Origin of the sequence: Ruficoccus amylovorans (genome assembly GCF_014230085.1) — a bacterium.
GTDB classification, from domain to species: domain Bacteria; phylum Verrucomicrobiota; class Verrucomicrobiia; order Opitutales; family Cerasicoccaceae; genus Ruficoccus; species Ruficoccus amylovorans.
Genome location: NZ_JACHVB010000054.1, coordinates 1 through 41,535 on the forward strand (window position 1 = coordinate 1; position 41,535 = coordinate 41,535).

Here is a 41,535-nt window from a genome sequence, read left to right on the forward strand (position 1 = left end):
AATGGAGTGCAATTTGGAGTGCACCCCTCTGAGGCATAAACTTCCTCCAGCGTCTTGTTAGCCGCCAGCTTGGCGATGTTCATATAGTGCCGGGCTGTGGTCGAAGGATCTTTGTGTCGTAGGATGGCCTGAATAACGAGCAAAGGAACGCCACGCACAGCTAGCCAGTGGCCGTGTGAGTAGCGCAGGGAGTGGAAATCGTGGTCCCCGAACTCATTTTTGTACACCAATCCGGCGCGTTCCTGATCGACGCGAAACTGTTCGGAGCCGGGCAGCCGGAACGGCAAAACCTTGTCCTCCGGCTTCCATTTCTTCGGCCGCATGGAGTGCAATTGAGCCACAACCTTAGGCATAAGGGGGATTTGCTCGCTGGTTCGGCCTTTTGAGTACTTGGCGCGGATGATGGCTTGTGCCTTCCCGTCATCGATGAACACGTCACCCCAACGCGGGTTTTGCAGCTCGTTTTTGCGCAAGCCGGTCCAGTGCAGCAGCCATATTCCGATGCGATAGTCTGCCCGATGGGGTGGCTTCCCGTAGCGCATGAACGTTTCAAGCTCGTCATCCGTCCACTCGCGGCGGTTCTTGGTCTCATTGCCCCGCGTCTCGCACTTCTCGACGTACTCCAGCGGATCGCGCTCAATGATCCCCTGCTTTTTCAGCCAGTTGAGAAAGGCCCGCATGCTCAGCAGGTACTCGTTGATCGTCTTGGCTGAAAGCTCCCGGCCTGTCCGCTCGCAAACCGGCACTTGCCCGCGCCACTGTTCGAAGCCAGTTGGCGTAATGTCGCCCAGGTCTTCCCAGTTGCAGACTTCGGCCAGCGTCTTGATGCGCGTCACCGTGTCGTGGATGTGCTTTTGCCGTAACCGCTTGGCTGTGTGTGACCGTTCGTAGTCGGCTACCAGATCGAGGATTTTCCGCGTAGGTGCGCCAAAGAGGTGCGAAGGGACCGGCAGGCCTTGCTCTTGCAGGGCAATCCCCTGTTTGAGTTCCTTCTCGTGCTTGAGGGCGCGATCAAGATGGGTGGTTCGTAGCGAGCGAGTTGTTTTCTTGCCGTTGATCCAGACGGAGCAGGAGTAGGTTTTAGAGAACTTCCCGTTGCCGCGGGGTTGCCTGAAAACGCTCATCAGATCAGGCCATAGAGGCTTTTAGGTGGCGCTCTGCGAACTTCTTCAAGTCCCGCAGTCGGTAACGCACGTTGCGCGGCCCAAAGACCACCTTCTTGAGGCCCATATCAACAAAGCGCGGTATCTGCCGCGTCGAGCAGCGGTAAAAGGCAGCCGCTTCCTCGCGGGTCAGCAGGCTGTCGTCGTTCAGGATTTCCTTGATTTCACTCATTGTTTTTTACCTTTCCCAGTTTGGATTGATTTTTTTGGTCGGATGGCGTCTGTCAGCCCACCGATTGATGCGCTGGCAAATTCTTTGAAAAAGTCCCAATAGCTCATGCCGTTTTGCTCAAGCATGACCCCAAGCGGAATGCGCTCATTACTTTTGCGCCACTCCAGAAAATCCCCCCTCCAGTCCGGGTGCGCTCCTTCGAGCTCTTCGCGAGTTACCGTTCCCTTAATGATGGCGCGATCTTCAATGTCTCTGCGCCACTGTTGTGCCTCGATTACGGGCACATAACCGTAAGGCGAATCACGGTAAGTCTTTTTCTTTCCCCACAGGTTGGTTGCCTGATGGGTCGTATGGAAAAGGAAGATCGTTAAGGTGCCTTCCTTGATCTTCTTGTGAACCGCTGCCCGCGTGACGGGGCAATACATACAGACCCCACCGGGAGACACGCAAGGGCCGACCAGCTCAGTCACAGCATTAAACCAAGCCCCGCACTCTTCGCTGGGACCGTCCTTACGGTAAATCCGCGTCCCCGGATCGGGCTCCCCAAGTACAGGATAAAGCGACTCTGGCACCTCGACGTAATCGATCATGGTGCCCGATTGTGTCTATGGGTTTTCTTTTGTCAACTATGTATCCTGGTTTTAAACTCAGAACCAAGCGTTATCCATGTCCCAACTGTTTGTCTTTTCTTGGATTGTTGATCGATGGGTCATAAAGGCCTGCCTAAATTCCTTGTAGATGCAGGACAAATATTCTCTTGATGTTTTTTCAAAATAAACGGTTTTTCCTTGGTACACGACAACAGTTCCGCCGTTTTCATTAAACGTTCCCATCGTTCCGAATTGCGCTGCAAGTCTCAGCGTATCGTCCCGGGTTCCAATGATTCGACATCGGTCGTTTTGTTATCTTTCAATCCTTTTGACACGTCCCTGTCGGCATGAGCGCCGACATCGAAGCCGACACCGGGATTACCACTGAAGCCAGTAACTGGGTCTTTGACGAGCACGTCGCCCCGCATTTCGATGAACACGTCCGCAAGAGCGTTCCTGAATACGACCGGGTGCAGGAACTCGCCGCCACGTTCTCGGACTGGTTCACGCACCCCGATTGCACCGTGCTGGACTTTGGCGCGGCCACCGGCGAAACCCTGCGTCTGATCCGTAAACGCCACCGTAAAGCCCTTACGCTGATCGGCTACGATAACTCGCAGGCCATGATCGCTCAGGCGGCCAGCAATGGCATTGAGGTTACGTTCACCGACCTTGAACGCCTTTCGGATATTCCCCCCTTCTCCTACGGCGTGGCGCTGTACACCCTGCAATTCCTGCATCCCCAGGCCCGCCAGCAACTCGTGTATCAAATCGCCAATACCATTGAGCGCGGCGGGGGCCTGTTTGTGGTGGAAAAGGTGCTCGGCAGCTATCCCACCACGCAGGACATCATCCAGCAGCTTTATTGGGACATGAAGATTAGCAACGGCCTGACCCCGGCCCAAGTTATCAACAAGGCCCACGCCCTGCGCGGGTGCATATTCCCGAAGACGATTGCCGAAAACGAAGCCGAGTTCCGCGCCGCTGGTTTCTCGCAGATCGAACTTGTCTTCAAGGATCTCCAGTTCTGCGGCTGGCTCCTGATTCGGTAGGCCGCGATGAGCATCAACAGTGAAGCGGCGGAAAACGTTCTCCAAAAGGATTTGGAGAACGTGATCAAGAAGGTCGCCGGGGGCAAAACGCTGACCTCGGCGGAACGGGCGCGGGTGGAGGCGCTGGCCGCTGGCTCTCAGGACTCGACCACCTACGCCAAGAACCTTGTTCAGCTAGCGGAGATCCTTGGGGTCACGCGTCGGACCCTGAGGCGACTTCGATTAACCTCGCGGATCCCTCTCCTATCAGGGAGGTTTTGACATGCGCGTAAAGACCGGTAGCAGCCAAAGCAATCTCTTCGAGATATTGAAACATGCGGACAGCACTTCGCAGCGTAAGAGCAGTCTGGATCGTCTGGAGGTGATTGACTGGGAGGCTTTTCGTTCGTTGCTTGAAGAACGCCTGGCCTACGGCGACCAAAGCAAGGGCGGGCGCATCCCGTGGTGCCCGGTGTTGATGCTGAAGGTGCTGGTGTTGCAGCGCTTCTTCGACCTTTCCGATCAGGAGACGGAGTTTCAGATTCTGGATCGCTTCAGCTTTCTGCGTTTTGTGGGGCTGGGCCCTGGCGATGGGGCTCCTGACCACGCCACGATCTGGGCTTTTAAGGAGCGCCTCGGAGCCGAGGGGATGGTTGCGGTGTTCGAGTTGTTCAACGAACAACTGCGCGCTCAGGGCTTGATTGCCAGTTGCGGCAAGATCATCGACGCCAGCTTCATCGAAGCGCCGAAGCAGCGCAACCGCCGCCACGAGAACGCGCAGATCAAACGCGGCGAGGTGCCCGAGCGCATCGCCCGCAAGGCGCGCCGGGCCTGCCAGAAGGACCTGGACGCGCGTTGGACCAAGAAAAACAACCAGAGTTATTACGGCTACAAAAACCACGTCAAAGTTGATGCGGCCAGCAAGTTTATCGAGACCTTCACCGTCACAAACGCCGCCGTTCATGACTCTCAGCCGGTCGGGGAGCTGCTGCGTGAAAGCGACCGAGAGGCCGTACTGTGGGCCGACAGCGCCTACGTCGGGCCGTTCATCGCGGCGCTGCTCAAAGGCTTCGCCATGCTCGCCAACATCTGCGAAAAAGCTACTGCTACGCGTCCGCTCAGCCGCGAACAAAAACGCGCCAACAAGGAAAAGAGCCGCATCCGCTCACGCGTCGAACACGCCTTCGGGCGTATCGCCCAGTTTGGTGGTGATCGCTTCCGACGCATCGGCCAGCGGCGATGTCGCTTCGAAACCGCCCTTACCAATCTCACCTACAACCTCGACCGCTATGCCATGTTCCATGCCAGGGCGTGAGCCTACCCAACCGGGCGATAATCGCCCAAATCAGCCTCTAAACGAGGCCAAAACAACCATGGACGGTGCCGTCAAAGGCCGCTCTGGCCGCTCGGTGAGTATCTGAAATCTTGCAGGTGACATGATCGCTCAAAATCATCTCCTTAATCGAAGTCCCCTTTACGCGCATGTCAAAACCTCTCTGATAGGAGAGGGATCCGCGAGGTTAATCGAAGTCGCCTTACCTGAACACGCCCTAGTCGTGTCGTTTGGTTGCGTGGAAGAACTGCTGACATTGGCATCGTAAGATATCATCTGTTCCAGTAACTAGTGGAAACTTTGTTTTTCATCGTGAAATAAGGGAGTTGTGCCCTGCTCTGGAAAGGCGGTGAACGACGCTTTCCCGTGTCATTAACTGGTAGTCGATAACGGTGTAGCGGGAGATTGCTGCCCTCTTTAGGGAGGCGTCAATAGCGTCCACGGCCATCGTGGCCACCTGACGGTAGTTTTGTGTGATTGTGGTCTGGGGGGGGAGACAATAGCGGGAGACGACCGCGCGCTCGGAGGCGATGAGGGAAATATCCTCGGGGACGCGGCGACCGAGCAGGTTGAGCGCGTAGGCGGTGATGATACCGCCCATGCCTCCGGGGGCGAAAATCGCGTCAACTTTATGGCGCAGGAGCTTAGCGGTTTCCTCCATATACGCCTCCTCGCCCACGAGTCGGACGAAGCTCTCAGCGCTGGGAAGCCCATGGGTGGCGAGTGCTGACTGGATGAAATGTACACGTTGCTGAGCATTTCCGAGTTTGGTGTTGCTGACCAGGCAGCCGATGCGGCGGTGTCCGCTTTTTACGAGATGCTCGATCGCCAGCTCCATACCTTGTTTCTCGTTTGAGCGAACGGAAAACACGTGGCTTTGCTTTTTCGGGGTCTCCCGGTCGATCAAAATCAGCGGCACCTGAAAGCGCCGGCTCCAGTTTTCCCACGGCAGCTCGGCGGCGCTGATCTGGATTGCCGCGCAGAACTGGGTGTACTCTAGTCGGTCATGGTTGTCCTCGGGCAGGATTTCGATTCGGTAGCCGCGCTGTCCGGCGGTCTCGGCTAGGTGCGCTGTCACCATGTCCACATAGCTCTGCACGGGGTGTTCGGTTCTTGAGGGCGTAATTAGGATGACCGTGCGTCTGCGATTGGAGAGGCGGGGGACGTAGTTGTGCCTGCGGGCGACGCTTAGGACGTGCTCACGGACGGTTTCTTTGACGTTGGGGTGGTTGCTGAAAACGCGCGACACCGTCGCCATTGAGACCTTGGCCTCAGCAGCTATCTCTTTGATTGTGGGCATGGTTTATTTGGAAATAAATTGAAAATAGATAGCATTTACATCCATGTTTACACTAAATTTTCAAGATTAAACTTGCTGGAGCCGATTCGATCTTGTCATTATTTTGGGTGTCAACGAAACGTTCAATCTACCCTCAACGCGCATGAGCGAGAATTCCCCAGCATCGGGTTTACCGAGAAAAATCAAGATCGGGCAGATCGGCATCGGCCATAACCATGCCTCAGAAGAAATGGCAACGATCCGGCGCCTGTCGGATGATTTTGAAGTCGTCGGCGTGGTCGAGCCAGACCCGCAGTGGCGTGAAAAACGCGGCGGGCTGGCGGCTTACGAGGGGCTGCCCTGGTTGAGCCAGGAGGAGCTTTTTACCACGTCCGGCCTGGATGCGGTCATGGTAGAGACGGATGTGCCCATGCTGGTGCAGACGGCCATGCGCTGCCTGGAGGCGGGCTTCCACGTCCATATGGACAAGCCTGCTGGCTATTCGCTGGAAGCATTCCGGGAGATGCTGGATATGGCCGCCCGTAAAAACCTGACGGTGCAGTTGGGCTACATGTTCCGAAATAACCCGGCAGTGCAGCTCTGCCAGCGGGCGGTGCGTGAGGGGTGGTTGGGGCAGGTGTTCGAGCTGTCCACCGTCATGAGCCGGACGATGGACGACAAGTACCGCCAGTGGATGTCGCAGTTTCCCGGCGGCAGTATGTATATCTTTGGCAGCCACTTGATCGATCTGGTCATTGCCATCCTGGGCAAGCCCGATCGGGTGACGCCGTTTCTGCGCCAAAGCTTTCCGGACAAGGACCGCCTAGTGGACAACGCGTTTGCGGTCTTGGATTACCAAAAAACGGTCGCATCGGTACGCACGTCGATCTTGGAGGTCGATGGTTTCCGGCGACGGCAGCTAGTTGTCTGTGGCGACAAGGGAACCTTTGAGGTCAAGCCCATCGAGGGCTGCGATGTGCAGCGGCAATATCCCCCGCTGCCGGAGTTGACGTCGCGCCTGGTCCTGGCGGAGGCTTGTGGGGAGTTCTCTGCGGGCATCAACGACCTTGTGATGCCGCCGATGAGCGGTCGCTACGACGGGCAGCTAAGCGAGTTCGCGCAGATTGTCCGTGGGGACATCGAGAACCCGTATCCGCTCGAACACGAGTATACCGTGCAGGAGGTCCTGCTCGCGGCCTGCGGGGACGAACCGGTTTCATTCTAGTCACGCATTTTTGGCCAATAATTACCCTATGAAATTTGAAAACAAAGTCGCAGTGATCACCGGTGGCGGTGGTTCGATTGGGGGCGCGATTGCGCGTAAACTCGCCGCGCAGGGCGCATCGGTCGCCCTGGCCGATATGAACCTGGGGCAGGCCCGGAAGGTAGCCGGTGACATCGAGTCAGCGGGCGGACGAGCCCTGCCATTGACGGTTAATGTCTGCGACCGCGATTCCATTAAAGAGATGGTCGCCATCGTCCGCGAGCAACTCGGCGAAATCGACATCTTGGTCAACAACGCCGGTGGCAGCGCCCGCGGGGAGTGTTCGCTGTTTCATCAGACCAAAGACGAGGTCGTGGACCGCATCATCGACGTGAACCTGAAGGGGTCGATCTACTGCATCCGCGCGGTGGTGGAGCAAATGGTGGCTCGTCGCTCCGGGAAAATTATTAACATTGGCTCAATCGTGGGGATGCAGGGGCTGGCCTACTGCGCGGATTATTCGGCGGCCAAGGGCGGCATCATCGCGATCACCAAGACGCTAGCCATGGAACTGGGCGAGTTCGGGATCAATGTGAACTGCGTTTCGCCGGGACTGGTGCCGCGACCGGATCAGGACGGTGAGGCCATGCGCAAGACGAACTACCTGCGGCGCATCTGCTCGGCCAACGACATTGCGAACACCGTTGTGTTCCTGCTTTCGAGCGAGGCTGACTTTATCACGGGCCAGAACTACGTCGTCGATGGCGGGCGCAGCCTCGGGCTGCTGAAACGTGTTGAGTAGCTCGACCATTTTGACCACGACATGAAGCAAAAGACCATTACGTTCACATCGGTCGGGAAGGCCGAGCTCCTCGAATCTGAATTGACCTCTGTGCCTGATCATCAGGTGCTGGTGGAAAACGAAGTCTCGGGCATCAGTGCAGGAACTGAGCGTGCTTGTTTACTGGATATGCCGAATCTGGCGGACGAGCCTGCGGGGAGTTTCCCCAAAAGACTTGGGTACAGTGGCGTGGGACGTGTCGTGGAGGTCGGTGCCCATGTGCATCAGGTCAAAGTCGGGGATCGCGTGCTCAGCTACAAAGGGAGTACGCATGCCAACTACAATTATCTGGATGGTAATGAAGTGCTGAAGCTCGAAGACGATTCGCTGCCCTCCGAGCACGCAGTCTTTGGCGTTATTGGCAGTTTTTCGCTTAACGGCCTGCGCAAGACGCGGTTGGAAATCGGCGAAAGCGCGGTCGTCGTTGGCCTCGGCATTCTTGGTCTGTTGGCCGTCTCGCTTTGCCGCATCGCTGGCGCCTCTCCCGTCATTGCCACGGATTTAAGTCCGAAACGGCGTAAAACGGCGCTCGCGATGGAGGCACATCAGGCTTTCGATCCGACAGCCAGTGACTATATCGAGCAGGTCAAGGCTGCCACCGGTGGCGGTGCCCAGGCGGTGATCGAGGTCACCGGCCAGTCGATTGCTCTGAAGCAGGCACTTTCATTCGTCGAGCCGCTTGGCCGTATTGCGCTGTTAGGCTGCACGCGGGTGTCGGATACGGCGATAGATTTTTACCAGCAGGTGCATCGTCCCGGAGTTGAGATCATTGGTGCCCACGGGCGCGCTCGTCCCCAGCTGGAGTCGCGCCCGCACGCCTGGACCTGGCAGGACGACATTCGCGCGCTATGGCGCCTCATGGCTGATGGTCGCCTGGACATGGACAAGGTTTTGACGGAGGTTTACTCCCCGGACGAGGCTCCTGCCGTGTATAAGCAACTGGCCGAGCAGCCGCAGGATTTTCCGGTAGGCGCAGTCTTTGACTGGAGACGTTTGAAGTGAAGCCAGCGATGAAAATCTGGCGTGTAGGGGTTTTTTATGACACGAGCAAGCCGGGCCTGACGCATCTGGCTTTCAAGGGCCTTCCGCGAACCGAGATCGCTGCCTGCCCGTCGGAGGATGAGGCCTGCATCAAGGACGTGTCCTTACCGGATGAGGCCGAGATTCTGGGGGCTGCGCCACTTGAGTTTAGTAACGGCAAGGGGCACCAGCACTACTTTATCCGCAACAACCGCCAGGCCGCCTGGGATTTGAACTGCGCCCTTGAGGAGGAACTTGAACCGCTGGCCTGTGCGCGGGATGCGCAGATGGTGCTGGAAATGATTTACGGCGCATACGCGTCGCAACTGACCGGCACGCGGGTGAGCTTCCCGCTGCATGAACGCCGGCATCCATTGGAGATTTTAGCATGAAGGTAATCAAGGTAAACAAAGACGAGTCGCTGTCGTGGGTCGAGGTCGCAGACCCGGTTTGTGAGCCCGGCGGAGTCATTATTGAAATCCACGCTTCCGCCGTAAACCGGGCGGACCTCTTGCAACGCGCGGGCAAGTATCCGCCACCTTCGGGCTGGCCGCAATGGCCGGGGCTGGAAGTCGCGGGCGTGATTCTGGAGGTGGGGCAGGATGTTGATGGCTCCCGCTGGAAAGTCGGCGACAAGGTTTGCGCTTTACTCGGAGGAGGCGGCTATGCCGAAAAGGTTGCCGTGCCTGCGGAGCTGTTGATGCCGGTGCCGGAAGGCTTGTCGATGGCCGAGGCGGCATCGCTGCCGGAAATCTTTGCCACGGCCTGGCTGAACCTGGTCAACGAAGCACATCTGCAGGCCGGGGAAACGATGTTCGTCCATGCCGGTGCCAGCGGGGTGGGGATCGCGGCCTTGCAGATTGCCAAGTCCATCGGCGCGCGCACGGTGACCTCGGTGGGCGGCCAGACCAAGGTCGAGCTGATGCGGGAGCTCGGGGTAGACCGCATCGTAAACCACCACGAGGAATCTGTGGAATCCGTTTTTGATGAGTGCTTAGCCAGCGATCACCCCATCAATGTCGTGCTGGATTGCGTGGGGGGTAAAACTCTGGGCGAAAACCTCTCCAAGCTCGCGCTCGAAGGGCGATGGGTGCTGATTGCTACGCTGGGCGGCGTGACGACAGAGCTGGCCCTGCGGGCCGTGCTCACGCGTCGCCTGCGGCTGATCGGCAGCACGCTGCGTTCGCGCTCGCTGGAGCAAAAGGAGGGCATTCTGAGCGAATTGGTCGAGCAACTGTGGCCGCAGTTCGAGAGTGGCCAGATCAAGCCGGTGGTGCACGCCGTGCTGCCGATTGAGCAGGCCGATGCCGCCCACCAGATTCTCAAGAACCGCGAAAACCGGGGTAAGGTTGTATTGACGATTCGTGACGGGGCGGACTGAACCGCCTGCCCACGCGCCTGCGAAAAGGAAAACTATTTGTCATGTCCAGTTACCATATAACGGGCATTATCAGCGCGCTGCTGTCCATTTTGGCCTCGGCCGGGCTGGCGACGCAGGTACGCCTGCTGTGGAAACGGCACCGTGAGCGTCCGGAGGGCGAGTCCATCTCCGAGGGGCTGTCGCTGAACCGCTTCGTAACGAGCTTTATCGTTTTTCTGGCGCTGTTTACCTACGGGGGGGGGCTCAATCCCTTTAACCATTACTTGGTCTGGCCGCGTGTGATCGGCAGCCTGCTGGTGCTGCTGATCCTGTGGATGATTTTTCGCGACCGGCAATGCCGGGGATCGGCCTGGGCATTTATTGGCTGTTTGTCCGCATTTTTGGTTTCGGTGCTGGTGGTCGTCCTTGGACGACCGATCGAAACCCCTAACCCGGTCGTGTTGCCTGCTCTGGTCGTTATTGTCAGCCTGCTGTACCTGCAAGGGGGCATCATCCAGATGCAAATGATCCGTCGGCTCCGCAAGGCTGGCGGCCTCTCGTGCGGGATGCACCTGCTCTTTGTGCTCAAGGATATTTCGTTGGTCACTTTTGCCGTCGCGATGGGCGCGCGCGACGGCTGGCCCATCCTGTTTACCTGCGCGATCGGGCTGACGGTAAACGTCGGAACGTTGTGGTGTTTTGGGTGGGTGCGGCGTCAGGACTTTTCCGACCCTGCCGCGAAGGATGCCGTTGCGGGCTGACGCGCAACTTTCACTTTTTAATCATTAAAACTTCAATCCAGACAATATGGCTTTTATTCAATGCAGTTTTTATTCGGAAGCTATTGGGCTTTCGCACTCGATGAATGTGATCCTGCCTCAGCGGACGCAGACGCAGGTTGGCATTAAAGGCGTCGTGGGCGAGGGGAATTTTCCGACCCTGTACCTGCTGCATGGCTTGACCGATGACCACAGCATCTGGTCGCGTCGCACGAGCATCGAGCGCTACGTGGCCGAGATGGGGCTGGCGGTGGTGATGCCGAGTGTGCACCGCAGTTTTTATACGGACATGGACAATGGCAGCCAGTACTGGGCATTTATCAGCGAGGAGCTGCCCGCCATTGCAAGGTTTTTTTTTCCGCTCAGCGATCAGCGTGAGGACAACTATGTGGCCGGGCTGTCGATGGGAGGGTACGGCGCGCTCAAGCTGGCCTTTAACCGTCCGGAGTGTTTCTGCGCGGCCGCCTCTCTGAGCGGGGTGGTGGAGCTGGACGATTGGCTGGACTTTAAGAAGAGCCACCCGGATCGGCCGACGCTGGAATTTGAAAAGCTGTTTGGTCCCAAGGGCTCACCCTTGCGCCAGTTTGGTGATCTCAGTGCCGCGAGCTGGCGCCTGGTTGAGTCTGGCCAGCCTCGGCCCGCGCTTTACCAGATATGTGGGCAGAAAGATTTCCTTTACGCCCAGAACCTGCGCTTCCGCGACCACCTGCGCCAGATTGGCTACGAAGCTCGCTACGAAGATGACCCCGGCTACGGGCACACCTGGGACTACTGGGATCTGACGATTCAGCGTGTGCTGAAATGGATCAAGGACATGCGACTGGAATCCTCTGATAATATGTAAGGCTATGAAACTCAACCTGCTTCAATGTGGCTCGATCCGCGTCCAGCGACACCTTATTCAAGGTGGTATTGGTGGGCCGCCCGAGGTCCCGGTTCCGTTTTTTCTGATTGAGCACAATGGAAGTCGCATCCTGTTCGATGTCGGCTACGGCCGCTCTGCCATCAATGCCCCGGCGACGGGTACGTATGTCCCGCTCATGAGTCAAGAGGACTACGTTGTTGATCAGTTGGTGCGCTTGGGGCTTGGGGTGGATGACATTACCCATATAGTCATTTCGCATCTGCACGGCGACCACTTCGAGGGCCTGGAGGCGTTTAGGGATGTGCCATGTTATCTGCAAAAGACCGAACTGGATCACGTCGGAAATACGTGGTTGTCGCAGCGTTATCCGGTCGATTGGCAATGGCTTAAGGGCGATCATGACCTGTTGGGTGACGGGCGTATCCAGATTTTACATACACCCGGGCACAGCGTTGGGCACCAATCTGTTTTGTTGACACTGGACTCGAGAGTATCTGTGTTTCTGGCCGCCGACGCGGCCTGTTATGAGGCTGCATTTGAGCAGAGGTCGCTCCCGGCAAATATCTTTGACCGGGCCGCAGGGTTGGAGACTTTTGAGAAGATTGACGCACTCCGCCAAGCGGGTGCACAAATTATTTATGGTCACGATCCCACGCAATGGAGAAAATTACTCCAAGAGGAAAGGCATGCCTGTATGGAATAAAGATGCAATGGCTGGTGCGGCCTGGATGTATTGCTGATGCTATCGTCTGTCGCATGAAAGGCGGTGTCGGGAGAGCTTTATGGCGGCTTAGATTAACTTCGACGCATCTGAGGCAAATAGTGACGATTGAATATGCGCGTAAAGACAGGCAGCAGCCAAAGCAACATCTTCGATATATTGCAGCATGCGGATACCGCTTCACAGCGTAAGAGCAGCTTGGACCGGCTTGAGGTAATCGGCTGGGAGGGATTTCGTCCGCTGCTTGAGGAACGCCTGGCTTACGGCGACCAAAGCCAGGGCGGCCGGATTCCGTGATGCCCGGTGTTGCTGAAGCGCTTCGGCATGCTGGCCAACATCTGTGAAAAGGGCACCTCGGCGTGCCCGCTCAAGCGCGAAGAAAGACGCGCCAACAAACAGAAGAGCCGGATTCGCTCGCGGGTCGAACACGCCTTTGGGCGCATCGCCCAGTTCGGCGACCGGCGGCGACCGCTTCCGCCGTATCGGCCAACGTCGATATCGCTTTGAAACCGCTTTAACCAACCTCATCTACAACCTTGACCGCTATGCCATGTTTCACGGCAGAGCGTGAGCCTGTCTAACTGGGCGAGAATCGCCCAAAATCGCCTCAGAACGAGGCCAGAACATCCATGGGAACACACAAACTCTCGCCACTTTGAGATCGGCCAAACCTAGAATGGAGAACTCGCCGTAGGCCCAGACCTTAATCGAAGTCACCTTCAATGAACAGACCCGAAAGAACGTGGAGCTGAATAATGCGAACGCCAACGATGCGGCCAAACGCACCCAGCCCTGGCTCACCGCCACGCTGGCCATTATTGTGATAGTGGCGGCATTCCTGCTGCCGTTTATCGCCAGTTGGATGGACATGCCCACCCAGATAGTCAGCGACGAGGAGCCGTTCTCCATGTTCTGGGGGGTTGATCGCCTTCGGCGGCGGAAAGATCGTCACGCAGGCTCAGGGGTTCGTTCAGGGACCGGAGTTTTGGAGCACCGTCCGCATGGTCGCAGGCTTCGTCTTCGGCGTGAAGGCCGTATCGACGAGGACCGGTTGTTCTGACGGAGATATCTAATGCCGTTGCTTGACACTTTCGCGAGCGAGCAGAGAGTAAGGCAAGACGGTTTTCGCGGGCATCTCACGGCTTTCAATACGCGCCTCAATGACGTCGGCAGTGGCAGCAGCCATAGCCTGATAGTCGGGGGTGATCGTGGTCAACGGGGGGACGGCGTACTGAGAGAAAAGCGTTTGCTCAGAGGCGATGAGCGAAATGTCTGCGGGCACCTGGCGGTTGTAGAGAGAGAAGGCGTAAAACGAGACTACGCCTGCATTGCCACCAGGGCAGAAGAGCGCGTCAATGTTTTGCTTCAGGAGTTTGCCGATCAGTTCGACGTATTTGTCGGTGCCGGGGCCGGAAAAGGTGGTGAGTGTCTCGTCAGCGGGAAGGCCGCAGGCGGCGAGCGCCTTCTTGACTCCGTCGTGGCGCAGGTCGGTGTTGCCCGTGCCGGGTGAGCCGTGGACGATGCTCCCAACTTTGCGGCAACCGTGCTCGTGGAGGTGCTCAATGGCCAGACGCATGCCCTGTGTTTCATCGGAGCGGACATAAAAGACTTCGGAGGAGGTGTCGCCGTCGCGGTCCATGATGACCAGCGGTATGGCGTAGCGCTCTGACCAGTCGTGGAAGAGGGAGGACTCGGCGCCGATGGCCACCGCCGCACAGAACTGGATGCCGTCGAGGCGGTCGCGGTTATTCTCGGGCAGGATTTCCAAACGGAAGCCCCGGTGCGACATCTCCTGCACGAGCGCCATCATGATCATCTCGACGCAACTGTGGACCGGATAAACCGGGTCGTAGGGCGTGATGACGACCACATTCTTTTGCTTGAGTGAAAGGCGGGGTCGGTAGCCATGTTCGCGGGCTACCGCAAAGACACGCTTGCGGACTTCCAGGCTGATGTTCGGGTGGTGATTAAACACGCGTGAGACGGTGGCCGCCGATACGTCGGCGAGTTTAGCAATGTCTTGAAGCTTGGCCATAGAGGGAGTTGTTCGCTGATTAGATGACGATAGCAATGCAAAATTTTCATAGAAATCGGCAGATTTTCTTTATAGATCACACGAAAGCGCAAGTTTCGTGAAAATTACACGACAAAGGTGAAAAGAGTTCGTTTGCAGTGCAAGAATTTATCATCTTATTTAAGTAGCCAATACGAAATTCTATTTTGGAAAAGAACGATGAGCACCCCTATTAAATTTGGAATCTGTGGTCTTGGACGTATTGGCGTGCAACATGGCCGTCATTTTTCCGCTGACGCGGAGCATTACCAACCGGTCGCTTTTTGCGATCTTGATGCGAACCGGGCGAAAAGTGCGGTGAAGGAATACGGTGGCAGGGCATATACCGATTACACTGAGTTCCTGGCCAATGCGGACATGGATTTGGCAATTATCGCGACACGCTCTCTGGATCACGCGCAGAATGCGCAGCAGGCACTGGCTGCCGGTAAAACGGTATTGCTGGAAAAGCCCATCGGAGTGACGGAGGCGGATTACCAGCTTTTGCAACGGCTGGACCGGGAATATCCCGGTAAGCTCTATTGTGGTCACAATCATCGCTTTGAACCCGCGCTCCAGAATACGCTTGCGACCATCGCGGAGGGCTTGCTGGGCAAGGTTCAGGTGATTAAGCTCTGCAAGCATCACGGGTTCATCCGGCGCAACGACTGGCAGATGCGCCTGGATTGCGGGGGCGGTCAGCTCAGTGTCTGGGCACCACATTTGTTGGACCAGAGCATGCAATTGATCGGCTCCCCGATCCGCGAGGTGTCGAGTTACCTGCGGCGCATCCTGACCTCCGGGGACGCCGATGACCATGTGCACATGACGTTGACGGGTGAAAACGACATCGTCGCGGAACTGGAGATCAGCAATGCCGTGGCCTTGTCCGCCCCTTACTGCACGGTTTTCGGCGACCGGGGTACGCTTGTTTACGGGCAGGATCAGCAGGAGATTCACCTCAAATACCTCGACCCGCGATTTCGCTGGCCCGAGGAGAGTGCCAGCGCTGATACTCCAGAGATTGGAGCGGCTTCTTATGGAAATCAGGAACTGCCTTGGATTGAGGAGAGACGCCCGGTCGAGCCTGAGGTGAACATGTGGCAATTTGTGGAAATCGAACTGGTCCGGCATCTTTACAACGCGCTACGAGAGGGCGTTCCTTTTCCGGTGAAAAACGAGGACGCACTGGAAGTCGTGCGCCTCACCGAAGTCGTGAAAAAGCAGAACGCGCAATTCAACTGGATCGGGTGATGAAGAAAATCAGGATAGGCCAGATCGGCACCGGGCATCTTCACGCCTACAAGTTCGGGGCACTACGCCTTCACTCCGACGTTTTCGAGATTGTGGGAGTTGCCGAGGACGATCCTGCGCGCCGGGAAGCGGCGCAAGATTCGGACACCTACCGGGGCGTGACTTGGATGAGCAGCGACGAACTGCTCGCTCAGCCGGATCTCGACGCTGTGCTGGTGGAGGTCGAGGAGCACCATACCGTGGACGTTGCCATGCGCTGCATTCGGGCGGGTAAGCACATCCACGTGGACAAGCCCGGCGGGGAGTCGCTCGTGCCCTTTGCGCAACTGCTGACCGAGGCGGAGCAGCGAAACCTCGCCGTGCAGATGGGCTACATGTATCGCAACAGCCCGGCCCTCGAGTTTTGCATCAAGGCGGTGCGGGAGGGCTTACTTGGCGAGCTTTCGAGCATAGATGCGGCGATGAACCGCTACGACGGCGAAGAGTTCCGACAGCTCATGAAAACGTTCCAGGGCGGCGCGGCTTACATCTTTCTTTGCCACCTGATCGACATCGCTATCATCCTGATGGGCGCACCCGAAAAAGTAATTCCGCTATCCACCTGCACCCGAGGTGACGGCGTCGTTGATAATGGATACACGGTCATGGCTTTTCCCGGAGGCTGCACGGCCTCGCTGCGTTCGACTATTGTGGAGGTCGGCGGTTTCGAGCGACGCAACCTTGTCCTTTGCGGCGACAAGGGTACGCTGACGGTGCAGCCACTGGAACTGGAGGGCAACAGAGCCGGGGGACGCGTGTTCCTCAACTTGCGTGAAGCCACGGGCGAGTTCCAGTCGGGTCTTCAGGAAATCTCCCAGCCCCCCTTGCGTGACCGCTACGAGGACCATCTGCTGGAATTTGCCAAAATCGTGCGCGGTGAAATCGAGAACCCTTATCCCTATGCTCACGAATTGCTCGTGCAGAAGTGTCACCTGCAAGCCTGTGGTTATGATGCGTGATTTTTCTCAATTATCAATTGTTGTTGTCATATGAGATTTAAAGACAAAGTTGCTATCGTAACTGGAGCCGCCTCGGGCATGGGGCTGCTCAGTGCTCAACAATACGCCGCCGAGGGCGCGAAGGTCGTTCTGGTGGACGTGAATGTCGAATCGGTGGAATCCGCCGCCGAAGCCATTCGGAAAAATGGTGGTGATGCCTGCGCGGTGGCGACCGATATCCGTTCCTATGAAGCCGTCGAGCGGGCCGCCGCCTTGGCGGTGGAACGTTACAGGCGTATCGACATCCTTGCCAACGTGGCCGGGGGCAACCCACATCGCATTTGCAACTGCCCCGGTGGTTTCGATCAGATGCCAGTCAAGGCGATTGACTGGGGCGTCGAAGTGAACTTTACCGGGCCGATCTATTTTTGTCGCGCGGTGCTCCCGGTGATGATGAAGCAAAAGAGCGGTGTTATTATCAACTTGGGTTCTGTGGACGGCGTGACAGGCGGGGCGGGGGCGGTGGTCTATGGCGCTGCCAAAAGCGGCATGATCGGGCTGACCAAGTCGCTCGCGCTGGCTGGTGCGCCGCACGGTATCCGCGCCTGTTGTATTTCACCGGGGCCGGTGATGACGCGCGCCGCTATGGCCAACATGAAAACCCCGCTGGGCCGCGCCGCCGAACCGGAGGAAGTGACGAAGCTGATCCTGTATCTCAGTTCCGATGACGCCGCTTTTATCAGCGGCACCAATTACCTCATCGACGGTGCCCGCAGTTGTGGGGGTGACGCATCTGGAAATTAGATCAAGAAGCCATGAATAGCATAAATCTAAAAGACAAAGTCGCGATTGTGACCGGAGCCGCTTCCGGACTTGGCCGATCAACAGCAAATCAACTGGCCGGTGCTGGTGCCAGGCTGGCACTTGTCGATGTCGATAGGGAAAAGCTTGAGGAAGTTGTCGCCTCTATTCGTGAAAGCGGTGCCGAGGTGCGATCCTACGTCGTTGATATTGCAGACTGTGCAAAGGTAAAGGCTACAGTGTCGGACATTGCCGCCGCTTGGGGGCAGATTGATATCTTGATTAACAATGCAGGAGCAGGCTGGCAAAAGGCCCTGCCGTTCAAAGACCTCAAGGAAGCAGACTGGGAGTGGATTTTGGATCTGAATGTTAAGGGAACCTTGTATTTTACACATGCGGTAATTGACGGAATGGTTTCCCGAAATTACGGGAAAATTATCAATATAGGCTCCATTGCGGCAACATCCGGCATTCCCAAAGTCGCGGTGTACTCGGCCAGTAAAGGTGCTGTTGTCGCCTTCACCAAAGCCTTGGCGATGGAATTAGGCCCCTATAACATCAATGTGAATTGCGTTTCTCCGGGGCTTGTGACGACTGAGAAAGTTGCCCCTAAAACAGATGGGAATTTCCTTGGACGTTGGGGGACGGCCGACGAGATGGCTTCCCTGATCGTGTATTTGGCTTCCGATGGGGCATCGTTTATCACTGGCGTTGACTATCTCATTGATGGTGGTCGAACCTTGGGGCCTAGAGGAGCATGAGCAAGTTCTGGCAAGTCGCTGTCGTTAAGGACAGTTCGAAGGCGATGCTCGGGCTGCACGGGTTGCACACGGCCTTTCGCGGGCTGCCGAACGTGGAAGTCGTCGCGCACGTCGATGCCAACAACGAGGAACTTCCGCGCAAGCTCGCGCAGACGCAAGCGAAGCGCCACTACGCGAGGCTGGAGGACATGCTTACGCACGAGCCGCCGGACATCGTGGTGCTGTGCTCGCGCCACCCCGGTGACCACCTGGCGCAGATCCGTCAGGTCGCCGAAAAGGGTTGCCACATTTACTGCGAAAAGCCGCTCAGTGTCTTGCTGGAGGAGGCCGACGAGGTGGCACGAGTCGTGGAGCAGACCGGCATCAAGCTGGCCCTGGCGCACCCGGCGCGCCACGACCTGGCCTTTCGCACGATGAAGCGCATGATCGGAGCCGGGGACATTGGCACGCCTCTGAGCGTGATCGGGCGCGGCAAGTGCGACTATCGCGGGGGCGGCGAAGACCTGATCGTGCTCGGCACGCACATTCTCGATGTGATGACCTTTTGCTTCGGCGCTCCGGACAGTGTCACGGCGGATATCCAAGTGGCCGGGCGACCAGCCACTTTGTCCGACAAAGTCAATCTCGTCGAGCCCGTCGGTCCGGCACTCGGCGACGAGGTGTTCGCAACCTTCTCGTTCCCAAGTGGCGTGCGCGGCGTTTTTGAAAGTCGCCGCGATTTGCTCAAACCCGGCCAGCCCGCCCCGCACATGGGGCTGTGTGTGACGGGCACCAAGGGTACGCTCTCGCTACGCTTCGACGACGCGGCGCGTCAGCCGTTGCTGCTCAGTCGCCAACCCGGTTTCCTCGAAACGCTTACCACGTTCGAGGAAGCTACATTGCGCGAAGACCGCGTTATCCCCGGTGCGGAGCCGCTGGACTATGGGCTCTGCGGGCAGCCTGACGTGCCGCGCGCGCCGTGGTTTCTGGAGGCGAATCGCTTCGCCGCGTGGGACCTGATAGGTGCCATTGAGGAGGACCGACCGCCGCTGTCCAATATCGAAAACGCCCGACTCGCGGTGGAGATGATTCAGGGCATTTACGCAGCCCACCTGTCGCGGCGCACGATTGATTTTCCCTTGGTCAACCGTCGGCATCCGCTGGTGGGATAACACACGAGATTCTGGTCGCTGATGCGCTTTGACCACGGTGGCCATACAACTAGGAGGTATGAAGATATGTACGCAATGATTCTTGATGACGACTTGAATTTCGCCTGGCGCGAAATGCCGAACCCGGTCCGCAAGTCTGATGAAGTCCTGATTAAAGTCCAGGCGGCTGCGGTCAATCGCGCCGACCTTATGCAAAAGGACGGCTGTTATGCCTCCCCAGAAGGCTGGCCGCAATGGTGCGGACTGGAAGCAGCCGGGGAAGTGATTGAAGCACCGGAGGACTCTGGATTTTGTCCCGGCGATAAAGTCTGCGCATTGCTCGGCGGCGGCGGTTATTCGGAACGGGTCACAGCTCCTTCCGGCATGGTTATCCCCATACCGAAAGGACTCTCGATGGTCGAAGCCGCCTCCTTGCCGGAGGTTTGGAGCACCGTCTATCTCAATCTTCAGTTGGAAGCCGGCGGCATGAGCCCGGGCGATGTATTCTACATGCAGGCCGGTGCGAGCGGTGTCGGCCTAGCGGCGATCCAGTTCGCCAAGCAAATGGGAGCCGAAGTGATTACGACCATCGATTCTCCGGAAAAGGCGAAGTTCGTGCGCGATCTGGGAGCCGACTATGTGCTGGACTACCGGACCGAGGATGTCCGTCCGGTCATTGAGGCGCATCCGCCGAGCGTCGCCTTGGACTGTATCGGCGGCAAGCTGATGGGCGAATGCTTCCGCCACATGGTTTTCGGCGGGCGCTGGATCATGATCGCGACCATGGGCGGCAGCGAGTCGCTGATCGATCTGGAAACAGTCTGGCGTAAACGCATCCGCCTGATCGGCAGTACGCTACGCAGCCGCACGCCGGAGGAGAAGAGTGCGATCCTCAAAGCACTTCAGCAAAAATTGTGGCCGCTCTTTACCGCGCGAAAACTGATCACGAACATCCATGCGGTCTTCCCTATCAAGGAGGTCGAAGAAGCTCACGGGGTGCTGCGCCGCGCCGAGAACATCGGCAAGGTCGTCCTGACGTTTCAGTGATGAAGCTGCATCTGCTTCAGTGCGGGACCATTCGGACGAAGCGTCACCTCATTGAGGGTGGTCCGGTTGGTAATGAATCTTTCGAAGTACCGGTTCCCTTTTTCCTGATTGAACATGAAATGAACCGAGTCCTATTCGATGCCGGGAACTCTCGCATCGCCATCCATGCGCCCGTGACCGGCGATTACATTCCGGTCATGACGGAGGCTGACTATGTCGTTGCGCAACTGGCGTCACTTGGCCTGACACCGTCAGACGTTACCCATATCGTTCTGTCTCATCTTCATGGGGATCATGCCGGTGGCCTAGAGGCGTTTCGAGACATTCCGTGTTACATCCAACGTGAAGAGATACAACATACAGGCGGTTCGTCACCCACTGAACAATACCTTCTCAGTAGGCAACTCCTCGACGGCGACCACGATCTCTTTGGCGACGGACGCATGCGCATTTTGGCCACACCGGGCCACAGCCCTGGGCATCAGTCTCTGCTGCTGAGACTGGACTCGGGAGAAGAGGTTCTGCTGGCCGCAGACGCCGCTTACACCCGTGGGGCACTGGAACAATATTCGCTCCCCACTACCACTTTTGATCGTACCTCGGCTTTGGAAACCTTTGAGAAAATTAACGCAATGCGCTGTAGCGGCGTGCGCATTATCTGTGGCCACGAACTGGGACAGCTAGATGGCTGACTCAGCCGTTTGTCATGTCTCTCATATGATCGATTGTTTGATTGGGGTTTGGTTGAGGGCAGAACAGTTGGAATGGATCAGTTCAAGGGGCCCAAGCAATGGAGTCTGGACGGGCCGAAAGCCTAAACGGCCAAGTGGAAAGGCGCCAGTCCTTCCTCCGACGAGTTTTATGGATCCATTCTCGGAAGTACTGAAAAATCAATGCCGCACAATCTGCAAGGCATCGAAATTTAGGTGATAGCCAATCTGGCCTTCTCTGCCTTATTGTATCTTGTTAAGGATGAACTGATTTTTTTTCCTGTATGAGGCTGGTGACTCCCCGCTTATTTTGCGGAAAACACGGCTCATATGATGGCGATCAACCATACCGGTGCGTTCCGCAATTTCATCTATCGTGTAGTGAGAGGACAGTAGTAGATGGGTCATCTCGCGGACGCGTAATTGCGTGACGTACTCGGCAGGGTTGACCCCATACACTTCCAGGAAAACCCGTCGAAAATGATCACGCGAGTATCCCGTTTGTTCTGCTAATCGATTAACCGATAAGTCTTCATCCAGGCGGTTCTCCATCCAAGAATGCAATCGTGTTAGCCGTGATGGATGATTCCTCCACAGTCTCCAGTCGGTGGACAGGTTGATGCTGTGGATATGCCAACATTGCGCGAAAACGTAGGCTGAGATCGATTCTGCCAGAAAGTAACTTGGAAGAACATCGCGAGGATCTTCGTCATTGGCGAGCGTCGACCACTGCTCAACTAAGCCATCAATATGCTTGCATGGGCGAGCATGGATTGGCTCAGGAAACATTTTTCCCTGGAGGGCCATCGGTAAACCCATAACGTGAAAGTGCACAAAGTAATGCATGAATCCGCCTTCGACATATCCAGTGGCCTGTAGTCCAGATGGTATCAAGGTTGCGCAGTGTGCAGGGATTTCGAAAGTTTTTGAGGAAAGTCGAATGGTCGCCCCTTCACTGAAATTGTAATAAAGTCTCCAATAATCGTTATAGAGTGGCTGGCCATTCCACCATCCGGCCAGTCGTGTGTGATCCTGGTGAATGACCCGTATTCCCCAGCCATAAGGAATGTGATCATAAGTTGTCCGATTCATGTTTGCCGCAAAAGTACACAAAGTTGGCGTTCTTGTCTATGGAAAATTTACGCAGCTCAGCGTATACTTCAGAGGCACGTTAGGAAATGTATTTCCACGTATGCTTGAGGTATAATTTCAGAACTAAAAAACCTTTATTTCGAGACTTCCTGTGATGCTTGAACGAACTCTGTTTAGCGATGAGCCTGTGAGGAATCATTGGTCCACTGAGGCCTATGTATTGGGCAATGGTCGTATCGGGGCGGTGCCATATGGCCAGCCGGGGCGGGAACATGTCATGTTTAATGAGATTACGCTTTGGTCTGGACATGGCGGACAGAAGGGCGCTTTCCAGCCTTTCGGCGATATATATGTAGCTTTGGATAGACACAATGCTGGGATCGAAAATTACCGTCGCGAACTAGACCTAAATGATGCGGAGCATCGTGTGTCTTATACCAAGGATGGTGTGACTTATCTGCGAGAAGCCTTTGTCAGCTATCCGGCGCAGGTCTTTGTTATGCGTCTGTCGGCCAGTGTTTCCGGGATGTTGTCAGGCTGGGTTGAGCTGACTGACCGTAACGGTGCCGTGATCAATGCCAAAGACAATCGGATCACTGCTACCGGAAGTATGCTAGGAAAGCAGTATTGCCGGACTCCTTGGTCGAATGATATCCCTGTGCCACCCTCTCCCCACGGAGCGGACTACCAAAGCCAGTTGGCGGTCTTGAATGCCGGAGGCGAACTGAAAACGGGGCCAGGTTTCATTGTTTTTACTGGCTGCGATACTCTGACGCTCATCCTAGGAGCACGCACCAATTACGTCCCCGATCCTGATAAAGGTTGGCGCGGAGAGGAGCATCCACGTGTTCCCTTAACGCGAGAAGTTAATGCCGCTGTTCAATGTTCAATGCAGGAACTGCGCGAGGAACACCGCAAGGACTACCAAGCACTCTATGGACGTGTTTCGCTTGATCTTGGGAAGCCTTCTGAGGAGGTAAGCCAAATGCCCCTGAGCAAGCGTTTGAAGCTCTACAGTTTGAAAAAAGCAGATCCGGACTTGGAACGCCTGTTTTTCGACTATGGTCGATATCTAATGATCGCCTCCTCCCGGGATTCATTGCCCTCCAATCTCCAAGGGCTATGGAATGACGATCCTCGGCCAGTTTGGGATTGCGATTACCACACCAATATAAATCTCCAGATGAACTACTGGCCTGTGGAAATTGCTAATCTCAGTGAATGCGCAGAACCTTATTTTAAGTACATCGAAGACCAGGTGCCGGTATGGCGGGGAAAAACCGCTGAGCAGTTTGGCAAGGATACGCCGGGCTGGACAGTAAGAACGGGCCATAACATTTTCGGCTATATGGGCTGGAATTGGAACACGACAGGAAATGCCTGGTTGGTTCAGCACTTTTGGGAGCATTATGCCTTTACTTTGGATAAGAGGTTTTTGGCCGAGCGTGCCTATCCGATGCTAAAGGAGGTAAGCCTCTTTTGGATGTCTCAGCTCAAGGAGTTGCCAGACAAGCGCTTGGTAGCTCCCGAAGGATGGTCTCCGGAGCATGGGCCTCGTGCCGATGGTGTGACCTATGATCAAATGCTCGTCTGGGACCTTTTTAACAATACGGCGGAGGCTGCGGAAATTTTGGATGTCGATGAAGATTTCAGAAAAAGAGTGGCTGAGCATCGAGATCGCCTTGTCCGGCCACAGATCGGCTCATGGGGGCAGCTTCAGGAATGGATGGAGGACATGGATGATCCTAGGGACATTCATCGACACATATCGCATCTCATTGGTATTTATCCAGGTCGGCAAATCTCGACCACGCTTACCCCTGAGTTGGCGGATGCCGCCAAGGTAAGCCTGAAAGCTCGAGGTGACTCCGGAACCAGTTGGTCTATGGCTTGGAAATCTGCACTCTGGGCGCGTCTTGGAGATGGGAAGCTCGCTCACCATATGCTACAAGGGCTTCTCAGTGGGGCGGGTATGCGCGGACGCGAATTGCGTGAAAAGCGTGAGACCATGGGAAGTCCTTTTATTGACGGGCAGGAATTCGACAATGGTGGCGGAACATCTGGCAATCTGTTGACTGTTCACCCCCCCTTTCAGATTGACGGAAACTTTGGTGGGACCGCAGCCATTGCGGAAATGCTGCTTCAAAGCCATGCCAACGAAATTTCACTGTTGCCAGCTTTACCTGAGGTTTGGCCCGACGGTTCTTTTGAGGGATTGTGTGCGCGAGGCGGCTATCTCGTTGATGCACGTTGGAAAAACCACACGCTGGTATCTGCGACGATTGAGAGTCTCGGTGACAACACTGTGTATGTGCGCTATGGTGCCACAGTGGCTGAATTTGAGTTAAAATCAGGCCAAAAAATAACAGTGGATCGCGACCTCAAAACAGGAATTACGGGGAAGCGGAGCATTACGGTCATGCCCTTCGGTGACTCCATCACCGAAGGGTGTAATGGAAGCTTTTCTGTGTATCGGTATCCTCTTATAAAGAAACTTTTAGATACGGGTTATGATGTCGAATACGTTGGCACACGAGTAACGGGCCAGCAAGACCCAGAGTTTGGCCTGCTGCGTCATGAAGGCTATGGCGGAAAATCCGTCCATTTTTTAGCTGACCTAACCCCAGAAATCTACCGGGCAAACCCCGCTGATTTGGTGCTGATTCACGCGGGGCACAACGAATGGGCCAATACCTCACCGGTGGAGAAGATGATTATTAGTACAAGTCGCATCATCAAAGCCATGCGAAGCATTAATCCGTACGTGATCATTTTGCTCAGTCAGGTCATCCCCAGTGGTGTACTTGAAAAATATTGCTATATCCCTGAGCTAAATCAGGCACTTGCGGATCTGGCGGCGAAAATGAATCGGCATGACCAGCACGTTATGATCGTTAACCAGTGCTCCGGGTTTGTTTGGGAGGATGACACAGTGGCCGATCATGTGCACCCGAATGCCCGAGGTGCTGAGAAAATGGCGCAGAAATGGTTCGAGACTCTGGTTGAAATTTTGCCACCTCCGGCTAAGCCGCTTTCTCCCAATGGATGTTCTGATACCAGCCACCCAGGGCGACCGTTGAAACCACTTTGGACTGACGCATGCCACCCCGGCAATGTGACAGTAGCCATAATACCAAAAACAAACGAATAGTCCAATAAGACCATGAAAACTACGTTCCCCCAAAAGATTACCCTACTCGGGGCATCATTGCTTCTGCCCCTGTCGGCATCTCATGCCGATACCATCGTCTATGAACAAAACTTCGACACAACAGGCACATGGTACGTTAATGAGAGCGTCAGCAGCCCTGCGAACAGCCCCAATGGTTGGTGGAGCAATGACCTCTCCCAGGCTGACCCGTTCATTGATCGGGGCGCTCGGATCAGTGATGGTCTTGCCTCCACTGGTCATGGCAATACGCTCAATCTTTATAGCCAAAACGGTTCCACGAAGGCCGAAGAGCAGGCTTCGTATAGCTTCAGCGAAACGGTCACGCAAGGCTCGTTCGAGTTTGCCGTCCGCGCCCCTAGCTATAATAGTGTATATGTGTATTTCGGGGAGAAGGGGGTTCCTACATTTGACAACTTTTACCTGACGATCTCAGCGAGTACCGTCAGTCTGAATGCCGGCAGCCCCACTAACGACAAGATAAGCGCCCAGCCTTGGGGGGGGAGTAGCCACTCCAGCACGGACTTCTATGTGTTCAAGATCACCTTTGATGAGTCCAGCGAAGCGGTAAGCGTGTTTCTGGACGGTGCCGCCTCCCCCATCATCTCCATGGAAAGTGGCATCGTGTCCGCTGGCATACTCACCGGTACGATCGAGGGAATGGAGTCTGGAACGTATGAGATGGGACGGGTCGGGTTCAATGGACCTTACGGTGGAGGTTACAGCAGTATTCACATTGACGATATCGTGCTGACCAGCATCCCCGAACCGTCCTGTGCGGCTTTGCTCTGCGGGAGCGTCGCGTTGCTGGGCCTGCTACTCCGTCGACGTTGCCGATAAGCAATCGACGGCTAGAGAGCAACAACGTTCCTATAGCTATTACATCTACGCGTTACGCAACTGTAAGCCAATAACATTGAAACGGGGGAGGGGGAAACTTAAAAGGTGGCCCCCCCCCATTTCTAACAGAACTATCCTTAGCATGATAAACACAAGCGGATTTAAAAGAATGAGGGGATTCACCCTGATCGAATTACTGGCCGTTATTGCAGTCATCGCAGTTATCGCAGGTATTCTCATTCCAGTCACCTCGAGTGTGAGAAAGAACGCACGCACCATGCAGGCGGCAAGTAATCTCCGCAGTTGGGGAGGTTATCTTTCACTGTATGCTGCTGAACATGGGGGGCGGCACCCCTGCGCGACCGCCACCAACTCAAAAGGCCAAAAGGTATGGCAATGGAAAGACCAACTTGTGCCTTACGTGGAAAAGGAACTTCGCATTCAACTTATGTCGGACCCGAACCTTCCGTCCGGGGCGGTAAGTCGGATGTTTAATGCAGACACCACATTTTCTTCCTGTTATGCCATGAATGTGAAGGTAGCTACGTTGCGCGAATCCCCCTCCTACCTGTGGAGCATCGAGCGACTCGGTAACCCTACTCGGTTCATTGAACTAGCGGACGGCAAGTGGAATGACGCATGGCGAACTTGTGCAGAGACGTTTTACCACGATCCTGAAAAACCACAAAACAGTAGCATTGATTTTCGACAAAGTGGCGATCGCGCAAACGTCCTCTTTGCTGATGGCCATGTGAATACCATGAAGCGAGAAGACATTAAAAAGAGTATGATTAATATAGATGGACTAGACTAATGAACCGGCGCTAAGACGGTTGGTTGATCGATGCAATAGGCTCTATGCTAACGATAGCTTAGCATTCCACTCTATATGACAGAACCTCTTGTTCTTTTATGAAGAAAAAAAAGTTGTTACTACCTCTGTGTATTCTCTCTACCGTAACTGTATGGAACGTAGCCACCGTCGGTGGCGAGGACAAGGGAGGCAAAGAACCTTCCCCTACGCTTATCTTTGAAGAGTCCGAGGACTACAAGGCCGTTGATATGAGTCATCCGTCCGTCAAGGCGGGCAGTGCGCTCGATCTTTCCGGGCTGGTGGACGCTCCTGCCGGGCAGTACGGGAGGCTGACGGTTAACGAGCAGGGGAAATTCGCGTTTGAAACAGACCCAACCGCGTTTCGTCTTTTTGGATATAACAAGATACCGGAGGGAATTTGGCGCGATGTCTCTGACGAGGAGTTTGAGCAGAATGCCATCAACTACGCGCAGGCCGCGCGTGCGCAGGGATACAACATGGTGCGCTTGCACGGGATTGACCTCTGGCTGATGAGAGACACCAGCGCAGACCTTGAGTTCAATCCCCAAATCCTTGACCGCTTTGACCGTATCGTAGCGGAACTCAAGAAACAGGGTATATATGTGCATTACGTCGTCATGTCATACCTGCACTATGACGTGCTCAACCGCGAAAACTATTGGAACCGTATGGACGAGAACTATATGCATAAGCTGATGTTCGCCATCGGGCGTGGCGATGAACGCGAGCGGTTCAGCGAGGGAGCCAGCCGGCTTCTGAATCATGTGAATCCCTATACAGGGCTTGCATGGAAAGACGATCCCGCCGTGGCGATAGTCGAGTGCTTCAATGAAATGTATCTCGGCATTTCTGAAATCAACAGTGTCGCCATCGATTATCCCGATGAATACCGCCTTTTCGTCAACAAGTGGGCTGAGTGGCTAAATAAACGCTACGAGGGTAAGACAGAGGCCGAGCTGCCGGAATGGGTGAGCGGAATCGACCTGCAAAATCCGCCGGTCCCGGGGGTGGGGGGGGAATATGAGGCAGCGAAGGACGACTACGGACGTTTTTTGTATGACTGCGTTGTTGAGACCAACACTTGGGGGCAGGACACGCTCCGGCAAATCGGCTATGATGGACTTGTGACCAATACCTACAACGGTCTTTACGGGGCTGCGGCTGCATGGAGCTCGCTTCCAGTTGCCGACACGCACAACTATTTCGAGCACCCGTACGGACCCTCAGAAAGGCGGAGCGTTGGGCAGCGAAGCTCGATAAATACCCCCTGGTGCTTTCCTAGCATCGCCGCCTCTCGCCTTTATGGGCGTCCTTTTACGGTGAGCGAATACAATTATCCGTTTTGGAACCAATTCCAGTATGAGATGCCGCTCACCTTTGGTGCCTACGCTGCCTTTCAGGGCTTCGATAGCCTGGAGGTCTATGAAGCCTCTGTGTACCTTAACTTGGACAACCAACGACTGGGGTCCTTCAATGTTGGCGTTTCTCCGGTACAGCGAGGCGGGGAGTTCTTGACGGCGATGCTTTACAAACGCGGCGACGTCGCGCCTGCGAATAACCGTGTTGCACTACTTATTCCTGAAGAATTTCTGTTCACTGATGGCAACTCGCTAAAAGGCGTATCGAGCCAACAAAACAAACTTTCGCTGATGACCGGGTTTAGCCTAATCTTTCCCTCGCTTAGCCCTTCAGTTGAAATTAGCGAGGACATATATCCTGACCTAATTCTCCTGCCTTCTGGAACGACTGGGATCAAATCCACGGGATGGAGTACAGAAATGCTCTCAGACTACGTCATCGAGAATTCGGCGCTGGCCGAAACAGTGGATGACCTCAAATGGGAAGGTATTCTGCCTGACAACAACCTTACGGACCTCGACAAGGGCATTTACCAAAGCGACACGGGTGAAATAACCCTCCGCCGCGATGCATTTGAGATCACAGTCATCACGCCGAAAACGGAGGCTGTGGCAATGCTTGCCGGGAACAACCGCAAGCTCGGAGCACTAACGATTAAAAGCACGGACACGAAGGGCCTGTTTGGCGTGACTGCCGTGGATAACTGCCCCTTGGTGGAGTCCGAGAGGCTCGTTCTCGTTGTTGCCACCGAAGTAGTCAACACAGGAATGGAACTAACATCGGACCGTATCACCTGCCTCCAGCTCGGTACGGCACCCGTCCTGATGAAGACAGTAAATTTCTCTATTGGGCTTTCCCACCAAGCTGCCGATCAGCTTCGCTGTTTTGCTTTGCGTATCGACGGCGAACGCATGCAGGAAATCCCGCTCACTGTGGGCGACGGCCATGTCACGCTCGAGGTTGATACCGCCGCGCTTGCTGATGGCCCCACTCCCTTTTTCGAATTAACGACAGACTAAGTTCCGCACTTTCTATGGTAACTGCGAAAAGTGATGGGGATACTGCGGGGGGCATCATGCCCAAATATGCGTGACCACGATAAGAAAGGAAATGCGACTGAAAAAGTATTATGATTAAATCGAAGGCAATAGTTCTATCGCAACACGTTATTATGAAAACACTAAGTAATTTGGCAAGACAGGCTTTGAGTCGTTTGGTCGTCGATGATCCCGAAATAGATTTTAGGATTAAATCAGGCATTGAGGTGAATCGAAAGGGATTCGCTGAAATTTCATTGGTTGACAGGGAAGGGCAGGAAATCGAGGCGGCTGAAATTACCTACCGGCATTTAAAACATGAGTACCAGTTTGGCTGCAACGCATTTATGCTGGAACAATTTCAGGACCCGGAGCGGAACGCTGGCTATAAGGAGATGTTCTCAGATATTTTTAATTTGGCAGTGGTTCCGTTTTACTGGAATGCGCTTGAGCCGGAGCCAGGGAAATACCGTTTCGGGAAGGATAGCCTGAATATTTACCGTCGTCCGCCAGTAGATCTTGTGCTCGAATTTTGTGAAGAATACAACATCACCCCAAAGGGCCACTGTTTGGTCTGGCAGATGGCGGCACCGTCGTGGGTTCCCAATAACAAGGCAGAGATGGAGCGTTGCCTTGAAAAACGTATTCAGGTCATTGCCGAGCGATACGCCTCGAAGATTTCAATATGGGATGTTTGTAATGAGGCACTGCAGTGGAAGCCACACGTACACTCGATTGCATTACCGGACGAGCATATGGAAAAGGCCTTCAAGATGGCCGCGAAGTATTTTCCGGAATCCTCCCAACTCATTTACAACGAAGGGCCTTGGGTGAGTTGGAACGATTTTCATGGAGATTACACCCCCCCGTACCTGCTGGCCCGGCATCTGCTTAATTCGGGACTTCGTGTTGGTGGCTTTGGGCTTCAATATCATATGGCATTCTACGGTGATAATTTCCAGCAGCTTGCTGATTGGTCTAAACAGTTCAGCAATCAGTGGCTTCTTTTCGCGCACATGGATATTTACGGGAAGCTGGGGCTTCCGCTGAATGTTTCAGAAATTACAATTCCGTCTCAAGATGACGCCCTAGGAGATGGGGAGCGCTTTCAGGAACTGGTGACAGAGAAGTTATATCGGATTTGGTTTAGCCATCCTGCAACCGAAGGTATCGTTTGGTGGAACTTAGTCGACAACACGGCTTTTGTTGACCCGATGGACTCCAATAACAATCAAGGAGAAAACCGTTACTTGGGTGGCTTACTTAAGAGTGATTTAAAGCCGAAGAGATCTTATCGAGTGCTTAAGCGCTTGATAAAAGAAGAATGGCATAGCTCTGGAACGTTAAATTATCAGAAGGGGGTGGCTAATAAGTTTCATGGCTTCTATGGGGACTATGAGTTGAAAATTAAAACGAATTTAGGTGAGTTTACTCATAATGTCTCTCTATCGAAAAAAGCGGATAATATGTACTGTATCGGTTGTTGAACATACCACCCTAATGTATCGGGATTATATATCCCCCTCCAGAATAAGCTGCTACCTGGTTTATTGAATACTATTCCCCCCCCTTAATGTTTAGTCCTGCGTTATGCATTTATTAGACTGGTTTATCGTAATTGTACCCGTTGCCGCGGTCTTGTACCTGACTATTTATAGTCGTAAGTATGTACGGGGTGTAGCGGATTTTTTGGCAGCAGGGCGGGTGGCGGGACGCTACGTGATTTCAGCAGGGGATCTGACGAGCGGATTGAGCGTTATTACGCTGGTGGCGCTTGTTGAATCCAAATATCAGGTAGGCTACGCTCTAAGCTTCTGGGAATATATGGCTATACCCGTATGGGTCATTATGGGATTAACCGGATATTGCATCTATCGCTTTCGAGAAACGCGTTCACTCTCCATCGGACAGTTCCTGGAAATGCGTTATTGTCATTCATTCCGTATCGTGGCGGCAACGATACGTACGGTTTCTGAGATGGTGACCAATGCCATCGGTCCGGCGGTAGCGGCCAATTTCTTCATCTACTTTCTAGGGTTGCCCCATAGGCTGATGGTTTTCGGTGTGGCGTTGCCGACTTTTGGCTTGATTGTAGGGCTATCCTTGTGCCTGTGCATGGTGGTGATTTGGCCGGGCGGACGTATCTCGTTATTGATTTCCGACGCCTTTCAGGGGCTGATGTGTTACCCGATATTCGTCATTATAGCGGGATACATCTATCTGCACTTCGGATGGAGCGAGGCCATTGGTCCGGTCATGATGGATCGGGCTCCGGGAGAGAGTTTTATCAATCCCTTCGATATCGAAAAACTACGTGATTTCAACCTCTTCGCTCTTGTTGTGACGATTATGGGCGGCGTCCTTAATCGCGCCAGTTGGATCGGCAACGATACGACGGGCAGTGGGCGGACTCCGCATGAGCAGAAAATGGCGGGCATCCTGGGGACCTGGCGAGTGCTATATGCAAATCTGATGATGCTACTGGTCGGAGCGATGATCATCACGTTGATGACACATCAAAAGTACGCTGAACAGAGCCATGAAATCCGCCAGGAACTGATGCAGAAAGTTGCGCAGGAGGCGGTGCAAGATCCGTGGTTGCGCGAACAACTCAACAGCAACTTGGCCCAAATTCCTGTTCAGGAGCACCGGATCGGCGTGGATGCACCGCTTTCTCGCGATAACAATATCGACACTCCTTACATGGAAATGGCTCACGGAACGCTGGCCGGCACACCCGAGGGTAATCTTGCGTTCCAAAAATTTCGCACACTGTACCAGCAAATGATGCTACCGGTAGCGTTAAAGAATATTTTGCCTATGGGGCTGATGGGGCTGTTCTGCCTCCTAATGATGATGTTATTGATTTCAACCGACGACTCTCGAGTATTCAATGCCTCTTCGACAATCGTGCAGGACATCATTATGCCGTTTCGCAGGAAGCCCTTTACGCCGAAACAACACGTGAAGGTCCTGCGGCTCACATCGGTCTCAGTTTGTCTGTTTTTCTTCATCGTATCGATATTCTTCGTGCAAATAGACTATATTATGATGTTTACAGTCATCATGACGGGGATCTGGCTGGGAGGTGCAGCACCGGTCATGATATTCGGGCTTTATAGTCGCTTCGGAAACTCTGTGGGTGCGTTCGGAGCACTGATTTTTGGCTCCGGTCTTTCGTTGACCGGACTTATTTTCCAACGCAATTGGGCCGGGCGGATTTACCCTTGGCTTGACGCCCATGACTTGGCGGTGCCGATCGGCCATTTCCTGCATACGGTTTCACGTCCGTTCAACCCCTACATTGTTTGGGAAATGAATCCTGTGAAGTTCCCTATCAACTCTTACGAACTTTACTTTATGGCGATGATTAGCGGGATTGCCGCATACGTTATCGGTTCTGCACTGACGCAGCGCAAGCCCTTCAATTTAGACCGTCTGCTGCATCGGGGCATTTATGACGTTGCGGGCGAATACACGGAACCCTTCAAGTGGAGTGTTCGTAACACCGCCCAAAAATTGATCGGCATCACCCCGGAATACACCCTTGGGGACAAGATCATCGCTTGGTCGGTCTTCGGTTATTCCCTCATTTACAAGTTTGGACTGTGCTTTGTGGGCGTCCTTATTTGGAACTTTTTCTCTCCTTGGCCGACCCAGTGGTGGAGCACTTACTTTCTCGTTACGAACCTTTGGGTGACGGCTATTCTCGGCATTATCTCCACCGTTTGGTTCCTTATCGGGGGCATCGTTGATATTCGCAAACTCTTTCGTGATCTAGCCGCCCGCGTCGATGATCCGCTCGATAACGGAATGGTCGAAGGCCATGTATCCATCGCGGACAAAGCAGCCTTCAAGGCGCGCGGCGCTCCCGTCGATGACGATGATTAATGCCTTAATGTCCCTTCAGAGCACTTTGATTGGGCACCCGCCCGTTTAATCGTAACCAGCAAGCCACCTGAAACTAAATTTGAATAAAACCTCCGATAAAGGTCCTCACTCTACTCTAAAATACTAATCGGGAGATTCGCTCAGCCGAGCGAGTTCATCAATGGCCAATATGAATATGAAAACAATATTCATTAATAGTATTATTTTGTTCGGGGTATCTATGCTCCTGCCTTCATCGTTATTTTGTGTCGAGATTGGTACTCTCATCATCTATGAGCAAGACTTCGACACTACAGGTGTTTGGTACGCCAACGAAAGCGTTAGTAGCCCTGAGAACAGCCTCAATGGATGGTGGAGTAATGACCTGATGCAGACTGAACCATTCGTCGAACGGGGTGCCAGAATAAGTAATGCCTTTGCCAGCGCCCGTGGCAATACGCTTAACCTCTATAGCGTAAACGGTTCCACACAGGCTAATGGGCAGGCCGGGTACAATTTTCCCAAGACTGTCACGCAGGGCTCGTTCGAATTCTTTGTTCGTGCTCCCTACTATAGTACCGTGTATGTGTATTTCGGACAGAGGGGGGCATCAGCCGCAGATAACTTCTATCTAACAATTACTGGAACAACCGTAATGTTGCATGCCAATACCCCGGCGAACGACAGGATAAGCGTTCAGCCGTGGGGGGGCGATGACCACTCTAGCACAGACTTTTATCGGTTCACCATCAGCTTTGATGAGGCAAACAACTCTGTGAATGTTTACTTGGACAGCACCCTCATCATCTCCATGGAGAACGGTATCGTGTTAGCGGGTACACTCACGGGCACGACTGAGGGAATGAAGTCCGGAAAGTTTCAGATCGGGCAGGTTGTTTTTAGCGGACCTAAGGGAGGAGGTTACAGCAGTATTCATATTGATGATATCGTACTGGCTGAGCCTACGCTCATTTTTGTTGAGTCAGGGAACTACAAAGCTGTTGATTTGAGTCATTCTGTGGTCAAGGCAGGCAGCGCTCTGGATCTTTCCGGGTTGATTGATGCTCCCGCCGGGAAGCACGGCAGGTTGACGGTTAACGAGCAGGGAAAATTGGCGTTTGAAAATGACCCAACACCGTTTCGTTTCTTTGGGTATAATAAAGTGCCAGAGGAAATCTGGCGCGATGTCTCTGACCAGCAGTTTGAGCAGAATGCCATCAACTATGCGAAGGCAGCCAGGGCGCAGGGATACAACATGGTGCGCCTACACGGAATTGATCAGTGGCTTATGAGAAGCGCAACTGCCGATCTTGAGTTTAATCCCCAAACTCTTGATCGCTTTGATCGCATCGTGGCAGAACTTAAGGAGCAGGGCATCTATGTGCATTACGTAGTCATGTCTTACTTGTACTATGACGTCCTCAACAGTGCGAACTATTGGAGCCGGATGGCTGCGAGGAACATGCATAGGCTGATGTTCGCCATTGGGCGCAGCGATGAACGTGAACGGTTCAGTGAGGGGGCCAGTCGGCTGCTGAACCATGTGAATCCCTATACCGGTCTTGCCTGGAAAGACGACCCCGCTGTGGCGATAGTCGAGTGCTTCAACGAAATGTATCTCGGCATTACTGAAATCAATAACGTTGCCATTGATTATCCCGATGAATACCTTCTCTTTGTCAACAAGTGGTCTGAGTGGTTGAAAGAACGCTACGAGGGTGAGCTGGAGTCCGAGTTGCCGGAATGGATGTACGGTATCGATCTGGATAATCCCCCGGTACCGGGAGTAGGGGGGGCTCACGATGCGGCGAAGGACGACTTCGGGCGTTTTTTGTATGACTGCGTTGTTGAGTCGAACGCCTGGGGTCAGAACACGCTTCTTCAAATCGGTTATGATGGAATTGTAACTAATACGCATAACAATCTTTACGGTGCGGCGGCAACATGGAGTTCGCTTTCTGTCGCAGACGTACACAATTATTTCGAACACCCGTATGGGCCTTCGGATAGGCGGAGCGTTGGCCAGAGAAGCTCTATAAACCTCCCTTGGCTCTTTCCCAGCATCGCCGCCTCCCGTCTTTATGGGCGACCTTTTACGGTGAGCGAATACAATTATCCGTTCTGGAACCAATATCAGTATGAGATGCCACTCACCTTTGGTGCTTACGCTGCCTTTCAGGGCTTCGATGGCCTGGAGATCTATGGAGATGCCGTGTACCTTGATCTGGGCAATCAACAACTGGGTTCCTTCAATGTTGGCGTTTCTCCGATACAGCGAAGCGGTGAGTTTCTGACAGCGATGTTTTACAGTCGCGGCGATGTTGCACCTGCGAATAACCGTGTTGCACTAATCATTCCTGAGGAGTTTCTGTTCTCTGATGGAAACGCGCTACAAAGCGTATCGAGCACTCAAAACAGGCTCTCTCTGATGACCGGCTTTAGTCTGATCTTTCCTTCATTTGGTCCTGGGAATAGCCCTAATGGTTGGTGGAGTAATGATCTGAAGCAGGAGGATCCGTACATTGAACGGGGCGCTAGGATCAGTGAGGCGTTTGCCCAGACCCGGGGCAATACACTTAACCTTTATAGCCAAAGCGGTTCCACGGTAGCTAATCAACAGGCTGCATACCACTTTTCCCAGAATGTTACGCAGGGCTCCTTCGAGTTTACTATCCGCAAGCCGAACTATAATTCCGCGTATGCGTATTTTGGGCAGAGCGCTACGCCTGTGTTCGAAAACTTTTATTTGACGATAACCGGAAGCTCCGTCCTCTTGTATGCCAATAGTCCCGGTAATGACAGGATAAGAGCTGAGCCTTGGGGTGGAGGTAACCACTCTAGTACAGACTTTTATACGTTCAGGATCGAGTTTGATGATGTAAATAAGTCCGTGAGTGTTTACCTTGATGGTACCCCCATTATCTCCATGGCGAACGGTACCGTATCCGCTGGCACACTTATGGGTAGCATTGCTGGAATGAACTCCGGGGTGTTTCAGATAGGGCGAGTCGGATTTAATGGACCTTGGGGTGGGGGCTACAGCAGTATTCATATTGATGATATCGTGCTAACCTCGGAGTCTATCACTCTTTATGAGCAGAATTTCGACACGACAGGGACTTGGTACGTCAACGAGAGCGTCAGTAGCCCTACGGTGAAATTTAGTGAGGGCATGCATCCTGACCTCAACCTCTTGCCCTCCGGAGTGACTGAATACGTATCTACAGGATGGAGCACGGAAATAGATCCAGACAGCGCCATCGATAGTTCGGATTTGGCCCAAACCGTGAATGAGCTGAGATCGAAAGGAATCTTGACCGAGGATAATCTTACTGACCTCGATGCGGGCATTTACCAAAGTGACACCGGCGAAATAACCCTATACCGCGACGCATTTGAGGCCACTGTCATCACCCCGAAAACAGAGGCTGTGGCAATGCTTGCCGGGAACAACCGCCAGCTCGGTGCGCTGACCATCAACAGCACGGATGCTAACGGCCTGTTTGGTTTGACTGCCGTGGACAATATCCCCTTGGTGGAGTCCGGGAGGCTAGTCCTTGTGGTTGCCACCGAAGTAGTCAACACGGGGATGGAACTTACATCGGATCGTGTCACCAGCATCAATCTTGGTACAGCACCCGTTTTAATGAAGACGGTAAATTTCTCTATCAGTCTTTCAAACCAAGCTGCCGATCAGCTTCGTTGTTTTGCTCTGCGTATCGACGGCGAACGCTTACAGGAACTCCCGCTCACTGTGGGCGACGGCCATGTCACGCTCGAGGTTGATACCGCCGCGCTTGCTGATGGCCCCACTCCCTTTTTCGAATTAACGACTCAATCTAACAATCTCTATAGTGAATGGATTGAGGGTTTTATGGATTTAACTTCCGATCAACAGTTGCCTTTGGCAAACCCTTCGCTGGATGGTATCTCCAATGCCGTCAAGTTCGTACTTGGAATGGACCCAACGGTGAATGCGCGGGCCGACCTTCCTGTGCCAGTCATCGTGAACAGGCCTGAAGCAAATTATTGTGTGTATGATATATATCTAAACCCGGATGCTCTTGCTGAGCCCGGGCTGGATATTACGGTTGAGTACAGTGCTTCCCTTTCTCCTGTATCATGGCTACCAGTGAGCGAAAACTATTTGGACACTCCTGAGCCTAATCTACTTCGGGTGCGTATGCCTGTTCAAACGGATGAGAGTATCTTTCTGCGTTTGAAGTTGAATGGTATTTAAATCCTTTAATTATAATAATAAAGCATACTATTTGGGCCATTTTCGCATGACCTCCTAGAACCGTGCCATTGCATTTGAGACACTGGCGTGGAGTATGCGATTTCTAAGTTTCTTGTTCCTTGACAGCGTAAGCGTCATACCAAGTGCCGTTGATTTATTCTGCCCGCGGGGGCGGGGGTTGTCGTATATTCGGTAGGCATGGAGATTACGCCTTGTCCGCCAGAATGTGATGCCGGGAGCGCAGGCTTGAGTGAGCTTGAGTTGCTGAGGCGGGAGCTGGCTGGGGTGTCGAGGGTGTCGCCCGGGCAGCGAGAGTTGATCTTGGATGCGTTCGAGCGTAGCGGGCTGAGCGAGCGGGCATTTGCGGAGGGTCTGGGGGTGAGGGATGGGACGTTCAGGCGGTGGGTGCGGGCGCGGCATCGTGTTCTTAGCGGGGAAGCCGGGCTGACCGGAACGACCGGCCCTATTGCGCTGGTTGAGGCGGTGTTGGATGGGGGCGCGGGCACTGGAGGCTCTGTCGAGGTGGAGACGCCGGGCGGGCTGAAGGTGCATATCGCCCGGCGTGAGGATATTGCCCTGGCGGTGGCGCTGCTGCGGGCCTTGCGGGAGGAGTCATGCTGAGCTTCAGCGGGAGTCTGCGTGTGTTCGTGGCGCTGGAGCCTTGCGACATGCGCAAAGGGTTTAGTGGACTGGAAGCGCTGGTGACGCAGCGCCTGAAGGAATCGGTGCGCGGGGGAGCGCTGTTTTTGTTCACGAACAAGCGGCGCACACGCCTGAAGGCGCTTTACTTCGACGGGACGGGTTTGTGGCTCCTGAACAAAAGGTTGGAGGTTGGTCGCTTCAGTTGGCCAGTCTCGACGGACCCCACGGCAGTGAAGCTGCGGCTGCGCCCGGAGGCGTTTGCGCTGTTGTGCGACGGGGTGCAGATGCAGGGGGCAAAGTTTTTACCCTGGTATGAACGCGAGCCGTGATAATGAGCTTTACTGTCATGCTAAAATGGATACAGTGATGGCATCATGACCGACCGCGAAGCCGCCCTCGAAGCCAAACTGGAGGCGGCTCAGTTGGAAAACCGGTTGTTGCGGGAGAAGATCGACGCGCTGGTGCGTGCCCTTTACGGCAAAAAGAGCGAGAAGCTGGACCCCGCGCAACTTGAGCTGCTCGGAGGGCTTGCGGAAAAAATAGACGAGGCTCCCGCCGCCGTTGAGCCGCCCGCGGGAGTCACCCAAAAGGCTCCGAGCAAGCCCCGCCGCCCCGGTCCGCGCGTGCCCGAGCACCTGCCGGTGAAGGAAGTCGTGCTCGACCCGGACGAGGTGCTGGCTTGCCCGCAAGAGTGGCGGCTGATGGGCGAAGAGGTCAGCGAGCAGCTCGATTACGAGCCGGGCCGCTTTTACCGTCGCCGCCTGATCCGGCGCAAGTACGTCCGCAAGGACGCTCCCTTTACCGCGCCGGTGATCGCGCCGCTGCCTCCGTGTATGCAGGAACGCTGCCTGGCCACCCCGGAACTGATCGCTCAGGTGGTGATCGGCAAATATGCCGATCACCTTCCGCTTTACCGGCAGTCGCAGATTTACCGGCGCGCAGGCGTGGAGCTCTCGCGGCAGACCCTGTGTCGCTGGGTGGACCTGGCCGCCGATACCTGCCAGTTGCTCTACGAGTGGATGGCCCGCGAGCAGATGGCCCACGCCTACCTGCAAATCGATGAGACGCCCATCCCGTACCTTGATCCGGGCCGGGGCCAAACCGCCAAGGGCTACCTGTGGGTCTGCTCCCTGCCCAACGGCTACGTCATTTACATCTGGCATCCGAGCCGCTCAGCCGAGTGCCTCCAGCAGATACTCCCCGAGCACTACCGAGGCATTATCCAGTGCGACGGCTACGCCGCCTATCCCAGTGTGGCCAGACAACGCGCCGGACCGGACCTGGAACAGGGACCGGTTCAGTTGGCCAGTTGCTGGGCCCATACCCGGCGCAAGTTTTTTGAAGCTCACGAGCATGCCCCGAGCGTGGCCGGGTGGATACTCGGCCAGATCGCCCAACTCTACCGAATCGAAACCCGCCTGCGCGAACGCCGGGCCGGACCGGGCTTGTGCGCCGTTGTACGCTCGGCCCAATCGGCCCCTATCCTCGCACGCCTCAGAAAAGCCTTTATCCTCCTGCGCCAGCGCTACCGCCCCCAGTGCTCCATGGCCAAGGCCATCGACTACGCCCTGGGCCAGTGGACCGGCCTAAAAGTCTTCATCAAAAACGGGATCATCGTCATCGACAACAACGAGGTCGAGCGAGCCATCCGCCCCACCAAGATCGGCGCCAAAAACTGGACCTTTATCGGCTCGGAAACATCAGGAAGAACCGCTGCCATCCTTTACACCCTCATCGAGTCTGCCAAACGATACGGACTCGACCCCTACCAGTACCTCCTCCTCCTGCTCAGGGAACTCCCCGCCGCCACCAACTGGCAAATCCAAGCCTACACCCCTGCCGCCATCGCCAAGAGCAAACGACTCCTGCCGGCAAACGCCGCCTGAGGCCGACCAGCCCAATCCCCGGGGACACGGCGTACGCGCCCCCCTCCAACGCAAGCGACACCGCAAACGACGCGGCAAGCAAAATCAAACGGTGCTTGGCATGACGCTTACAATTAATCGCAGCACGAGTCAATTAGGTCGTGTTATTATTTTTGGTTTTAGATGTATTGGAGTCCTATGGAGAGGGGCCGATTCACATACAGTAATAGTTCAAAGCGGCACGCTACTTTTTTGGCCACTTCGATTAACCTCGCCTTCTTTGCGACAACTGGAGACAATCTGATATGCGCGTAAAGACTGGTAGCAGCCAAAGCAATCTCTTCGACATTTTGAAACACGCGGACAGCGCTTCGCAGCGTAAGAGCAGCCTGGATCGGCTTGATGTGATCGATTGGGAGACGTTTCGTGCGTTGCTTGAGGAGCGCCTTTCCTACGGCGACCAAAGCAAGGGTGGGCGCATTCCGTGGTGTCCGGTTTTGATGCTCAAGGTGCTGGTATTGCAGCGCTTCTTTGACCTATCGGACCAAGAGACAGAGTTTCAGATTCTTGATCGCTTCAGCTTTCTGCGCTTTGTGGGGCTACGCCCCGGCGATGGTTCTCCCGATCACGCGACGATCTGGTCCTTTAAGGAACGCCTTGGAGCCGAGGGGATGGTTGCTGTGTTCGAGTTGTTCAACGAGCAACTGCGCACTCAGGGCTTGATCGCCAGTTGCGGCAAGATCATCGACGCCAGTTTTATCGAGGCTCCCAAGCAGCGCAACCGCCGCCATGAGAACGAACAGATCAAGCGCGGCGAGGTGCCCGAACGCATCGCCAAGAGGCCGCGCCGGGCCTGCCAGAAGGATCTCGATGCGCGTTGGACGCAGAAGAACCATGTATCCTATTTTGGATACAAGAACCACGTCAAAGTCGATGCGGCCAGCAAGTTTATCGAGACCTTCACCGTCACAAACGCCGCCGTCCACGACTCCCAACCGGTCGGGAAACTGCTGCGTGAGAGCGACCGCGAGGCCGTGCTGTGGGCCGACAGCGCTTACGTCGGGCCGTTCATCGCCGCGCTGCTCAAAGGCTTCGCCATGCTCGCCAACATCTGCGAAAAGGGCACTGCCGCCCGTCCGCTCAGCCGTGAACAAAAGCGTGCCAACAGGCAAAAGAGCCGCATCCGCTCCCGCGTCGAACACGCCTTCGGCCGCATCGCCCAGTTCGGCGGCGACCGCTTCCGACGTATCGGCCAGAGACGATGTCGCTTCGAAACCGCCCTTACCAACCTCACCTACAACCTCGACCGCTATGCCATGTTCCATGCCAGGGGCTGAGCCTACACAATCGGGAGAAAATCGCCGCCAAACGCCTCAATCTGAGGCCAAAACAACCACCGCAACTCCCTGCAACTGCCCATCAAGCCCCCTTCCAGGCATCTGAAATCTCATAGCTGAACGGCTCAAGCAAAATGACTCCCTTAATCGAAGTGGCC

38 protein-coding genes are annotated in these 41,535 nt (G+C 54.8%); 32 read left to right on the forward strand and 6 right to left on the reverse strand.

Features of this window, described 5'->3' with window-relative positions; genetic code table 11:
• From H5P28_RS16415 to H5P28_RS16425, 3 genes are all read right to left on the reverse strand, one after another.
• On the reverse strand, window positions 1–1,124 hold a 1,124-nt coding region (locus H5P28_RS16415; RefSeq protein ID WP_185676784.1), incomplete at its 3' end, for a tyrosine-type recombinase/integrase.
• A 4-nt stretch (window positions 1,125–1,128) separates the two neighbouring features.
• Complete coding sequence (locus H5P28_RS16420) at window positions 1,129–1,335, reverse strand: hypothetical protein (RefSeq protein WP_185676785.1); 207 nt, start codon at window positions 1,333–1,335, stop codon at window positions 1,129–1,131.
• Window positions 1,332–1,925 carry a hypothetical protein gene (locus H5P28_RS16425; protein WP_185676786.1) on the reverse strand — a complete coding sequence of 198 codons (594 nt, stop codon included), beginning with the start codon at window positions 1,923–1,925 and terminating at the stop codon, window positions 1,332–1,334. The genes H5P28_RS16420 and H5P28_RS16425 overlap by 4 nt, the downstream gene beginning before the upstream one ends.
• A gap of 347 nt (window positions 1,926–2,272) precedes the next feature.
• On the opposite strand from H5P28_RS16425, the gene H5P28_RS16430 reads away from it, so the two are divergent.
• Genes H5P28_RS16430 through H5P28_RS16440 form a run of 3 tightly spaced genes read left to right on the forward strand, consistent with a single transcriptional unit; the run spans window position 2,273 to window position 4,271 of the window.
• Window positions 2,273–2,977 (forward strand): methyltransferase domain-containing protein, encoded by a 705-nt coding sequence (locus H5P28_RS16430; protein ID WP_185676787.1) that lies wholly within the window; start codon window positions 2,273–2,275, stop codon window positions 2,975–2,977.
• A gap of 6 nt (window positions 2,978–2,983) precedes the next feature.
• Window positions 2,984–3,238, forward strand: a complete 255-nt coding sequence (locus H5P28_RS16435; protein ID WP_185676788.1) for a hypothetical protein — start codon at window positions 2,984–2,986, stop codon at window positions 3,236–3,238.
• Between the two features lies 1 nt (window position 3,239).
• Window positions 3,240–4,271, forward strand: a complete 1,032-nt coding sequence (locus H5P28_RS16440; protein ID WP_185676789.1) for an IS5 family transposase — start codon at window positions 3,240–3,242, stop codon at window positions 4,269–4,271.
• A 325-nt stretch (window positions 4,272–4,596) separates the two neighbouring features.
• On the opposite strand, the gene H5P28_RS16445 is transcribed toward H5P28_RS16440, so the two are convergent.
• Window positions 4,597–5,589, reverse strand: coding sequence for a LacI family DNA-binding transcriptional regulator (locus H5P28_RS16445; RefSeq protein ID WP_185676790.1), 993 nt, complete (start codon window positions 5,587–5,589; stop codon window positions 4,597–4,599).
• Window positions 5,590–5,731: 142 nt separating this feature from the next.
• Between H5P28_RS16445 and H5P28_RS16450 the strand changes: the two genes are divergently transcribed.
• The 11 genes from H5P28_RS16450 to H5P28_RS16500 all read left to right on the forward strand — a co-directional run bounded on the left by H5P28_RS16450 (window position 5,732) and on the right by H5P28_RS16500 (window position 13,418).
• On the forward strand, window positions 5,732–6,793 hold the full coding sequence (locus tag H5P28_RS16450; protein ID WP_185676791.1) for a Gfo/Idh/MocA family protein: 1,062 nt from the start codon (window positions 5,732–5,734) through the stop codon (window positions 6,791–6,793).
• A gap of 28 nt (window positions 6,794–6,821) precedes the next feature.
• Entirely contained in the window at window positions 6,822–7,574 is a 753-nt protein-coding gene (locus tag H5P28_RS16455; protein WP_185676792.1) for an SDR family NAD(P)-dependent oxidoreductase, read from the forward strand.
• Window positions 7,575–7,595: 21 nt separating this feature from the next.
• Window positions 7,596–8,615, forward strand: coding sequence for a zinc-dependent alcohol dehydrogenase (locus H5P28_RS16460; protein ID WP_185676793.1), 1,020 nt, complete (start codon window positions 7,596–7,598; stop codon window positions 8,613–8,615).
• A gap of 8 nt (window positions 8,616–8,623) precedes the next feature.
• Window positions 8,624–9,025 carry a hypothetical protein gene (locus H5P28_RS16465; RefSeq protein ID WP_185676794.1) on the forward strand — a complete coding sequence of 134 codons (402 nt, stop codon included), beginning with the start codon at window positions 8,624–8,626 and terminating at the stop codon, window positions 9,023–9,025.
• A complete protein-coding gene (locus tag H5P28_RS16470) occupies window positions 9,022–10,014 on the forward strand; it encodes an NAD(P)H-quinone oxidoreductase (protein ID WP_185676795.1) in 993 nt (330 codons plus the stop codon). Before H5P28_RS16465 ends, H5P28_RS16470 begins: the two co-directional genes overlap by 4 nt.
• A gap of 41 nt (window positions 10,015–10,055) precedes the next feature.
• Entirely contained in the window at window positions 10,056–10,754 is a 699-nt protein-coding gene (locus tag H5P28_RS16475; protein WP_185676796.1) for a hypothetical protein, read from the forward strand.
• A gap of 46 nt (window positions 10,755–10,800) precedes the next feature.
• Window positions 10,801–11,616 carry an alpha/beta hydrolase-fold protein gene (locus H5P28_RS16480; RefSeq protein ID WP_185676797.1) on the forward strand — a complete coding sequence of 272 codons (816 nt, stop codon included), beginning with the start codon at window positions 10,801–10,803 and terminating at the stop codon, window positions 11,614–11,616.
• 4 nt (window positions 11,617–11,620) lie between these two features.
• Window positions 11,621–12,340 (forward strand): N-acyl homoserine lactonase family protein, encoded by a 720-nt coding sequence (locus H5P28_RS16485; RefSeq protein ID WP_185676798.1) that lies wholly within the window; start codon window positions 11,621–11,623, stop codon window positions 12,338–12,340.
• 132 nt (window positions 12,341–12,472) lie between these two features.
• The gene (locus tag H5P28_RS16490; protein ID WP_185676799.1) at window positions 12,473–12,655 is read left to right on the forward strand and encodes a hypothetical protein; all 183 of its coding nucleotides are present in this window, start codon (window positions 12,473–12,475) and stop codon (window positions 12,653–12,655) included.
• A 6-nt stretch (window positions 12,656–12,661) separates the two neighbouring features.
• Window positions 12,662–12,865 (forward strand): hypothetical protein, encoded by a 204-nt coding sequence (locus tag H5P28_RS16495; RefSeq protein ID WP_185676800.1) that lies wholly within the window; start codon window positions 12,662–12,664, stop codon window positions 12,863–12,865.
• 235 nt (window positions 12,866–13,100) lie between these two features.
• The gene (locus H5P28_RS16500; RefSeq protein ID WP_185676801.1) at window positions 13,101–13,418 is read left to right on the forward strand and encodes a hypothetical protein; all 318 of its coding nucleotides are present in this window, start codon (window positions 13,101–13,103) and stop codon (window positions 13,416–13,418) included.
• Window positions 13,419–13,427: 9 nt separating this feature from the next.
• Here the strand turns inward: H5P28_RS16500 and H5P28_RS16505 are convergent, their stop codons facing one another.
• Entirely contained in the window at window positions 13,428–14,393 is a 966-nt protein-coding gene (locus tag H5P28_RS16505; protein WP_185676802.1) for a LacI family DNA-binding transcriptional regulator, read from the reverse strand.
• A gap of 198 nt (window positions 14,394–14,591) precedes the next feature.
• Here H5P28_RS16505 and H5P28_RS16510 point away from each other — a divergent pair, with 198 nt between their 5' ends.
• From H5P28_RS16510 to H5P28_RS16540, 7 genes are all read left to right on the forward strand, one after another.
• Window positions 14,592–15,665 (forward strand): Gfo/Idh/MocA family protein, encoded by a 1,074-nt coding sequence (locus H5P28_RS16510; protein WP_185676803.1) that lies wholly within the window; start codon window positions 14,592–14,594, stop codon window positions 15,663–15,665.
• Window positions 15,665–16,663, forward strand: a complete 999-nt coding sequence (locus H5P28_RS16515; RefSeq protein WP_185676804.1) for a Gfo/Idh/MocA family protein — start codon at window positions 15,665–15,667, stop codon at window positions 16,661–16,663. Before H5P28_RS16510 ends, H5P28_RS16515 begins: the two co-directional genes overlap by 1 nt.
• A gap of 30 nt (window positions 16,664–16,693) precedes the next feature.
• The gene (locus H5P28_RS16520; protein WP_185676805.1) at window positions 16,694–17,446 is read left to right on the forward strand and encodes an SDR family NAD(P)-dependent oxidoreductase; all 753 of its coding nucleotides are present in this window, start codon (window positions 16,694–16,696) and stop codon (window positions 17,444–17,446) included.
• Between the two features lie 11 nt (window positions 17,447–17,457).
• Window positions 17,458–18,204 (forward strand): SDR family NAD(P)-dependent oxidoreductase, encoded by a 747-nt coding sequence (locus H5P28_RS16525; protein WP_185676806.1) that lies wholly within the window; start codon window positions 17,458–17,460, stop codon window positions 18,202–18,204.
• On the forward strand, window positions 18,201–19,355 hold the full coding sequence (locus H5P28_RS16530) for a Gfo/Idh/MocA family protein (protein ID WP_185676807.1): 1,155 nt from the start codon (window positions 18,201–18,203) through the stop codon (window positions 19,353–19,355). The genes H5P28_RS16525 and H5P28_RS16530 overlap by 4 nt, the downstream gene beginning before the upstream one ends.
• Before the next feature lie 75 nt (window positions 19,356–19,430).
• The gene (locus H5P28_RS16535) at window positions 19,431–20,381 is read left to right on the forward strand and encodes an NAD(P)H-quinone oxidoreductase (protein ID WP_221773463.1); all 951 of its coding nucleotides are present in this window, start codon (window positions 19,431–19,433) and stop codon (window positions 20,379–20,381) included.
• Window positions 20,381–21,073 carry an N-acyl homoserine lactonase family protein gene (locus H5P28_RS16540; protein ID WP_185676809.1) on the forward strand — a complete coding sequence of 231 codons (693 nt, stop codon included), beginning with the start codon at window positions 20,381–20,383 and terminating at the stop codon, window positions 21,071–21,073. Before H5P28_RS16535 ends, H5P28_RS16540 begins: the two co-directional genes overlap by 1 nt.
• A gap of 261 nt (window positions 21,074–21,334) precedes the next feature.
• Here H5P28_RS16540 and H5P28_RS16545 read toward each other — a convergent pair whose 3' ends face one another.
• The gene (locus H5P28_RS16545) at window positions 21,335–22,183 is read right to left on the reverse strand and encodes an AraC family transcriptional regulator (RefSeq protein ID WP_185676810.1); all 849 of its coding nucleotides are present in this window, start codon (window positions 22,181–22,183) and stop codon (window positions 21,335–21,337) included.
• Window positions 22,184–22,337: 154 nt separating this feature from the next.
• On the opposite strand from H5P28_RS16545, the gene H5P28_RS16550 reads away from it, so the two are divergent.
• The 11 genes from H5P28_RS16550 (at window position 22,338) to H5P28_RS16600 (ending at window position 41,377) form a co-directional block, all read left to right on the forward strand.
• Window positions 22,338–25,334 (forward strand): glycosyl hydrolase family 95 catalytic domain-containing protein, encoded by a 2,997-nt coding sequence (locus H5P28_RS16550; protein WP_185676811.1) that lies wholly within the window; start codon window positions 22,338–22,340, stop codon window positions 25,332–25,334.
• Between the two features lie 12 nt (window positions 25,335–25,346).
• Window positions 25,347–26,192: a hypothetical protein gene (locus tag H5P28_RS16555; RefSeq protein ID WP_185676812.1), complete on the forward strand. Its 846-nt coding sequence runs from the start codon at window positions 25,347–25,349 to the stop codon at window positions 26,190–26,192.
• Between the two features lie 169 nt (window positions 26,193–26,361).
• Window positions 26,362–27,006: a prepilin-type N-terminal cleavage/methylation domain-containing protein gene (locus H5P28_RS16560; protein ID WP_246456453.1), complete on the forward strand. Its 645-nt coding sequence runs from the start codon at window positions 26,362–26,364 to the stop codon at window positions 27,004–27,006.
• A 98-nt stretch (window positions 27,007–27,104) separates the two neighbouring features.
• Window positions 27,105–29,405, forward strand: a complete 2,301-nt coding sequence (locus tag H5P28_RS16565) for a glycoside hydrolase family 5 protein (RefSeq protein WP_185676813.1) — start codon at window positions 27,105–27,107, stop codon at window positions 29,403–29,405.
• A gap of 152 nt (window positions 29,406–29,557) precedes the next feature.
• On the forward strand, window positions 29,558–30,910 hold the full coding sequence (locus H5P28_RS16570; RefSeq protein WP_185676814.1) for an endo-1,4-beta-xylanase: 1,353 nt from the start codon (window positions 29,558–29,560) through the stop codon (window positions 30,908–30,910).
• Window positions 30,911–31,013: 103 nt separating this feature from the next.
• Window positions 31,014–33,314, forward strand: coding sequence for a sodium:solute symporter family transporter (locus H5P28_RS16575; protein ID WP_185676815.1), 2,301 nt, complete (start codon window positions 31,014–31,016; stop codon window positions 33,312–33,314).
• A gap of 160 nt (window positions 33,315–33,474) precedes the next feature.
• On the forward strand, window positions 33,475–37,533 hold the full coding sequence (locus H5P28_RS16580) for a glycoside hydrolase family 5 protein (RefSeq protein ID WP_185676816.1): 4,059 nt from the start codon (window positions 33,475–33,477) through the stop codon (window positions 37,531–37,533).
• A gap of 315 nt (window positions 37,534–37,848) precedes the next feature.
• A complete protein-coding gene (locus H5P28_RS16585; RefSeq protein WP_185676817.1) occupies window positions 37,849–38,154 on the forward strand; it encodes a helix-turn-helix domain-containing protein in 306 nt (101 codons plus the stop codon).
• The gene (gene tnpB / locus H5P28_RS16590) at window positions 38,148–38,504 is read left to right on the forward strand and encodes an IS66 family insertion sequence element accessory protein TnpB (RefSeq protein ID WP_185676818.1); all 357 of its coding nucleotides are present in this window, start codon (window positions 38,148–38,150) and stop codon (window positions 38,502–38,504) included. The genes H5P28_RS16585 and tnpB overlap by 7 nt, the downstream gene beginning before the upstream one ends.
• A 45-nt stretch (window positions 38,505–38,549) precedes the next feature.
• Window positions 38,550–40,061 carry an IS66 family transposase gene (gene tnpC / locus H5P28_RS16595; RefSeq protein WP_185676819.1) on the forward strand — a complete coding sequence of 504 codons (1,512 nt, stop codon included), beginning with the start codon at window positions 38,550–38,552 and terminating at the stop codon, window positions 40,059–40,061.
• A gap of 284 nt (window positions 40,062–40,345) precedes the next feature.
• Entirely contained in the window at window positions 40,346–41,377 is a 1,032-nt protein-coding gene (locus tag H5P28_RS16600) for an IS5 family transposase (RefSeq protein ID WP_185675592.1), read from the forward strand.
• Window positions 41,378–41,535: the final 158 nt, after the last annotated feature.

Coding starts and splice junctions, on each gene's coding strand:
- H5P28_RS16420 (WP_185676785.1), bottom strand. CDS start 1,335: ATGAGTGAAATCAAGGAAATCCTGAACGACGACAGCCTGCTGACCCGC.
- H5P28_RS16425 (WP_185676786.1), bottom strand. CDS start 1,925: ATGATCGATTACGTCGAGGTGCCAGAGTCGCTTTATCCTGTACTTGGG.
- H5P28_RS16430 (WP_185676787.1), top strand. CDS start 2,273: ATGAGCGCCGACATCGAAGCCGACACCGGGATTACCACTGAAGCCAGT.
- H5P28_RS16435 (WP_185676788.1), top strand. CDS start 2,984: ATGAGCATCAACAGTGAAGCGGCGGAAAACGTTCTCCAAAAGGATTTG.
- H5P28_RS16440 (WP_185676789.1), top strand. CDS start 3,240: ATGCGCGTAAAGACCGGTAGCAGCCAAAGCAATCTCTTCGAGATATTG.
- H5P28_RS16445 (WP_185676790.1), bottom strand. CDS start 5,589: ATGCCCACAATCAAAGAGATAGCTGCTGAGGCCAAGGTCTCAATGGCG.
- H5P28_RS16450 (WP_185676791.1), top strand. CDS start 5,732: ATGAGCGAGAATTCCCCAGCATCGGGTTTACCGAGAAAAATCAAGATC.
- H5P28_RS16455 (WP_185676792.1), top strand. CDS start 6,822: ATGAAATTTGAAAACAAAGTCGCAGTGATCACCGGTGGCGGTGGTTCG.
- H5P28_RS16460 (WP_185676793.1), top strand. CDS start 7,596: ATGAAGCAAAAGACCATTACGTTCACATCGGTCGGGAAGGCCGAGCTC.
- H5P28_RS16465 (WP_185676794.1), top strand. CDS start 8,624: ATGAAAATCTGGCGTGTAGGGGTTTTTTATGACACGAGCAAGCCGGGC.
- H5P28_RS16470 (WP_185676795.1), top strand. CDS start 9,022: ATGAAGGTAATCAAGGTAAACAAAGACGAGTCGCTGTCGTGGGTCGAG.
- H5P28_RS16475 (WP_185676796.1), top strand. CDS start 10,056: ATGTCCAGTTACCATATAACGGGCATTATCAGCGCGCTGCTGTCCATT.
- H5P28_RS16480 (WP_185676797.1), top strand. CDS start 10,801: ATGGCTTTTATTCAATGCAGTTTTTATTCGGAAGCTATTGGGCTTTCG.
- H5P28_RS16485 (WP_185676798.1), top strand. CDS start 11,621: ATGAAACTCAACCTGCTTCAATGTGGCTCGATCCGCGTCCAGCGACAC.
- H5P28_RS16490 (WP_185676799.1), top strand. CDS start 12,473: ATGCGCGTAAAGACAGGCAGCAGCCAAAGCAACATCTTCGATATATTG.
- H5P28_RS16505 (WP_185676802.1), bottom strand. CDS start 14,393: ATGGCCAAGCTTCAAGACATTGCTAAACTCGCCGACGTATCGGCGGCC.
- H5P28_RS16510 (WP_185676803.1), top strand. CDS start 14,592: ATGAGCACCCCTATTAAATTTGGAATCTGTGGTCTTGGACGTATTGGC.
- H5P28_RS16515 (WP_185676804.1), top strand. CDS start 15,665: ATGAAGAAAATCAGGATAGGCCAGATCGGCACCGGGCATCTTCACGCC.
- H5P28_RS16520 (WP_185676805.1), top strand. CDS start 16,694: ATGAGATTTAAAGACAAAGTTGCTATCGTAACTGGAGCCGCCTCGGGC.
- H5P28_RS16525 (WP_185676806.1), top strand. CDS start 17,458: ATGAATAGCATAAATCTAAAAGACAAAGTCGCGATTGTGACCGGAGCC.
- H5P28_RS16530 (WP_185676807.1), top strand. CDS start 18,201: ATGAGCAAGTTCTGGCAAGTCGCTGTCGTTAAGGACAGTTCGAAGGCG.
- H5P28_RS16535 (WP_221773463.1), top strand. CDS start 19,431: ATGATTCTTGATGACGACTTGAATTTCGCCTGGCGCGAAATGCCGAAC.
- H5P28_RS16540 (WP_185676809.1), top strand. CDS start 20,381: ATGAAGCTGCATCTGCTTCAGTGCGGGACCATTCGGACGAAGCGTCAC.
- H5P28_RS16545 (WP_185676810.1), bottom strand. CDS start 22,183: ATGAATCGGACAACTTATGATCACATTCCTTATGGCTGGGGAATACGG.
- H5P28_RS16550 (WP_185676811.1), top strand. CDS start 22,338: ATGCTTGAACGAACTCTGTTTAGCGATGAGCCTGTGAGGAATCATTGG.
- H5P28_RS16555 (WP_185676812.1), top strand. CDS start 25,347: ATGAAAACTACGTTCCCCCAAAAGATTACCCTACTCGGGGCATCATTG.
- H5P28_RS16560 (WP_246456453.1), top strand. CDS start 26,362: ATGAGGGGATTCACCCTGATCGAATTACTGGCCGTTATTGCAGTCATC.
- H5P28_RS16565 (WP_185676813.1), top strand. CDS start 27,105: ATGAAGAAAAAAAAGTTGTTACTACCTCTGTGTATTCTCTCTACCGTA.
- H5P28_RS16570 (WP_185676814.1), top strand. CDS start 29,558: ATGAAAACACTAAGTAATTTGGCAAGACAGGCTTTGAGTCGTTTGGTC.
- H5P28_RS16575 (WP_185676815.1), top strand. CDS start 31,014: ATGCATTTATTAGACTGGTTTATCGTAATTGTACCCGTTGCCGCGGTC.
- H5P28_RS16580 (WP_185676816.1), top strand. CDS start 33,475: ATGGCCAATATGAATATGAAAACAATATTCATTAATAGTATTATTTTG.
- tnpB (WP_185676818.1), top strand. CDS start 38,148: ATGCTGAGCTTCAGCGGGAGTCTGCGTGTGTTCGTGGCGCTGGAGCCT.
- tnpC (WP_185676819.1), top strand. CDS start 38,550: ATGACCGACCGCGAAGCCGCCCTCGAAGCCAAACTGGAGGCGGCTCAG.
- H5P28_RS16600 (WP_185675592.1), top strand. CDS start 40,346: ATGCGCGTAAAGACTGGTAGCAGCCAAAGCAATCTCTTCGACATTTTG.